Below are 57671 nucleotides of genomic sequence, written 5' to 3' on the forward strand. Positions count from 1 at the left end.
TCCGGTGATTCCGGTAACACGTCATCACTGCTAATGAGCGTAGTGATTTTTAGATTGTCGAAACCCGCAAGGGTTTTTATTAAGGAAGGATTAACCGACTGATCAACAATTTCCAATTCCGGATTTGTTTCATTGTCGTTTTTGTCGTCGTCTTTACTACATCCCCCTATCAATACGGTTGAAAGCACAAAGGATGTTATACCTAATCGTAAAGCATATTTAGCGTTTATGTTTAGCATAGTCTTCAATATTGATTTGCTATAAAAATAGTTGGTCAATATGAGCTAAGATTTAAGACTATGTTAATTCTTGGTTGGTAAAAAAATGGATTCTTTTGAAGAACGTTTATTCAACTACGCGTACAATTACCGGTTCCCCGTTAGCCATACCACTTACATTACCTGCATTATATTGAATCGTATAGGTGCCTGGTTGAGTAATGCCATATCCTTTCATGATCGAAAAGCGTACACTGTCCGATGTGGAAGGCGCCACCGTACAATAGCTCTCGGCGGGAGGGGGCATCACTCTTTTCGCCATAGCACCGAGATAAGGCACTTCCGTTCCTTGTGTATTGGTAATGGTGAGAAAATTGCTTATAAAGCCTTCAAACGGTGTATGGTATTGCGTAAAACGCAAGGTATCCTTTGTGGGGTTGTATACTTTGAACACGATGGGAAGGCTATCCGATAAACGGACAACGCTATCGATTTCCAATACGGCAACCAGCGTAGTGTCTCCATCCATCATCGATTCCGCTTGTTTGGCCCGAAGGCTTTCAGGTTCTTCGCCCTGCTTAGTTGCATTTTGTTGGCACTGAGTGAAGGTGAGCAGTAAGCCGGTCACTAATAGGGAATAACAAATACTAAATTTCTTCATCATATACCACAAAGGTAAGTTTTTTAAATTAACTACAAGTTCCTGAACTAATACGTAAACAAAGTTATGGGTTAGCGGGAATGATGGTCTAATGACAATGCAGTCAGGTAACGATGCACTACTGTTTGTTAAGAAGTGCATCGCCAATTTTAGCATTAGGCTGCTGAAATTGAAGCAGGTCCAAATTCCTCGAAGTGTATCGAATCTTTTGAGATTCCGATAGACAAAAGGTAATTATAGTGTGTTTTTATGAATGGGCCAGGACCGCAGATATAATATTGGGCCTGCCGATACAAGAACTCCTCCGGAATCTTATTAAGGGAAACCCATCCTGGCAGGATATCTCCTGTTTTCGAGTCGCTAACAACGTCGTAAAAGATATGCTGTTGTAGCTTACCGTGTTGTGATGAGATATGATGTAGATGTTGTTTAAAAGCGTGTACTTGCTCGTTACGACATCCATGAATCCACGTGATTGGTACCGGAGACTTCCGGTCGACTAAATGTTCTAGCATGGATAGGAGGGGTGTTTGACCAATTCCGCCACTAATAAACACTTGTGGAGACGTTTCTCCTTGCTTCAAAATAAAATTCCCCGAGGGTGCTGAAAGATCAATAATAGCACCTTCTTCAATATGTTGATGCAGACGATTACTGATCATGCCATCCGGTTGTTTTGCTCCAATTTCTTTTTTAACAGATATTCGATAATAGATACCATTTGGTTTGCAGGATATACTATATTGTCTGGGCTGCAATAACCCAAGTTCAGGAAGGAATAAACGTAAACTGACGTATTGGCCTGGAAGAAAATCTGCCACTGGTCCGTTGTCAGTTGGGTAAAGATAAAAGGAGGTGATTTCTGCAGATTCCTTTATTTTTTTCTCCACTCGGAAGGGACGCCAGCCAACCCAGCCACCGCTTTTTGTTGATTTTTCTTTATATAGTTTCTGTTCGTGTCCGGACATGAGCTGTGCAAGTTCATGATATGCCTGCTCCCAAGCTTTTAATAAATCTTCTGAAGCTGCATCTCCCAGCACTTCTGAAATAGATGCAATGAGGTGTCCGCCCACAATGGCATATTGTTCCGGCCTTATGTCGAGACTGGTGTGTTTCTGTCCAATGCTATCAACGACTGGCATCAGTATACCGGGATTATCGATATGCTCGGCATAGGCGAGCACAGCCATCGCAAGAGCCGTTTGTTGTTTTTTATTTTGCTGATTCCCCATATTGAATACGTGTTTCAACTCGGGATTGTGCTTAAACATCCTTTCGTAAAAGTGAGTAGTTAGTAGTACTCCATTCTCTTTAAGTACCGGTACGGTACCTTTTACAAGTGCTTTCTGTTGTTCATTCATTTTTATTTCAGTTGTTAATAAAAGACTTTAAAGTCTTTTATTTGGGTAAAAAAACTATTTATTTAATGTAAGCTGCCCTTTGATAAGTTCTGCATTGAACTGACCAATGGTCGTGTTGCGTAACATCAGCGTGATCTGATTTCGAACTTTTTTAAATTCGCCATGTAAGGGACAAGGATATTCTTCCGAACAATAAGATAGACCCATTCCACAACCTTTAAAAATCGTGTCACCTTCCACCGCTATTACAATGTCTGCTAAAGGGCGACTAAAGCCTGAGGTATCAATATAAAAGCCCCCATTAGGGCCTTTAACCGATTGAATTAGCCCTACTTTGCTTAATTTTTGCAGTATTTTCGCTAAAAAAGCTTCCGGGGAATTTACAGCATCAGCTATCTCCTTGATACCTGTACGCTGCCCTTCGTGTGATCGTTGTGCAATGTAGAACACAGCACGCATTGCATATTCTGCCGTTTTAGAAAAAATTCCCATAGCTTTCGTGTTCTTACAGTTATCCTGTGACAAATATAATGCATGTAAAATAAAAGACAAAAATATCTTTTATTATTCCGCTAACTTTTAATATAAGTTCCAACCCGTTTTGTAAGATTGTTGTTTTCTGCATTACCTGTAGGTGTATAGGTTGATGAATAAAGATCAGCATAAAAAGCAAAGATGACTGACTAATAAATGCCGAATGGTGATTACCTTTGAGTTTCATCAAATAGGCCAGTTATGCAAAAATCAGGATGTATATTGTCTACACTTTTCGTCACTATATACGTTTGGATGGCGGGGATGGGTGTAATACGTGCCCAAGATGCTCCCTATCCATTAGAACATGCTAAGCGAATATTGTTTCTCGGCAATAGTATAACTTATGGTGGAGATTATGTTTCAATATTTGAAACATCATTAAGCGTTAGCTACCCAGCTAATAATCCCGAAGTTATCAATCTGGCTTTACCAAGTGAAACGGTTTCTGGTCTTAGCGAGCCTGATCATGCTGATGGAAAATTTCCGAGGCCCTGCCTTTTTAGCCGAGTAACCAGCGTGCTTCAGAAGAGCAAACCGATCGATATTGCTTTTGCCTGTTATGGAATGAACGATGGGATATACTTGCCTTTTGACATGAATCGCTTTGAAGCGTATAAACGAGGTATGATTAGATTACGTGATTCGTTAGAAGCGGCGGGGGTTAAACGTATCATTTTTATGACACCGCCCATACATGATGATAAAGATAAGGGTTTAGGAGGCTATAATCTTGTTTTGGATAAATATGCAGAATGGTTGTTAGCTCAGCGGAAAGCGAGAGGATGGGAGGTAATTGATGTACATTTTCCAATGCGTGCTTATTTGGAAAAAAAGCGTCAGAAAGATGCTGACTTCAAACTTGCTGAAGACGGCGTGCATCCGGGCAAAGAAGGACACTGGCTAATAGCAAAGGCCCTGTTACAATATTTTCATTTACAAGGAGGATTAGTTAAAACATTAAACGATTTTCTGGAAAGTCAGCCTTATATTGTTAATTTATATACATTGATAGGTAAACGGCAGTCGTTTATGAAAGACGCATGGCTTACCTATACAGGGCACGAACGGCCCGGGATGCCCATTGGCTTGCCGATGGAGGAAGCAGCGATTCAATATGAGCAGCTGGAAAGAGAAATATTTCAATTGAAACGTAATTAGTTTAGCTGATTACTATCCGGACTCCACGAGTTTTTTGTTATAGGAAGTATTTTTCCTTATGTTTGTTTTTTACCACGGCCTATCAATTGTAGACAGTATGAGGTGGACTTACTTTATTCGGCAAAAGCTTAAAGTTGCTTTTTTGTTGTTCTGTATTATGGCATGTTCGGTGTTAATCAGGGTATTAGAGGACAAGAATGTGAAAAGTATTAGCAATGCGCTTTTGTCGATGTATGATGACCGATTGGTGCCTGCATCCGATATTTTTTATATGACGGAACATCTTTATGCCAAGAAATTCCTGATGCTTCAATTCCTTAATGATACAACACCTTCCGCTGTCAGTATAGAGCAGTTAGCGGGACGGATGAAGTACCATAATCAATTTATCGACTCACTGCTAAATAAATACGAAAAAACCTACTTGGTTGATAAGGAAAAAATGTATCTAGAGGGATTCAAAAAGCAGCTTGCACACTATATGTCCTTAGAAAATCATTTATTGGGAGTTTCTGAGATCGGTTTGCAACAACGTGTAACAAAATACCGGGAAGGCGGCGAGGATGCGCTTGATAGAACCATTGCAGGGCTTTCCGCGCTAGAAAGGCTCCAAACTCAGGTAGGTCGCGAATTAATGGCGGATGCACAGTTTGTCATATCAGGTACCCGTTTCTTTTCCACATTGCAGATTATCTTATCTATCGTAATCGGAATAATGGTAGTGGTACTTGTGTTAGCATCCAAAAGTGTGATAAAGAAAAAACAACCGTTTAATTTAAACTAGCTTTTAATCAAGATACTTCCGATCATCTTCTGAAAGATTGGAACGGTAAGGGTCAGTTAACTCTTCTGATTTTGTATTCGTGCTTGTTTGAAAGTTTTGTGATGGGGGATTCAATTTTTCAGTTTTTCTCCTGGGTCGTCCTAAAAGGAAGCCAACAATAACGCCAAAAGCAAACATACTACCCAAGATAGCAAGTTTAGGAATGTAACGGTCACCGAAAATCCAAAAGATTACTTCATCCGTGTTTTTCATTAAAATAATGGTAACCAAAACCGTTAAAATAATAATGAAGATAGTTTTTGCGCTCATAAGCTTATTTTTTGAACTAAAATAACTCTTTTCATAATAAGATCAACTAATATGCCAACTTATGGAACATGTAAGTGTTCTATTTGTTTGTTTTTCAATAGGTATAGCTTACCCCGTACGTGAATACAATATTTTTTGGGCTTGCATCATTAACATAAATAGCGCGTACACCGGCATCGAAATTTGGTAAATAGAACCGGAGAATATTTAGGTCGGCACGTAATTCTATACCTAAGGTGCGGGGAGAGAATTGATTTTGTCGCCCAAAATTTTCGAAATCGGCAAATACTCCTGCTTTAAGTCGTTTAATAAAAGCAAGTGGACTAATGTCCCAATCAGGATAAGCAATAGGAAATCGATAGTCCAAAAATAAAGTATTATGTACGTCGGTAGTGAGAAGTTGATCATATCCGCTAACCATCGGAATATCGTTAGATAAACGGTAATCACCGTTCCTTTCCTGAAAATTAAAACGTGCCTGAAGCGAATGGTTGTTTACTAAACCGGGAAAGTAAAAAGTAGATTTCATGGAAAAAAGGTTTCCCGATAAACGTCGATCAAAAACCATACTTCTATAGATGAAATTCAGGTTCTGTCCCCATTTTGGCGCAAGATCCAGCAAACTCCTTCTGCTGTTTCTGTTGAAATAGTACTGCAGAAGAAGCGGAAATCGTACCTGGGAAAAATTCGGTAAAGAAATGTTCTTTAAACTGATGTCATAACGCCAAGTATAACTAGTCCCAATGGATACACCGGTGTTATAAAGCGTGTTCAGTCGGTTAAAAGTTAAAGGGATGGTGGTTTTAAGCTCGGTATGGTGTTCTCTCCATCGGAGAGGGACGCGCTCATTGAGGTTGTTCTGAAGCCTAACACTGCTTAACTGCGCTTGATTGCGATACTCAACGGTGAATTTGGGAAACCAGCGTTTCAAGGAAGCACTGACGTAGTAGTCGGTGCGACTGGTATTCTGGTCATAATTAAATCCAATTCGAGTGGAAAGCGTGTTCAGTAAGTTGTCAGACATCAGTTGCAAACCTAGATCAAAATTGTCTATACTGGAGATGTCATCGCCTACGGGAGAAATGCTGTGAAAATTAAAAAGGTGCTGAATATCTTTATAAGGCCTTGAGGCAAAAGTTTTCGTTGGAATGAAGGTAGATGTGTCTGTTATATTTTCTTGCTGTATAAGCGGCTTAAAATAGCTTATAAAGGAATCTGCGGTAGGGGTAATGGACTGACTTAAGGTTTGCTCCAAATTTAGCGTGCTAATCATATAGCCATTTACCTGATAATTATTGAAATAAATGCTTCCTGAAGATTCATCAAAGTAAGGGTTGGTTGCGCCAAATTTGATATTGGTGATTTGTTGGGGGGCTTCTCCTGAATAAGGTAACAGATAAAGGTTGTCAATACCATTGTAATGAGCTTTGAATAAGATGCCTTGCGGAATATAGATCGGTCTTTCTAACTGTTGCTTCTGCCACCCCATCAATAGTCGGCTTTCGCCCGTTTGGAGGTTAACTTCAAGCAACGTGGCACCCTGTTGTTGAACGGCGGTAGTAATGACCTTTTTTCCGCTGCTGTCAAAAGAAGGAGTTTGGACATTGAGGTTTGCAGGCAGAGCAATCCGCCTTTCTTCTGCGCCGGTCGTGCTGTTTAAGATAAGTAGCGATGCCCTGTTTTCGAGATTGATTTCTATTGTGGCAATATGCATCCCATCGGCGCTCAAAGCAGGGGAGAACAGGCGTGTTTTAAAGGTCAGTTGTTTGTATTTTTTACTGGCTAGGTCATATACATTAATGACATGAAAATTTCTTTTCAAATACCGCTTATCATAGCGAAGCTCGTCCCAGGTAATCTTGTTGCCACCATAAGAAAAATGCGGCTCGGTTTGTATTCCGGTTTTTATGACCTCTTCTATCCGGTTATCTGCTGTGATCGAAACGATCTTTGGTACACTATGGTTGCTTCTTTGTAAGGCTAGTGTGTTACCATTTGGAAGTGCTTTTGGAAACAAAAAATCAATTATTTCAGACCGACTTTCCGGAAAAGATGTGTAGGTTAATGGGTTGGTTTTTTTCAACTGATCCGCCTATAAGCTATCAAGCTCTTCCACCGTTTTCTTATGCCAGGATTCCGTGTTGTAACCCGTTAATGTCTTTAAGCTGCTACTGAAATTGTAAGGTCTAATTGGGTTCTTGGCAATCCGTGTCATCAGGTCTTCTAGAAAATTTTCACCATAGTCTCTTCGCATCTTCGTCGTCATAAAATACCCAAGTTGATAATAACCCGGAGTGATATGTCTTAGCGATCCTAAGAAGTCTTTTTGATAGCTATATTTTTTACCACTTAGTGTATTTGTTCTAAATGGAAGTTCCCATGAAGGCAAGCGACCTCGACCGGCGGTGCTGAGGGTTGTCTCGATTCCTACAGCGTCGCCCTCATAGAACCAAGGTGGGAGTGTGATGCCGAAAATAGCTAGGGCTAGTTGTTCAAAAAGTGGCGCTTTTAAATACCCGGAAATCTTATCGAATTGCACCACATGACGAAGCTCATGCACGGCCAAACTATTGAGCCAATCCTGGTAATCCATTTGCTGCGGTGGGGTAGTGCTGAATTCAGAACGGCGCGGCCCGAGTTGTACAAAACCATTGGAAACCACGTCTCGATTTTGCAAAATAATCGAAATTTTTCTTGGTTTTTTACCAATTGATTTGCTGACTTTGGTTAGGACTGATTCTAAGACATAGGTTAGACGCTGGGCCTGATTCTCAAATTCAGCAGGAAAAATAACTTGGAATTCGGGTGTTTGTATTTCTCTCCACTTTACACTTGGAGGGTTTTGGTAGTCGTCGAAAATCTGTGAAAATGCCAATGGTGAATAAAAAAGTGATATTGTTAATGATAATGTATTGATAAGAAGTGTTTTATATTTATTTTTTCGAGTCATTACAACAGATTGCTAAAAATATTAGTTTTTTATTGGCTGGTTAATTGTTTGATATATTTATTTTTTGTTAATATAAAGTTTAAAACTAATTGATTTTTAATTTTTTATTATTTATTAAGATGTTTGAATAAGTGCTTTATGTCTTGTGTTTTTTTACGAATTTTAGCGAACAGTAGCCTCTTTGTGTGTATTTCGTAAATGTATTTAATTTTTTTTACAACGCTACACTATCTATAGTTTTTTTTGCGTGGCTTCTCTTCAAATATTTGATCTCGACCCTTCCGGGTTTTCGCATCATCGAGTTGTAGGCTTCCATTTGTTGCGTGTAGTTTCTTTCATAATCTTTGAAAAGTACTATTTATTTAGAGGCATGGTAAGCTGGAAAAAAATGCTCCTATATCGAAACAAAAAAAGATCTTATGGTGTAGGTGGGCCTTCTTTTTATGGAGTGATCAATAGGGTTAATTGCCTGTTAAGAAGTTCATATCGAGTGCTGTTTTTTTTTTCGAGGAGATCGGTTCCTTTTTTTTCTCGCTCTTTTCATTTTGTTTTAAAGTTACAGAAGTTTGTGATGCAGGTGCAGGAGGGTCGTTTTTTTTAAAATATAGCTATTGACCCGAGCGTGAATTGTAATCGTTTTTTCTTTCTTTTTCTAATACTTAGTGTAATTTATGTCTTATTTTTTTGAGTGTTTTATTCGTATTCACATTGCTTGAATATACTGGCAGCTTCAAGAATCCTCAGCAAGATAATAAGCCAGCTATAACCTTAACTAGTAAATACAAAGTCATCTCTTTTCAGCGGAGCTTTTGTTGCCTATAAAAATTGCTTGGTCTATATGATTTTTTAATTCGGTTAGCCATTTTAAATAGCTCTGCTCCCGTAATAGAAACCCAAATCAATTTTCTCTTTGGATCCATTTGTCTATGAGCGCTAAGCGGTATTATCTAATTTCTCCATTTTTATTTTCGAGCAATAATAAAGACGTACGCGGGCTAGGTTTAGTGGTCGTTTTAGGATGGCATTGCGAAAATTTTAGCAAGCCAATAAAATACACTAAGCCTTGTCCGGCACAGATGGCACATGGAGTAAAAATCTGTCGATGCTGATCTTATACCCGTCGCCTTGTTGCCTTAAAATGCATACTTGACTTTCAATAGTTAGCGCGCTTTGCAATAATGAGACTGCTTTTTAACGCTTTTAAGGGCTGAATAAGATTTTAACCTTCTTGGTGGCCGCTTTGGGTTTTGTTTCCTTAAAAGGTCTGAAAAGGGCTTAAAATCGAGTCTGTATTTTTCGGCTAAGGTCTTTTCCTTTTTTATACTTTCAAAAAGGCATAAAAATGTTACCTTTGCGCTCCCCCATTTTGCAATTAAATATGTTGAAATTGTCGAAAATCGTTTTCTCTTTTCTATTACTTTTTACGGTAGCTACCCACAAATCATGGGCCCAATTTCACCCCCGGTATTTGTCTCTATCAGATTCTTCATCAATAAATATTAGTGAAAAGAAGCATTTCGTGATTCAATTGGAACACGAAAATGGAGGCGTATTAACGGGTAATGAACGAGCGAAGGAATCCTTAAGGGATGCCTATTATAATGCTTTTAATTTGAAAATCGGTTGGCAAACCAAGCACGGAGGCGATGTTTACCACCAGCTTTACAATTACCCCGTATATGGTGTAGGGTTGTATTCCAGTACTTTTGGACTTGATCATGTTGGAGATCCCTATGCTGTTTATGGCTTTGTTTCCATCCCCATTAAACCGCGCGTAAACCGTCGGTGGAACTTCAATTATCGCATTTCCCTTGGTCTGTCCGGTAGATTTAATCCCTATAGCGAGGACGAGAATCCCTTCAATTTAATTATTGGTACAAAAAACAATGTTTTTATTGATTTCGGCGGTCAGGTTAACTATACATTGAGTCGGCATTTTCAGATCGGAGCCGGTTTGGCCTTCCATCATTTTTCCAATGGGGCATTAAAACTACCTAACACAGGTATTAATCTGCTTCCTTTCACAGCTGCCGTGACTTATGTGCCCAATGCGAAAACCTTCGATTTTCGCAAGCAATATATTGCCCCGAACCCGAAAGAAGACGAACTTCAGTTTAGCTATGCATTTGGTTTTAAACAATTGGATGAGGATAATGAGCGAAAATACTTTAAATCGACTATCGGTGTCTTTTGGAGTCGCTATTTAGGATATAAATGGCGTCTAGGACTCGGCGCTAATATTTTTTATTCTGCCTCTGCCAACGATCCGGAAGTGGCAGGCGATAAAGAAAGCTCTTTTAATGCCTTGTTTTCGGGAGGGCCGGCATTCTATATCGACCATTTGTTGACATCCAAGTTGTATTTGAATGGGAACGTAGGTTACTATTTGCATCGAAATGAATTTAACCGGGAAACAAAGCCGATGTATCTGCGGATAGGTGGCCGATATTATGTTTATAAAGACTTCTTTGCTGGTGTATCTATTAAGGCACACGCAGGTAAGGCAGATTTTATCGAGTGGACCACCGGTTATACCTTGGATCTTCGTAAAGGAAATAAGCCATAAATTGACGTCTGTTTTAGATCAAAATCGCCATCAATGAAAATAGAACCTATTTAGGTGCTTTATAAAGAAGATAAAGGCCCACACCGAGAAAGATCAGACTGGGGATAAAAGCCGCCAAAAGAGGAGGGAGGCCTCCCTTTAGTGAGAACATATTGGCAAACTGAATAAACAGAATATAGGTAAAACTAAGCGCTATTCCGACGCCGAGACTTAAACCGATCCCGCCACGTACCTTTTTGGATGATAAGGAGACTCCCATCAAAGTAAGAATGTAAGCAGAGAACGGATAAATAAAACGCTTGTACTTCTCCAGCTTGAGGTCGGTCATTCTACCGGTACCTCGTATTCTCTCTTTCTCAATATTTTCATTTAACTCTTGGGTGGTCATGGCCATAAATACGTTGTCGCGAATTTCAAAATCTCTCGGTGACATATCCAAGGTGGTGTCCTTGGATGTACCCTTTATCATTTTTTCGTTTAAGCCATTTACTATACGAATTGTATAGTTCTCAATCTTCCAATTGTTTTTGACAGAGTCCCATGTAATCCGGTCGGCAATCAATTTTTCCTGTAATTCTTGCCCCTTAAAGGTTTCCAAAATAAAATTGTAACCTACTTTGCGGTCGTTGTCAAAATTGTCGATATAAACAAAGCTGTTTTTGTCTATCTGCATATGGGTGGAACTCTTACTGTTATTGTCGATAGGTTTTACATAAATATTCTCAAAACCTATTTTCAGTTTGTTGGTTCGCGGAATAATATAGATGTTAAAAATCAGTGTGACTAGGCAGATTATCGAGGCTGCTATAAAATAAGGTCTCAAAAAACGTCGGAAACTCATACCACCATTTAAAATTGGCACGATTTCGGTTTGATCAGCCATTTTAGCGGTAAAGAAAATAACAGCAATAAAATTGATCAACGGACTGAGGAAATTGAGATAAAATGGAATGAAGCCGGCATAGTATTCGAAAACAATCTTAGAAAGCGGCGCATGGTTTTTGAGAAAGTCATCCATACGTTCCGAGATATCAAAGATAACAGCCACAACAGTGAAAATAGCCATCGTAAACACAAAAGTGCCAAGGTATTTTTTTATTATGTATTTATCGATGATGTTCACTTGAAAATTGAAAAATCAAAATTAAAAATTAAAAAACTCATTGGCTAATTAGCTAGATGGGGTTTGCGCTACTCGTAACCAAGCCAATAACGGACAACCAATAACTAACAACCAACAACCAATAACTAACAACTAACAACCAACAACTACTATAACCGTTCTCCCAACTGTTTAACCATTTTGTTTTTCCATTCGTAAAACGTTCCTTCCAGAATTTTAGTACGGGCCTCCTGTACTAACCAAAGGTAGAAATGCAGGTTATGTAAAGTAGCTATCTGAGCGCCTAAAAGTTCCTTCGAGTGAATTAAATGGCGTAAATAGGCCTTACTATAGAACAGGTCGGTATGCAAATCGCTATCCGGATCTATTGGCGAGAAATCTGCCTCCCATTTCTTGTTTTTGATATTGATAATGCCATTTCTTGTAAATAACATGCCATTTCGGGCGTTGCGTGTAGGCATAACACAATCAAACATGTCAATACCCAAAGCGATATTTTCTAAAATGTTAATAGGTGTACCCACTCCCATTAGATAGCGTGGTTTGTCAAAAGGTAAGATTGCGTTTACCACCTCTGTCATCGCATACATTTCCTCGGCTGGTTCTCCTACGGATAATCCTCCAATAGCATTTCCGTCACGACCGAATGAAGCGATCGTTTCCGCCGATTTTTCCCGAAGATCTCTATATACCGATCCTTGCACAATTGGAAAAAGTGTTTGCTCGTAACCATATAAGGGATCAGTGTTATCAAATCGATCGCAGCATCTTTTTAACCAGCGATGTGTCATATCAAGCGATCTTTTTGCATAGCGATAGTCACAAGGGTAAGGAGTGCATTCGTCGAAAGCCATGATGATGTCAGCGCCGATAATGCGTTGCGTATCCATTACATTTTCAGGTGTAAAGAGGTGTTTCGATCCGTCAATATGAGAACGAAACGTGACGCCTTCTTCTTTGATTTTCCGCACCTCGGTAAGGGAATATACCTGATAACCTCCACTATCGGTTAATATGGGCTTGTCCCAACCATTAAATTTATGTAATCCACCGGCAGCCTGTATGACATCAAGACCTGGCCTTAAATACAAATGATAGGTGTTGCCCAAAATTATTTGCGCTTGTATATCTTGTTTCAGTTCGTGTTGATGGACACCTTTTACTGAACCGGCCGTGCCGACGGGCATGAAGATAGGTGTTTGAATCGTACCATGTGCGGTGACTAATTCGCCGGCGCGAGCCTTTGAATTTTTATCAGTGGATTGTAGTGTAAATTTCATTTAAGGAATTGCCCTTAGCAAAAAATATTTAGTTTGCAAACTTAGACAAAATGCAATGATTATGCAATCTCTTCGCGCAGGTCATTTTTTGCTTGAGTTCATTTGATTGCGTATGCTACCAATTTTATCTAAGTTTGCAGCCACATACTACTATAATCAGATACTTTGGAACAATATTTACACCTTGTTTTACCGGCGTTGTTGAGCGCTTCCTTGATTATTCAACTGTACTACACATTCTTTGTTCAGGGACTTTTAGGGCGTTATCCCGTGGATGATTTAAAAAGAGATACAATATATCCCCCTTTGTCCGTTATCATTTGCGCGCGGAATGAGGAAAGTAATCTGCGTCTATATCTTTCGGAAGTATTGGAGCAAGATTATCCGCAATTCGAAGTAATTGTTGTAAATGATGGATCAAGTGATGATTCTAACTGGGTTTTAAAAGAATTTCAGGCCCGTTACCCATACCTACGTACCGTGGAGATCCGCGACCAAGGTCGAAATCGACAAGGAAAGAAATTTGCCGTCACCTTAGGCGTCAAGGGCGCTCAGTATGAACACTTGGTATTGACGGATGCCGATTGTTTTCCGCAAACTGATCAATGGCTAAAATGTATGGCCCGGCAGTTTAGGCCCGGTGTAGAGATTGTGTTGGGATATTCACCCTATACACGTGCTTCCGGTTTTTTAAATAAGTACGTCCGATTTGAAACTTACCAAACGGCTTTGAATTATTTGTCGAACGCGTTAAGAAAGAATGCTTATATGGGAGTTGGAAGAAACCTTGCCTATACAAAATCCCTGTTTTTTAAAAAGAAAGGCTTCGCTTCTCATATGCATATTCCTTCAGGAGATGATGACCTCTTTGTGAATCAAAATGCTACGAAAAGTAACGTGGCCATCTGCGTAGCACAGGAGGCGCATGTTTGGAGCACACCTAAGAGCACTTACAAAGACTACCAGCGTCAGAAAAACAGACATTTCGGTGCTGGAAAAGCTTATAAGGGCAAACATAAATTGATGCTTACTTTCCAAGCTTTCAACGCGGTAGCGTTTTATTTACTTATAATCCTTATATTGGTTTTACAGCCTCGCTTTTGGCCTCTTGCCGTAAGCGTCTATTGTTTCCGCTTACTATGCCAATTGCTCGTTAATATCCCAATCATGAAACGTTTGCAGGTAAAAGACCTCATATGGTGGTATCCGCTAATGGATCTTTTACATTTTATATACATCTCTGTCATGGGCGTTTTTGCTCTATTCAGGAAAAATGTTCAGTGGAAATAAGGCTCTAAAAAACGACGAATATGGAAAATACATCTCCCGCAATCATCTATAAATACTTCAAAGAACTAACAGCTATTCAAAAAGAGCAAATTGATCGTTTACAGGATTTATATGCCTTTTGGAATGCGCAGATTAATGTAATTTCCAGAAAAGACATCGATAGTTTGTATGAACGACATGTGCTACATTCCCTAGCTATTGCGAAATTGGTTTCTTTCAAGGCTGGAGCAACCATTCTAGATGTAGGCACGGGAGGAGGCTTTCCGGGTATACCTTTGGCTATACTGTTTCCGCAAACACAGTTTCTTCTAGTGGATTCGATTGGGAAAAAAATTAAGGTGGTGAAAGAAGTGGCGAATGCTTTGGGGCTCACGAATATACAAACGAGTCATTCACGCGCTGAGCAAATTCCGGGTAAGTTCGACTTTGTCATTTCGAGGGCAGTTACCCGCTTAGGCGAATTTTATCCATGGGTGCGGAATAAATTTAAAAAAGATTCATTACATGCCTTTCCCAATGGAATTCTGTATCTAAAAGGAGGAGATTTAACAGAAGAAATTGCCGAGTCAAAATTACATACTGAATTGTTCCCGATCGCTGACTTTTTTGATGAGGAATTTTTTGAAACGAAATATGTGGTTTATATAGAAGGTTGATTTTTAAGAGTTTCACGTGGAATGTTTGATGTTCAAGCCTTTTTTTCTATTTTAGGCTTTTACTAAAAACCTATCAATTCATGAAACTCGTTTATCAGTTGGCACTGACCCAAATTAAAGGGGTTGGAAATACCCTAGCTAAGCAATTAATCGATCATTGTGGAAGTGCAGAGGAAGTGTTCCGATCATCTAAAAAACAGCTGATGCTTATTCCCGGGATCGGAGAGCGAGTCGCCGGGAATATTCTTCATAAAGAGGTGATGAACGCAGTAGAGAAGGAAGTTGCTTTCATTGATAAACATAAAATCAAGGTTTTGTTTTGGTCAGAACCGGAATACCCGGTCAAACTAAAGCAATGCATTGATGCACCGGTCTTACTATATTTTAAGGGGAATGCCAATCTTCAAACCAAAAAAGTAATAAGCATTGTAGGTACCCGTAATGCAAGCGAGTATGGCAAAAGCATCTGTGAAGAATTTGTGGCATCCTTTAGACAAGAAGACGTACTTGTCGTAAGTGGCCTAGCGCACGGCATTGATAGCTTCGCTCATGAGGCTTGTCTAAAAAACCAGATTGCCACTGTTGGGGTACTTGGGCATGGCTTGGATCGTATCTACCCCGCAATTAATCGGACCTTAGCTACTGACATGTTAAAAAATGGAGGATTATTAACAGAATATCCTTCAGGCACCAATCCAGATAGACAAAACTTTCCCTCGCGCAATCGAATTATCGCGGGATTGGCAGACGTCACGGTGGTTGTTGAGGCAACCATTAAGGGAGGGGCATTGATTACTGCGGAGATTGCGAATGCCTATAATCGTGATGTGTGTGCATTTCCAGGAGATATCAAACGGCAATCTTCCTCCGGTTGTAACCATCTCATCAAAACCCATCGTGCCCATCTCATCAGTTCGGCGAAAGATTTAGCTTATTTAATGAATTGGGACCTCACTAGCGAAAAAAAAGAAGAGAAGCAGCTAAGTCTTGAAATAATCCTGAACCCGGAAGAAAAACACGTATTCGATATTGTGAAAGAAAGTGGGGCTATAGGGATCGATGCGCTAGCCTATAAAACAAATCTTACCCAGAGTAAGCTGGCGATTCTTCTATTAGAACTGGAAATGAAAGGGGTCTTAATCGCTTTGCCGGGAAAGATGTATAGAACTCCCTAGTCTGATAAGGACGTTTTACAATGAATTAATCAGCGTCCAATAACGCCAACCTAAAATGGCCTTTTGAATCTTATTCAATTGACCGGGATCTTTATGAACCAAACTCGGTAAGATCAATTTATTGACACCAACCAGTACTTTAAATATTCTTTTTCTGAGTCCCATACTGAATAAACAAGTTGACTGGTACATTGTTTCCAGATCAACACTTTACTTGGATATGCTTAAAGTGCAAAGGAATCTCCTTTTGACGGTATCTCAACCTGATAGCCTTTTCCAACGAGATCCGCCTCCAGTGCTTGCATACTGCTCAAATCGCCGTGTACCAAAAAAATCTTCTTCAAACTCTGATTATCGTGTGCTGAAATCGTATTCACCAGATCATGATGATCCGCATGTCCGCTTAAACAATCTGTTTGTTTGATCGATGCAAAAACGGAAAGTTCCCGACTTCTTATCTTTACAATGGAATCACCTCGAAGCAAGCGATGTCCTAAGGTCCCTTTGGCGCAGTATCCTATAAAAAGGATAGTACAATAAAAATTTTGAATATTTTCGTATAGGTGATCCTGTATTCTTCCTCCTTCCAGCATACCCGCAGATGAAACGATAATACAAGGATCGTAATAATTCGAGATATCCTTGCTTTCATCCAGGTTTTCAACATATTTTAGATTTTCAAAAGAGAATTGGTCGCCTTCTCTTGCATAAAAACGCTGTGCCTCTTCATTTAAAAGGTGGTAGTATTTTCGATAAACTTCTGTCGCATAATTGGCAAGCGGACTATCCACAAAGATCTGTACGGGAGGTAAAAGTCCTTCTGAAAAAATGCGATTAAGACTGTATACCAATGCTTGTGTCCGACCTACACTAAATGCGGGTATAATCAATTTACCGGGTGTTTTAATACAGGTCTCTTTTATTGTATTGATTAAAACTTCTGTGAAATCCTGATCGGTATGGTGGCGTCCGCCATAGGTAGACTCGCACACTAAATAATCAACTGGCGGAAGAGGCTGGGGATCCGGCAATATGGGATAGTTTTTTCGACCCAAGTCTCCTGAAAAAGCTATTTTCTTTGTCTGCCCGTTTTCCTCAATCTCTAGAATTGCCGCCGCCGCGCCCAATAGGTGCCCCACAGGAATCAGGGTTAATGTAATGTTGCCTGTTATTCGAAACGGTTTATGAAAAGGAATCGTCACAAAACGTTCGACAGCATCCATTACATGCTTTTGTAAATACAACGGCTTATTATACCTTGTAAACGTTTTCTTTCCCCGTTTTACTTTTCTCTTTTCTTGTTTAAGAAAGATATTTACGGAGTCCAGCATAAGTAATTCGCTTAGTGCTGCGGTAGGAGAGGTGCTTAGAATCTGTCCTTGAAATCCCGAACGGATAAGTGTAGGAATATTTCCCGAATGATCAATGTGCGCATGTGTTAATATAAGGACATCAATTTCGGACGGATGGAAAGGAAAGTGCTCGTTATCTTCCAAACTGACAGAAGGTTCGTAATTCAAACCGCAATCAATCAGTATTTTATAACCTTCTATTTCTAAGAGGTGCATGCTTCCCGTTACTTGTTGAGCCGCACCCCAAAACGTTAAATTCATATTTTTTAGCAGTTCAGACTATCCGTTCACTTTTTCTTGTTGAAGATGGCTAAGATAACGATATAATCCTGTTTCACGTTGAATAAGTTCGCTGTGCGTACCGCATTCAATTACTCGGCCCTTTTCGATAACAATAATCTTGTTCGCTTCCCGTATGGTGGAAAGACGGTGCGCAATAATGATCGAGGTACGGTTTTTCATCAGTTCTTCCAAGGCGTTCTGAACTAAGCGTTCTGATTCGGAATCGAGCGATGAAGTAGCTTCATCCAATATAAGAATGGCGGGATCTTTCAACAGTGCCCGTGCAATGGCTATACGCTGGCGCTGCCCACCGGATAGCTTCACACCCCTTTCTCCCACCAAGGTATCGTAACCTTCGGGGAAACCCATAATAAAATCGTGTGCATTGGCACGTTTGGCGGCGGCGATTACTTCTTCTGCGTCAGCCTCTAACTTACCATAGGCAATATTTTCACGTATAGATCCTCCAAAAAGCAAGACATCTTGTGGTACAATGGCTACTTGATTTCTTATATCGGTTAACCGATAACTTTCTGCTTTTTTTCCATCAAAGAAAATATCGCCTTCCTGTGGTTGGTAAAATCCAAGAATAAGTGATGCCAACGTAGATTTACCGGTACCGCTTGGGCCCACTATGGCTATTTTTTCACCGGCATGGGCGCTGAAAGATATATCCTTTAGAACCGTAATTTCGCTTCTTGAGGGGTAGGCGAACTGCACATGGTGAAACGCGAGATCACCTTTTATACGTTGTTTTATCTCGTTTTCCTCTGGAATTATAGAAACGTTTTCCCTCTTTTCTTCTAACAATTCGATAACGCGCTCTGTGCTGCCTACGGCTTTTTGTACATTGGCGTACAATTCAGGAAAGCTGCCCATAGAACCTGCTACAAATAAAGAAGAGATAATATAGGTAGTAAGGTTTCCAACCGAGAGTTCGCCGGTAGCGATGAGCGAAGAGCCATACCAGATAACACTTACGACTGCACCGAAAATACAAAAAAGAATAAAGGAGGCAAATAAACCGCGATAACTTGCTCCTCGTAGGGCTAATTGCACAACGGCTTTCAGCGAATTCTGATAACGATTCGCTTCATAAGCCTCATTGACAAAAGCTTTTACATTGCTGATACCCTGGAGTGTTTCTTGAACGATGGTGTTCGATTCGGCCAGCTTGTCTTGTGCCTTCCGTGATAAATTACGGATAAATTTACCGAAAAAAACTGCGATGATGACGATAACAGGTAAAATGGATAGGTTGAGCAAGGTGAGCTTGACCGATACAATAAATAAAAAGCTTACGCCGCCAACCAAGAGAATGCTTTGTCGGATCATCTCTGCAAAGGTGGTGGTCATGGTATCCTGTATCTGTGACAGATCAGCTGATAATCGACTATTCAATTCGCCTACTCTTCTATTGGCAAAAAAATCCATCGGAAGCGTAATCAGATTAAAATAAGTATCACGCCTGATATCGGCCAAGGTCTTTTCGGCAACTTCTACAAAGAGCCGGATACGAAAGAAAGACACAAAAGATTGAAAGAACAAAATGGCGAATGCAATAAGACCGATCACTTTAATACTTGCAGGAATAAAGGCTAAACCCTGTTTTCCCTGAGCCGCATCTACCATACCGCCCATGAGCGCCGGGAATGCCAACAAGGAGATGCTGGACAAAAATAGAAAAAACAAACCCAGAATAAACTTCAAACGATAAGGTCTAAGGTATCTTAAAAGTTTCTTTACGTTGCGGAGTGATGTTTTGTTGATTTTTGTTTTAGGTAGTTCATCGGTAATTCCGTTTCCACTATTTAATCGAGCACGTGCCATTAATCGAATTATCGGTTTTAAAATAACTTAACATGCAAAGGTAGTGACATAAAAGGGCATGCCTATCACTGTAAAGTCAATTTTTTTTTCGCTTAACTAATAAAAATGATACCGTTGCCAGTGCTAAAAAAGAATGATGAGCACATTGAGATAGACACTGTTCTGTCTTTTTAAAACATTTACTTCTTCCAGGAGCTGTTCTTGGCTTTTCCGGAGTTTACTGATGGTATTGATATAGCCGGTAATGCGAGAGCCGGATTCCAATGCTTTATTTTCTACTGTTTGCTTTTCAATATCTTTGAAATCCAGTAATGCTTTGGTTTCTTTAAATATATTGTTATCCGTCTTTACAATTTCTTTGAGTATATCAATGGATGCTTGCATATCTTTCTTGGTTTTCAATCCAAAAATGCCTGATCGGGCCCGTAGGCTAGCATCAAATTCACCAAAGCGTTGGCTTCGTTGATCCAATAATCGATTTACCTTTGCCCTTTGTCTTTCATAGGCTGTGCTATCTTCTTGAAAGGACGCAAAGCAATCGTTCATGCTGAGCGTAAATACTAAAATTGTGATTAATTTGTATTTCATTTTCGTTAAAGTATATCAGGAAGTCGGAATAAACTCATACCAGATTAATCTATATGTCTTTTAGCTTATCACGTAAAGCCTATTGCCTTACCGGCTTAAACTCTATGCGAATAATGTCTCCCACCTGTAGACCGAGAAGGCCGCTAGCATTTCCTTTATTAATTGCGATTTCAAGATGATTGCTAATTCCAAAAAGACATAATTTTTCACCCTCCGGTACCTCGTTATAATGCCAGCTTAAGTGTTTTATGGATTCATTGCGACGAAAAAATAGCTCAAAATCCCGATTTTGCTGTATTTGGTTGAAAAGCTCTTTACTGATATTGGTAATAACATTTTGAAAAGAATCGACATAAATAACACTTCCTCTAATGGTGTCGCCGTCTATAATGGGTTGAATAATAACTCTTTTGACAAGCGAATTCACAGGATCTCCGATGTCTTCCATAGTTCCGCCCTTGGCTAAATGGGTTGCCGCTTTGGCGAAGATATCGGTAAGAGGAAAATGTAGAAACTTTAAATCCTGCATGATATTAAGTTCAACGGCCTTCTCCGGATCACCGTCGAGTAGCAAAGAAAATATACCGTTATCAGCCCCCACAAAGTAGTGGCCTTTATACTTGACGGCTAAATATCGTGTATCTTTATTAAAGACGGAGTCAATACCGATTAAGTGAACGGTGTCTTTTGGGAAATATCGGTATGCATTTTTTAAAACAAAGGCGGCTTGTTGTATATTGAAGGGAGCGATATCATGGGACACATCTACCAACCTGACAGTGGGGTATAAACTGATAATACTCCCTTTTAGTGCAGCTTGGTAAAAGTCTTTATGTCCTAAATCTGTGGTTAACGTAATGATGCCCATATCTAAATCTCAGTCCGCTGATAAAATCCCATTTTGCTCCGGAAGGGAGTATTTTAGTACGATTACTATTGATGCAAATACTTTTTTTTATGCACTATAATTAGTAATCTTGCGTAGGGATTTTAAGGTGCAAACCTAGCATGAATTTTTCATATTTAGTTGTGAATATTTCCAAAAATATAAAAATCCGGTAAGCAGTTATCCGCTAGCATAAAAAGAAAGAGCGCTTAGGAAAAAGCATAAAAAACAAATAAGGCAAAATTTGAACGAATTACGAATTACATTGGAACAGGTGGATCCAGCATTGTTATGGGCCCCCAGAACGAGCATTTTGAATTGATACGCAAGTACTTTCCGAAATTGAAATTGATAGCTCGTGGCACTGAACTGAAGGTTCTTGGCGATCCGGAAGAGATTAATATCTTTAAAAATAAGTTTGAAGCGATCATCGGACATCTGGAAAAATATAACCATATCAATTACAACGATATCGAGACGGTGTTGGGTGCGACGCCGGCTGTGGTAGAGAAGGAGAGTATCGTAGAGAAAGCAGCTGCTCCTTTTGGAGGAGAACCCATTGTATTCGGTCCCAACGGTATTGTTGTCAAAGCTCGGACCGCCAATCAGCGTAAAATGGTAGATAGTATCCTCAAAAACGACATCCTTTTTGCCATTGGTCCTGCCGGAACGGGAAAGACCTACACCGCAGTAGCCTTGGCAGTGCGGGCGTTGAGAAATAAAGAGGTGAAGCGCATTATATTAACACGTCCTGCCGTTGAAGCCGGCGAAAATCTAGGCTTCTTGCCAGGCGATCTAAAAGAAAAGGTGGATCCTTATTTGCGGCCGCTTTACGATGCGTTAGATGATATGATCCCCGCTGAAAAACTCAAGATGTACTTGGAAAATCGAACAATAGAAGTTGCGCCATTGGCATTTATGCGTGGAAGAACCTTGGACAATTGCTTTGTGATTTTGGATGAAGCTCAAAACACAACGGAAATGCAATTGAAAATGTTCTTGACCCGGATGGGCCCGACGGCTAAATTCATCGTAACGGGCGATGTGACGCAAATCGATTTACCAAAAAAGCAACAGTCGGGTTTGCATAATGCCCTAAAGCTTTTAGATGATATAGAAGGTATTGATATCATCCATTTGAGTGGGGGAGACGTGGTTAGGCATAAACTGGTGAAACGTATTCTGGAAGCTTACGGAGATATTTAGGGCAGAGTTGCCAGTTGTTAGTTGCCAGTTGCGGGTTGTGAGCTGTAAGCTATAGGCTGTAAATACATAGAACCTAAGACACAAGACGGGAAGTCTTGATACTTATGTCTTGATACTTTTGTCTGCCCGTCGGGGTTTTGATTTTTTACTTTTGAATTTTTACTTTTTAATTGAATAACAGTGAATGCGATAAAGGAAACTCATTTTACTTTTCCAAAACAAACGGCTTTCTACAAAGGGAAAGTTAGAGACGTTTATACAATAGATAATCAATATTTAGCCATGGTAGTATCCGATCGGATATCTGCCTTTGACGTTGTATTACCGAGAGCGATTCCGTATAAAGGGCAAGTGCTCAATCAGATTGCCGCTAAATTTCTGAAAGCCACCGAGGATATTTTGCCGAACTGGGTAATTGACGTACCGGATCCGAGTGTTACCATTGGAAAAATCGCGGAACCCTTTAAAGTGGAGATGGTTATTCGTGGTTATTTATCCGGGCATGCTTGGCGTGAGTATGCGGCGGGGAGACGATCTGTTTGCGGGGAATCATTGCCGGAAGGATTGAAAGAGAATGATAAACTTCCGAAGCCAATTATTACGCCAACCACCAAGGCGGCCGTAGGGCACGATGAAGATATTTCCCGGACTGAAATTTTAAAGCAAGGTATTGTAAGTGAGGAGGATTACGTGAAATTGGAGAAATATACCTACGCTCTTTTCGAAAGAGGCACAGAAATTGCAGCTGCTCAAGGACTGATTTTAGTAGACACTAAATATGAATTCGGGAAAATCGGAGATCAAATCATTTTAATTGATGAAATCCACACACCTGATTCCTCACGGTATTTTTATAAAGAAGGCTATGATGAGCTGCAGAAGGAAGGAAAGCCCCAACGCCAACTTTCGAAAGAATTTGTAAGGAAGTGGCTTATTGAAAATGGCTTTCAAGGGAAAGAAGGGCAATCTGTTCCCATGATGGATGATGAACTCGTGGCATCGATATCCGAACGGTATATCGAATTGTACGAACATATTACCGGTGAAAAATTTATTCGATACGAGATACAGCATATCGAAGAGCGTGTAGAAAATAATATTAATAAAGCCCTCGACAGGTTATTGGAAAGGGGATAAAACCAATAGGTATGAAGTTTACAATTGATAAACATGAGCGTTATGTAGTAATTACCCCTCATGAGGAAGTGTTGGATGGTGTTACGGCACCTAAAATTAAGTCGGAATTTGTATTGTTGAATACTGACGGACAACGGAATATTGTGTTGGATTTAACCCATGCGAAAAGCGCTGATACATCTGGCTTACGTTGTGCGCTGACAGCACATAGGCTGTGTCATGCCGCGGGGGGTGTTTTTGTAATCTGCTGCGCGAATAAGGAAATTATGCAGCTTATCGAACTGTCTAACTTGAAAGAAGTGCTAAATGTGGTGCCTTCTTCTAATGAAGCAGAAGATCTCATCTTTATGGAAGAATTGGAAAGAGAGTTTAGGGGACAAGTGGCGACCGATGAAGAATGAGATTTGAGGTAACAATTCTTGGAAGCAATTCAGCTACACCTCTGTTTGGGCGCCATCACACGGCACAGATTCTGAACTGCAACGAGATTGTCAGTTTAATCGATTGCGGTGAAGGTACCCAATTGCAGCTCCAGCGATATGGGATCAAAGCCAACCGTATCAAGTATATTTTTATTTCGCATCTACACGGGGATCATTATCTGGGGCTTGTAGGTTTGATATCTTCTATGCATTTAAATGGAAGAAAGGAAGATTTGCATGTTTTCGGCCCGGAGGGGCTTAAAGAGATAATTGATCTCCAACTTCATTATTCTGAGACTTCTCTGCGATACAAGCTCGTTGTTCAGACGACCAGTCCGCATACGGCGGAAACGATTCTGTCTGATGCGAATTTTGAAGTGATGACTTTTCCTCTGAGTCATCGAATTAATTGCACTGGATTTTTATTTCGTGAAAAACAGCGGCTTCCACGTATAAACAAAGACGCCATTGCCGCATTGAACATCCCTACTCCTTATTATCCCTTGTTAAAACGAGGTATTGATTATACCGATAATGAAGGTAAGGTTCACCGCGCCGCAGACCTTACCACGCCTGCTCCTGTACCGCGTAGTTACGCATTCTGTTCAGATACGGTGAATATAAAGAGCTATTGGCCTTATATCGAAAAAGTTGATCTTTTATATCATGAAGCTACCTTTTTGCATGATATGTTAGAAAGAGCTGTAGAGACCTTTCATACTACCGCCTTACAGGCCGCAGAAATTGCAAAAGCCGTAGGTGCACGAAAGCTGGTTATTGGACATTTTTCCGCAAGGTATAAAGATTTACAACCGCTTTTAGATGAAAGCCGTACCGTATTTTCCAATACAGAATTGGCTATAGAAGGTGAAACTTTTGAAATTTAGCCCTTATTTCTTTTTTGATTCTTCCTTACCGTCTTTGTCCTTTTTTCCGAACACAGAAAAATGAACATACCTACTGGGATGCTCCCGCAGGTCAATCATCAAACAATCCAGATTTTTGGATGCATTATTTAGATTGTTGTAAAGCTCCTCGTCATTCAACAGCAAACCAACGGATCCTTTGCCGTTATTGATATTGTCAACAATATGTTGTAAATCAGCCACTGCTGCATTTGCATTTTGGATAGTTTGTTGAAAATTTGCTTTAGCCACTTGATCCGTGACACTTTCCATATTCGTTAGAATAGAAGTTATGCGCTCTCCATTATTTTTAAAATTAGCGGAGATGGATTCCACATTGCTTAAAATATTCGAGAGTTTGGTACGCTGCGTGCCAACGATCGCATCTACTTGTGCAGTTGTATGTTCTAACGTATTCAAGGTGTTAGCGATACTAGCAATGCTTCTGTTAAAGTTGCGTTGGAAATCCGCATTTATTGTGTTGTTTATCGAACTCAATACCGAATCCAAAACGGCAACCACTGCCTCTGCCTTTTTTTGTACCGGTTCCACCTGTTCCAAAATATTACGCTGAATGTTTGCCCGGAGCGTATCCCCGTCTTGGGCGTAATCCTTACTGTCTCCGAGTTCAAACACAATGGCTTTACCTCCCAAAAGGTCCGTGCTGGCAATCCTAGCTATCGTATTGGCCGGAATGGCGTAATCTTGATTGATCTTAAATTCAGTCAAGATCTCTCCGTTGGGTTGGAGACTCATCTTTGACACCCGGCCGATTTGATATCCATTTACCATAACCGGTTTGGAAACGCTCAATCCGTCTACTCGGTCATAGGAAGCATAAAATTTATTTTCACTGGTAAAAACATCATTGCCTTTTAGAAAACTGTATCCAATAATTAATACAGCAATGGCTACGGTAGCTAAAATGCCTACTTTGGTTTCGTTAGATATTTTCATTCAAATAATCTTTTTAAGGCAATGAAGCTGAGATGAGCTTTTGATTTTTTACGGTAGCTCATGCAGTTTTCATTGGGTAATGGTCTTTTTCGTTTTATATTTCGTGCCGCTCAATCATGTTTAACCGGCCAGGCTTAAAGCGACGAAAATTGTACACACTCTACCATGAACAACAATCCCTACCAATTTGTTTAGTTTTCTGCCTGCCTCTTATAGCTTTTTATAGCATTTAGTAAATTCGCTACGATTTCCGATTGACCTTGCGCAGAATTTAAATAGCGCTCTTCATCCGGATTACTGATAAAACCTACTTCGGTTAAGACCGCCGGCATACCAGCTCTTGCTAAAACGGCCAAGCTTAATTCTTTTACGCCTCTGCTGCCCCTACCTGATTTCACATATTCTCCTTCGATAAATGAAGCTAATTTAATACTTTGATCCCGATAAGCATTCTTCATAAGTGAAAAAATAATATAGCTCTCCGGATCCTTCGGGTCGAAGCCGTCATAATTTTCCTGATAGTTTTCTTCCAACAACATAGATGCATTTTCACGAATTGCGGCGTCTTGCTCAGCCAATCGACCGGATCCCGATACAAAGGTTTCCGTCCCGCGGGTAGTTGTATTAGGGGTACTCACGGTTTTGTAAATAGGCACCCTTTTACCGTTCCTTCTACGATAACCCGTCACGATTCGTTTTTTAATCGAAGGCATGGAATTGCAATGAATGGAAATGAACAAGTCGGCCTTTTTCTCATTGGCTAATCCGATTCGCTCATAGAGAGGGATAAAAACGTCCGAAGTACGGGTATAGATCACTTTCACATCTTTTAGCTCGCTTTGAATGGAACGTCCTAGTTTTAGCGCAATCTGGAGTGCAATATCCTTTTCCACCGAGGTTCTGCCTCGTGCGCCTATATCGTGTGCTCCATGACCCGCATCAATGACAATGGTCTTGATCCGAAAATCTTGATTTTCCGTGTTTTGCTGTAGGTCGCCAAGATAAAATTCAGCAGACCGCACGTTGAAGACGATAAAAAATGTGAAAAGGATAATGGATAATAGCTTTCTATACATTAGTTTTCAATCTGTTTTTTATAGTTTTTTATTGCGTTAACTAGGTTTTCGACAATTTCGGCTTGCCCTTCAGCCGAATTCATATAATGTTCTTCTTCCGGATTACTTATAAAGCCCATTTCCGTTAAAACCGCAGGCATTCCTGCACGGGCAAGCACTGCCAAACTTTGCTCCTTAACACCGCGATCCAATCGCCCGGCCTTAATGTACTCATTTTGAATGAAAGTTGCCAGTTTTATACTCAAATCTCGGTACTGATTTTTCATTAAGGAAAATATAATATAACTTTCAGGATCTTTTGGGTCAAATCCGTCGTAGTTTTCCTGGTAGTTTTCCTCCAATAACATGGAGGCATTCTCCCGCATGGCAACATCCTGTTCGTCCAATCGTCCGTAACCGGAAACAAAGGTTTCTACACCGCTCACGGAAGTGTTTTGCGAACTAATCGTCTTATATACCGGTACACGTCTGCCCCGCTTATTTCTAACATATCGGGAAACCACCCGTCTGCTGGTATGTGGCATGGAATTACAATGAAGTGAAATAAAAAGGTCCGCCTTATTACGATTGGCAATACCGATGCGTTCATATAATTCTATAAAACTATCATCCGTTCGGGTATAAACGACCTTTACACCCTCAATCTCTTTTTCTATCGTTTTTCCCAATTTCAGGGCAACGGCTAAGGTGATATCCTTTTCCTTTGAAAAGGAACCATGTGTGTTTCCATCCCTCCCTCCATGACCGGCATCAATGACAATTGTTTTTATTTTATAGGTGTTATCATACTTATTTGTCGAACTTTGCGTTGGTATGTGTAATGAGAGTATTAAACAAATGGTTGCCGCAAATCTTGTTACAAACGTAATCATCCAAATCCGTAATCTTGTTTAAAATATATAATGCTATAAAGTTAATCTTATTGTATTAAATTGCTAATAAATGCTTTTATTGAAAACAATTGTAGCAATCGTAAATAAAAAACTGTTAAGTGAAGGAATAGCTATTGCAAGCTGCTATTGCTTTCACTAATTTTGGGCGCCTTAATTTTTTTATACTGCAAAAATAATATTCGTTGTCAAATTTGAAGTCTGTTAGCATCTTTTTTAAAGTTATTTTATTCCTCGCAGGCACAGCGATGCCATTATGGGCATCCGGACAGCAATTTATTGTGCAGGACAGCTTAGGCAGACCGCTAAATTTAACGCAAGATTCTGTTCGCCAAGACAGCATAAAACAAGACTCAACGCGGCAAGATACGGTAAAAAAAGATGGTGAAGCAGGCGGACTCACTTCCGTGGTTTTGAGTAACGCCGAGGATTCCACTCGAACCGATCGAAAAAATAACCAACTTCATTTATATGGCAATGCGAAAATAAAGTATGAAGACATGGAGCTTACGGCTGACTACATCCGGATAGACAATAATACGCGTACGATGTTTGCCAGTGGTATGATCGATCATAATGGAAAATATAAAGGACGGCCTATTTTTAAAACGGCTACGGATCCACCCGTTACCGTCGATTCGTTAATCTTTAATTTCGATAGTAAAAAAGGTAAAACGTATGGGGTCTTTACCGAAATGGACGGCGCGTCCATTCAGGCAAAAGAAATAAAGAAGAATGAATATAATGAGCAGTTTATCAGACATGGCTTTTATAGTACCTGTAATTTGCCCTTTCCACACACGCACTTCGGTATTCAAATGAGTAAGGTTATCCTCACGGAGAACCAGGTAGTCTCAAAAAGTGCCTATATGGTGGTAGAGCAGGTCCCACTACGTTTTATCATGATCCCTTTCGGCTTTTTTCCAAAAACCAATAAAAGACAGTCGGGCATTTTGTTCCCAACTTTTGGAGAGGATTTCAGCAGGGGTTTTTTTTATGCGCGATGCCGGATATTATATAGGAATAAATGATTATTGGGATGCTGAGCTACGAGGGAACCTGTACTCAAAGGGATCCTGGGAAGCTAACGCCCGTGTGCGCTATAAGAAAAACTATAAATACGATGGGGGATTTTCACTGCGCTACGCTTACACAAAAAACGGGGAAGAAAATACGCCTGGCTTTTCTCGTGCTAAAGATTTCAATATCACCTGGAACCACTCGCAAAGGCAGGAAGCTAATCCGGGTACAACTTTCAGTGCCAGTGTAAATGCCGGAACCGGTAGTTACTTTTCGAATACGGCTGCCGGCGGATCATATGATTACAATCAGATCACGCGGAATAACATGTCTTCCAGTATCGCTTACGGAAAGACTTTCGCCGATGGAAAAGTGAATTTCACTTCGTCCTTAAGCCATCGACAGGATATCAGTACCGGTGCTGTCAATCTCGAACTGCCAACTTTCAACTTAAATGTGGCTACCTTTAATCCTTTTGATTCAAAGGATCGAGTGGGAGAACAGAAGTGGTATCAGCGTATTACCATGGGCTATAGTATGCAGGGAAAAAACTCGATTAATGCTGTCGATAGCCTTTTATTTACGAAAGAGACGCTGAAAAAAATGCAAAACGGAATACAGCATAATATTCCTATCAGCATGTCGCTCAATGTCGCCAAGTACTTTCAATTTAACACCAGCGTGAACTATACTGAACGTTGGTATTTCCAATCCATCCGTAAGTTCTATGATAATACGCCACAAGGTTATGAAGAAGTTACCGATACGGTGCAGGGCTTCAACAGAGCTTATGATTATAGCTTTTCCAGTGGATTTTCTACCAAGGTATACGGCCAAAAGAATTTTAAAGGAAAGCTGGCAGCCATTCGCCATGTAATTACACCTTCGATCAATTTTAACTATCGTCCCGACTTTTCTGAATCGAAATATGGCTTCTATCGTGAACAGCGTTATGCTGATGGTACACCCGTCTTGGATAATCAAGGTAGAATTCAAAAATATTCTATTTTCCAGAATGCAATTTACGGAACTCCTAGTGCGGGTCGATCAATGGGTATTGGTTTTTCAGTGGACAATAATATCGAAGCTAAAGTACGTAGTGAAGATGACACCACCGGGACGGGGTTTAAAAAGATCCGGATTTTACAAGGTTTGACCTTTAGTGGAAATTACAATTTTGTGGCCGATTCATTTAAGTTGTCTAATATCAGTTTTTCGGGTAGAACTGCACTTTTTGATGATAAACTGGGGCTGAATTTTAACGGTAGTTTTGATCCTTATCGCTATGAAACATACACAACGCCTGGGAGCTCAACAGTGAGTTATCGAAGGATAAATGAATATGCCATTAAAGGTGGACAGCTGGCAAGGCTTACTCAGTTTGGTTTATCGATGGACTTTAGTTTTAATCCGGCAGCTGCGAAAAGCAGAAATAACAACTTGGATGAAATGAATAAAAATAAAACCAATATGACGCCTGAACAACAACAGGAGTTGGCCCGAATCAGTTCTGATCCAAACGCTTTCGTCGATTTTAACATTCCCTGGAATATTGCGGCTTCTTTTAGTTTCCAATACAGCAAGCCTTTTGCGGAATCGCGTATAACCAGTACCATCAATCTGCATGGTGATTTTTCCATTACTCCGAAATGGAAGGTGCAATATAATACCGGTTATGATTTTCAAATGAAAAAACTTGCTTTAACCCAATTTAATATTTACCGGGATTTGCACTGTTGGGATATGTCTTTTGGCTGGGTGCCATTCGGTACTTATCGAAGCTATACTTTTAATATCCGGGTAAAAGCATCTATTTTACAAGATCTAAAATTGACCAAACGTAACGACTATTATAATAGCTTTTAGGTGTTAGCTGTTAGGATTTAGGCAATAAGCTCTAGGCTGTAAGCGATAGGCGGCTAATTAGGTGTTAGTTAGCTGGAAGTAAATATTGGTTAGTAGGGAGTGAAAGTTGTCAGTTGCAAGTCCCCTTTTTTTAATTTTGACTTTTTAATTTTTAATTTTCGAATTACGTCATGACAGCAGAGATTATAACCATAGGCGATGAAATACTGATTGGTCAAATCGTGGATACCAATTCCGCCTGGATTGCCCAACAATTAAACCGTATAGGAATCGCACTGGTGCAAATCACTTCCATCGCAGATCAAGGGGATGCGATTAGGCAAGCGTTAAGTTCGGCTACCTCACGTGCCGATATTATACTATGTACAGGCGGTTTAGGCCCCACAAAGGACGATGTTACCAAGCAAACGTTGGCGACTTATTTTAATACTACCTTGGTTCGCGATGTTGACGTTCTTGCCCATGTCGAATCTATATTTAAGAAGTTCAATAGGCCAATGCTGGAAGTCAATAACAGGCAAGCAGATGTTTTGGCCAACGCCCGGGTTTTGCATAATGAAACGGGCACGGCTCCGGGTATGTGGATTGAGGAGAACGAAAAAATATACATCATTATGCCTGGGGTGCCTACCGAAATGAAGTACCTGATGCAAAACGAGGTGCTACCCAAGTTGCAAGGATTACCTAACCAGTATGCTATTTCCCATCGCTCTATATTAACTGCGGGAATCGGCGAATCTTTCCTTGCGGAGAAATTGCATTCATTTGAAGAAGATTTACCACCACATATCCATTTGGCATACTTACCTAAATTCGGACAGGTGCGTTTACGGCTAACGGGCAGTAGCTTAATGGAGCAGGCTCTCGAAAAAGAAATGGAGGCTTATAGCAGTACACTAATGGAGCTTGTAAAGCCTTATTTCGTTGGAGAAGGCGATGTCTTATTGGAACAACAGTTATTAACGCGTTTAAAAAATCATCAATTAAGCTTATCTACCGCGGAAAGTTGCACCGGTGGCTACTTAAGTCACCTGATTACTAGCCTGCCCGGGAGTAGTGCGGTTTTTAAAGGAGGCGTGGTATCTTATAGCAATGAGTTAAAGGAACAGGTTCTTGGAGTACGGGCTAGCACCTTAGCTGCCTATGGCGCTGTAAGTGAGCAAGTAGCTTTGGAAATGGCGTTAGGAGCTCAAAAAAACTTCAAAGCCGATTATAGTATGGCTATTACCGGAATTGCAGGGCCGGACGGTGGAACGGATGATAAGCCGGTTGGGACTGTTTGGATTGCCGTTGCAGGCAAAGAAGGGGCCAAAGCAAAATTATTTAACTTTGGGAAAATACGGTTGCCTAATATTGAACGTTCAGCCGCAAATGCCCTGGTTATGCTTTTTTATCTGCTGAAAGAAGAACTTGTTGACTAGTTATTTGGTTGAGTAGTTAAATAGGTAAGTTGTTGATACCAGTATGATAACCGAACAAAGTGAGTTCATGAACACTTTGGAAATAAGCAGCTAGTGAATAAGCATTGAGGCCGGTACTCGCAGCCGGCAGGCAGGTGTCCTGTGCTCGCAATGGCAACTCAGCGCAATGGGAACCGGTGCAACTGATAGTTGATTTCTGAAGCCCAATAGCTTAAAAACAAATAACGAGTAACTAATGGCTGTTTTTAACGAATTTTATTCTGTTCTGTTTTATTTTTTTAGATATTGTTGTAACTTACGACGCTTAATGCAAATTAATTAGATATCACATTATGGCTAGATATAATTTACTCCTTCCGGCGATGGGCGAAAGTGTGTCTGAAGCAACTATAATAAATTGGGTAAAACAACCTGGTGATATAGTAAATGTCGACGATATCATCGTAGAAATTGCAACAGACAAGGTCGACTCTGAAGTGCCATCACCCGTAGCCGGGAAATTGATTGAGCAGCGCTTTCAACATGACGAAGTGGTTCAAGTTGGAGAAGTCCTTGCCGTTTTGGAGATGGAGGGGGATGATGAAGAATTGGCGATGAGTGCAGCCACATTAAATGAGCCTTTGATAGAAGAGAAAATTCCTTCTACTAGCACGGAAATTCCGGGGCTGCAGCAATTGGTAACGGATGATCGGGTGAAGGAAGAGGAACCGGTAGGGGATGCGGGTCGTTTTTACTCACCCTTAGTTCGCAATATTGCCCAGGAGGAAGGCATATCAACAGACGAACTTGAGCGTATTCAAGGTACGGGATTGGATGGTCGTGTCACTAAGCAAGATTTACTGGATTATCTGGCCAGGCGGGCTAGTCAAACTGATCAAGGGGGGCAGGTTTCCGATGAGGGAGTAGGTTCTCCTAATCCGCCCGAGCCTGTGAAAAATATCGAACCGGCAGCGGTGAGCGTTTCGGGAAAGGATGAGATTATTGAAATGGATAGAATGAGGCGGCTTATTGCTGAGCATATGGTTCATAGCGTACAAACAGCTCCGCATGTTTGCTCATTTGTAGAAGCAGATGTTACCAATTTGGTGAATTGGCGAAATAAGATCAAAGATAGTTTTCAACAGAGAGAAAATGAAAAGCTCACTTTTACGCCTATCTTTATCGAAGCTGTCGTAAAAGCAATTAAAGATTTTCCCATGATTAATATTTCGGTGAAAGGTACTCAGATTATTAAAAAGCATGATATCAATATCGGTATGGCGACAGCCCTGCCAAATGGCAACCTGATTGTACCTGTCATTAAAAATGCGAAGGATTTAAGTTTGGTGGGAATCACGAAATCGGTTAATGATCTGGCTTTTCGCGCTAGAAATAATAAATTAAAACCTGACGAGACCCAAGGAGGTACTTTCACCTTAACTAACATAGGTTCTTTCGGAAATGTAATGGGAACGCCTATTATTAATCAGCCACAAGTGGCTATTTTAGCTGTAGGGACGATCACGAAAAAGCCGGCAGTTATTGAAACTGAATTTGGGGATGTCATAGGCATTCGGCACATGATGTTTTTATCTTTGTCTTATGATCACCGCGTGGTGGATGGTGCCCTGGGCGGCATGTTTGTACGGCGTGTAGCGGACTATCTGGAGAAATGGGATATGAGTAGAACGGTTTGATTCGTTGCTTGTTAATCGTTGTTGGTTGTTCGTTCTAGCAGGAACAACCAGTAACCAATAACGAGTAACCGGTAATTAACAACTAGTAACAAATAACTAGTAACAAATAACTAGTAACGAATAACTAAATAAAGCATTAGATTTTTCTAATATTTTATTCATTCCGACAAAATTTTAATAGCTTTGATAATTGATTTGTGCAAACGGACTTAAATTTTATTAGGTTTGTTTGGCTGAAATAGAGACTATGATGTTAAGTTCAATTTTATTATTTCTCAATATAGGTGGATCTGAAATGATGCTGATTTTATTGGTGGCATTGTTTCTGTTTGGAGGTAGAAAACTTCCGGAATTGGCAAGAGGCTTAGGCAGAGGGATTCGAGAGTTTAAAGATGCTTCCGAATCTATCAAAAAAGATATTAACGATCAGATTAATAATTTCGGAAAAGATCTGGATGTTTCGGATACCGGCAGCCAACAGGAAACTACCCGGACGAAGGCGCCAACCGAACAAGTGGATGATTATAGTGATGGGGGGCATCGTCAACCCGAATACTATGGCAGTCAAACCAATTATTACGGCGGTACCTCTGCCGATCCAAGTCCATCGGGAAATTATAGTCCCATAGCTTCCCCTTCAGAGGATACTTCAGCAAAGCCTGAAGAAAATGAAAATAAAAATAAGGATCAACAAGCATAAAGCCCTACATAAGGGCTTTTTTTATATCCTCTTTCTTTCCACCTCCCTTGCTTCTTAAAGTAAAATACCTCAATTTCGCAGCAGTAAAAAACCGAGCCTAATAAAGGTAAGGTAAAACAAAATATCTATTAATCATGCTAACACACGAACAGCGTATTGCCAGCGATCTGTCTTTAATGATAGACAGGTGCGGACTACCATTCAACTTTTGGACGAAGGGGCTACCGTTCCATTTATTTCGCGTTATCGGAAGGAATTGACAGGTAGCTTGGACGAAATACAGGTGGCAGCCATAAGAGATCGAATAGGGCAGCTACGCGATCTTGATAAGAGACGTGAAGCGATTATCAAATCACTTACCGAATTAGGCAAGCTAAGCCCCGAGCTGCAAAGCAAGCTGGAAGAAGCAGAAACGATGGCTGTATTGGAAGATATCTATTTGCCGTACAAGCCAAAACGAAAAACCAGAGCTTCTGTAGCTAGAGAGAAAGGCTTAGAACCATTGGCGGATTGGTTGCTGAAACAGGAACAAAGTAGCGTCGAAGATTTTGCTGCAACTTTTGTTAATGACGAGAAAGGCGTAAGCTCTGTAGAGGAAGCTTTAGCGGGGGCACGTGATATATTGGCGGAAACAATTGCCGAACATGCGGAAACGCGCGCTCAAATGCGTGATTTTTTCATGGAAAACGGCTCTTTTGCTTCTAGAGTAGTGCCCGGTAAGGAGGAAGAGGCCATCAAATATAAAGACTATTACGAGTGGACAGAACCTCTAAAAGCGGCCCCTTCTCATCGCATATTGGCTATGCGACGTGGAGAGAAGGAACAAATGCTGTATTTGGATGTTGAAGTACCGGATGATGAGGCAATCGCGCTTATCGATAATCGTTTCGTTATGAATGCAAGTCCTGCCGCTTTACAAATCCGTTTAGCCGTTCAAGATAGCTTTAAGCGTTTGCTTAAACCATCTATGGAAACAGAAGTTCGTTTAATTACCCGCAAGCGCGCAGATGAGGAAGCGATTCGTGTTTTCGCCGAAAACGCCCGCCAATTATTGTTAGCGGCTCCTATGGGAAGTAAACGGACATTAGCTATTGACCCTGGTTTTCGGACGGGTTGTAAAGTCGTCTGCCTGGATGAACAAGGGAAATTGCTTACCAATACTACGGTTTATCCGCATAATGGCACTGCAAAAGAAGCTGAAGCTGCTCACCAAATCCAGCTGCTCGTAAAACAATATCAAATTGAAGCGATTGCTATTGGAAATGGTACGGCTGGTAGGGAAACGGAAGATTTTGTTCGAAAATTGCAAATACCGGATGTGATCGTCGTGATGGTCAATGAAAGCGGAGCGTCCATTTACTCAGCCTCCGAAGTAGCGCGAGAAGAGTTTCCGGATTATGATATTACCGTTAGGGGAGCCGTCTCCATTGGCCGCCGATTGATGGATCCTTTGGCAGAATTAGTGAAAATCGACCCCAAATCAATTGGCGTTGGTCAATACCAACACGACGTTGATCAAAATAAATTACAGGAATCGCTTGCAGATACCGTTATAAGCTGTGTAAATGCGGTTGGAGTGGAACTGAATACCGCTTCAAAGCAAATCTTAGCTTATGTTTCCGGATTAGGTCCGGCACTGGCCCAGAGCATTGTTGAATACCGGAATCAACATGGCGCTTTTAGAAGGCGCGCTGATTTGAAAAAAGTGCCGCGACTGGGTGAAAAAGCCTTCGAACAAGCAGCTGGGTTTTTACGTATCAGAGGAGCAGAGAATCCCTTGGATGCAAGTGCAGTTCACCCCGAACGTTATGCATTGGTAGAAGAGATGGCTAAAGACTTGGGGCATGAGGTGAACAGCTTATTAAAGGACGAGAAGCTAAGAAAAAGTATTCCCCTGAATAAATACGTGTCAGAAGAAGTCGGTCTACCAACGTTGAATGATATTTTAGCCGAGCTTTCTAAACCGGGCCTCGATCCGCGTGAAAAGTTTGAAACGTTCTCCTTTACAGAAGGCGTTAATACGGTAAATGACTTAAAAGTAGGGATGAAACTTCCGGGAATCGTTACCAATATTACCAACTTCGGGGCTTTTGTCGATATCGGTGTGCATCAAGACGGCTTAGTGCATTTAAGTCAAATGGCTAATCGCTTTATCAAGGATCCAAATGAAGTAGTAAAAGTACATCAGCAGGTAGAAGTGACGGTTATCGAAGTGGATGCAAATAGAAATCGGATTTCTTTAAGTATGAAGACCGAAGAAAAAGCACCACAAGCTAAAAAACACGACCGCAAGGGCGTCAAGCCGGAAAAACGTCAGTCGCCTGAAACGGATATGGCTGCTAAGCTAGCTGCACTGAAAAGCAAATTTTCTTAATAATGTTTGGAAAAACCACTACTTTCGTGTTGCATGAACATACAAAGTAGTGGTTTTTTTAAAAACTATAGCAATATCCTTTTATTGCTATTAGGCATCATTATAGGAAGCCTGGTTGGGCTTTTTTCTCCCGACTTTGTTGTTCACCTAAAACCTATCGGTGATATTTTTCTTAACCTACTTTTTACAGCAGTCATTCCGCTTATCTTTTTTGCGATTGCATCGGCCGTGGCGAGTATCGATCAAGGGCAAAAACTCGGACGTATTTTGTCGACCATGATGCTTGTCTTTTTGATGACGATTATCATTGCAGCGGTTTTCACTATCTTTTGTGTCTGGCTGTTCCCCCTAGGCAACCAACTTGCTGATACAACACATGCCAATGTATCCCTCAACAAGGGAGACCAAGAAAGTTGGGGAGAACGCGCCGTTTCTTTTGTGACGGTGAACGAATTTAACCAATTACTTTCGCGTGAGCACATGCTCGCGTTTATCATCTTCTCTTTTTTAGTGGGTATAGCTGCATTGCGATCGGGAGCCCCGGGCGAGCCGTTTCGTCGGTTCCTTTCTTCCGGCAATGAAGTAATGAAAAACCTGTTGGTTTATGTGATGAAATTGGCTCCTGTGGGTTTGGGTGCCTATTTTGCTTATCAAGTAGGTACTGTTGGGCCGCAACTGTTCGGACTGTATGCGAAGCCTATGGCTGTTTATTATGCCGGCGGACTGGTTTATTTCTTCGTTTTCTTTAGCATTTATGCATTTATAGGAGGAGGAGGCCGCGGTATTAAACTTTTCTGGCGGAATAATATTTTGCCATCGCTTACTGCAATTAGCACCTGCAGCAGTATTGCTGTGATTCCACCGAATTTGGATGCAGCCAAACGGATTGGCATACAAGAGCCTGTGGCAAATGTAGTGATACCGCTCGGGGCGTCATTGCATAAAAATGGCTCGTCCATGTCCTCCATCATTAAAATTGCGGTAGCTTTTGCGTTGATGGGTAAGCCTTTTATGGAACCGGGAACTTTATTGTTAGCGATTGGCCTAACGGTTTTGGTCAGCATCGTTGCCGGCGGCATCCCCAATGGCGGATATATTGGAGAGATGCTCATGATTTCAGCTTATCATTTACCGATCGAGGCAGTGCCGGCTGTAATGATTATTGGCACATTAGTTGACCCAATGGCTACCTTGCTGAATGCTACGGGGGATACCGTCGCGGCGATGATCGTAGATCGATGGGTCAAACAATAGGCTGTTGACTTAGGACGATGATACTTACGTCCTATGCCTTAGCCCTGTATTAAAATCTGTTCACTTTGTTCATTTTCAGTCTTTTTGTTGTTGCTGGTAGTTTAATCTCTATTTTTAAGTAGACCTAAATGATTTTTGAAGATGGAATTTTCAGAAGATGTGCTTCACTATATCTGGAAGTATCGTTTGTATAAACACATTAACCTAACAACAAAAAGTGGTAAGCCGTTGATTGTTCTATCTCCCGGAATACTCAATAAAAATGCAGGACCCGATTTCGAACATAGTCGATTGATTATCGACAAAACCGAATGGGCCGGCACCATAGAGTTGCATCGAAGATCGTCTGATTGGTATGTGCATCAACACCAACAGGACGGTGCTTATAATAATGTTATTTTGCACGTTGTATACGAACATGATAAAGAAATCAGGCTACCGGATGGCACCATTCCTGAGACTTTGGAATTAAAACCCATTATAAATAATGAACTATTGGCCAAATACAACGCACTCATGCAGAGTACAGCTTGGATCCCCTGTCAGCAATATATGCCCAACATTGACTCTTTCATAATAGAACAGTGGCTGGAACGATTGCTGACCGAACGTTTGCAAGAAAAATCCGATGATCTGCGTAAACTTTTGATAGAGAAGAAAGACGATTGGGAAGAAGTAACTTATGTTTTATTGGCACGGAACTTTGGTTTCAAAGTGAACGCAATGCCTTTTGAACTTTTAGCAAAAAATACTCCTTATAAGCTTATTAATAAAAACCGGCACCAGCCAAAAATGATTGAAGCACTTTTATTTGGTCAAGCCGGTTTATTAGAAAAAGACCATTTTAATGATCCTTATCCCAATGCTTTAAAACAAAATTATAGCTATTTACAACGTCAGTATTCATTAACTCCTCTTCCTGTTTCTGTATGGAAATTTCTCCGTATGCGGCCTGCTAATTTTCCGACGATTCGCTTAGCTCAATTTGCCGCATGGTGTGCTCGCGAGAAGCACTTATTTTCAAAAATCCTTACATTGAAAAGTGTTGAGCAGTTTCGGTGTCTTTTTCAGGAGTTGCCTATTCACGATTACTGGTGCGAACATTATATCTTCGATAAGATAACCAAGAAGCATAATCCAAGCCTCGGATTGAATTCTGTTGATAATATTATTGTGAACACAGTCGTAACAATTTTGGTCGGCTATGGCAAATATGTTGGAAAAGAGACGTATCTTTACCGAGCAATTGGTTTATTGGAGCAGCTTGCAGGTGAAAGAAATCGTGTCATGAACCAATTTGAAGAGTTAGGGCTTCAAGTTAAAACCGCAGCGGTTTCGCAAGCTTTGCTGCAATTGAAGCATAAATACTGCGATCGATATAGATGTTTGGATTGTGGAATCGGGTTACAAGTATTTAAACAAAACAGGACGTTATGATACAGCGCATAATGGTTTTTTTTGAACAACGCTCTTTTGGGGTATGTGCATACCTGGGAGAGAAGTTAGGTGTTTCTATCTCGAAAATTCGCCTTTTCTTTATTTACTCTTCATTTTTAGCCGTGGGATTTCCTATCATCTTTTACTTTCTAGCAGGAGTTGTACTGGATGTGCGCAATTTTGTTAAGCGCATGAGGCATCGGCTGTGGGATTTTTAAAAGACCGTTTTCGTTCCGCTTTTTCCTCTTCTTAGCTTAGTATCTTCGCTATTTCTATATAACCCTTATCAGCGGCTAGGTCAGCTGCCGTTTTTCCAAAGTCGTTTTTGATATCCACCAAAGCACCGTTCTCCAGCAGTAAGATGAGCATTTCAATATTTCCGTTCTGAGCGGCAATATGCAATGGTGTAGTTCTGGCTGCCTGTAATACATTTACCTCTGCGCCGGCTTCCACCAGCATTTTGGCAATGTCATCAAAATTAGCACTTATGGCAGCATGAAGCGGATAAACTTGATAACCGTTTTGCGATGCTAGATTTGGGTCAGCTCCCTTTAAGAGCAAATAACGAACAATTTCTATGTTACCGAAATGCGTAGCCATACCTAAAGCCGTAAAACCGTGTTCGGAAAATGCGTCTAACAAGCCGGGAGATTCCTCCAATAACTCATTTACCACCTCCGTTAAACCGGCGGCAGCAGCTTCCCAGATCGTGATTTCTTGAATATGCTGCAAGATAATTTTTACAATCTGGCTTTTATTGTAATAGCAGGCCAATAGGAGGGGCGATATCTCATGGCTGGTTTTTTGTTGACATAGGGCCGGATTGGTATGCAGTAAATTATCTATAGCTGCAGCGTTTCCTGATTCTATATATTCTTCTAATAGCGTTAGGCTCATCTTGTTCCCCTTAAATTATTCTATTTTGCAAACCTAATATAAAAATCATTATTACAAAACTTCAAAAAGCTAAAATTATTTTCGCTAGAACGTAAGTTTTTGTTTGTGATGTAAATATAATGCGTTATTTTTGTACTGCCTTGCTTAAGGCATGTTTTTCATAGGTAGATGTAGGGTCGGATACTTGTATCCGGCCCTTTTTAAGACTTACACGGATTTTTACCTTACATTCCGATATGTTTAATCGAAAAGGAATTCTGCTTTCAGTCATTGCAAAGTTCATGCTTTTGTACTTTGTACTAGCTGTTGTTCCTTTAGATTTCTATCATCACCACGACTTATCGCTGTCGCCAAAGCCAAAAAGCGCAACTTTTAGGATTAACCATCATACGGAGCACACGGCGAGTCTTTCTTCTTATTGTTTGATATGTAACTTACATATCAATCAAAAGTACGATGTGCCGATATTTAGTTTTAGATTCATACTCTTTGCTAAGTTGACTTATCAGTCATTCGGTCTTATACATTTTTCTCATCAACAGTCCATTCAGGACATTACCTCAAGAGGGCCTCCTTTGCTTACTTAACAGGTGCAATATAAAAGAGTACTTTCTCTATAGGTTAATTTTTTCATTATCATGACTATTGTCATGCATTCCATTTTTATGTATAAGTTCATCACCATGCTGTTTGCATGTTTAATGCTCAGCAGTTATAAAAGTTATTCGACGGAAACAATAGCCGTTGGTGGAAAAGTAATAGATGCGACAAGCAAACAGCCTTTGTCGGGGGCGACTATTACGATTCCCGATTTACGAATTTCTGTGCTCACTGATCAATCCGGTATGTTCAGTTTACGAAATGTTCCGGCGAGGGGTAGTTTTTTAATAGAGCTTAGATTTATTGGCTATGAGACGCTTACGCGTGTTATTGACCTTTCTAAAGAAAACGATTGGCAATTTGAGTTAAAGCCAACACTTATAGAAACGCAGGAGGTGGTTGTTACCGGTACCCTTTCTTCCGGTAGCAATAAAAGAAATAGTACAACAGTGAACATCCTCAATAAAGATAAGTTGCTGCTTCCATCGAGCAACATTATCGATGCAATTGCCAAAAGTCCGGGTGTATCGCAGGTAAGCACCGGCCCCTCGATTTCAAAACCCGTCATAAGGGGTTTAAGTTATAATCGCGTAGTGACCATTGACAACGGTATCAAACAGGAAGGACAGCAATGGGGCGATGAACACGGAATCGAGATTGACCAATTCAAAGCAAATCGGGTGGAAGTATTAAAAGGGGCAGCCTCTTTGATTTACGGTTCAGATGCCTTAGGAGGTGTTATTAATCTTTTGGAGCCCATTCCTGTTCCTGAAGGAGAAATAAGTGGAGAATTTCTAACAAACTACTCCACAAACAATGGTCTTGTCGGATCATCAGTTATGTTGACGGGTAATCAGAACGGTTTCGTTTGGAGAGGTAGAGGCACTTATAAAAATGCTTATTCATTTAAAACACCTGTGGGCTATTTTCCCAATTCCGGTTTTAATGAGACAGATTTCAGTGGTATGCTGGGCCTGAATAAGTCGTGGGGATATACCCACCTCAACTTTTCGAGTTTCCGGAATAATATAGGTTTTTATGAGCCTGCGTTCGATTCAGAAGGCAATTATGTGGACGAAGAAGGAAACCGCTTCTTTCATGACGACTTTAAGAGCAGGACTTTACAGTATCCTAAACAAGATATTCGCCATTACAAAATATCATTGAATAATAACTTACTCATCGGAACAGGTAACTTAAAACTGAATCTGGGTTTTCAACGAAACCAACGACGGGAGTTAGAGGACGGGCCCGACCCTTCCCTTTATTTTAATTTGGACACCTATACCGGTGATGCGCGCTATTATATTGGGCAGAAAAATGGTTGGGAACCGGTTTTTGGCTTCAGTACGGAAATTGGACATAGCGAAAACCGAGGGGAGGAATTTTTAATCCCTGCTTATGACACGTATGGCGTAGGAACCTTTGCCTATATTAAAAAGAACTGGGAAAATAGTACTTTTAATGTAGGCGTTCGTTACGATTTCCGTAAAAATATAGGAAAGCCGTTAGAGCAAAATGGAGAATCGCTGTTTCAACGTTTCAGTAATCAATTTTCTAATGTGAGCGGAGCCATCGGCTTTACGCATCAATTTACAGAGAGACTCAATTTCAAAGCCAATGCGGGTTCTGCTTTTAGAGCGCCTAATCCAGCCGAATTGGGATCAAATGGCGAACATGAGGGCACTTTCCGTTACGAAATTGGAAATCCGGATTTGCAACCGGAGAGGAGCTACCAGGTAGACGCAGAATTATCTTACGACGGGGATTTTGTGAATGCCAGCGCCACGCTATACAATAATTATATACACGACTTTATTTATGCTGCCCACCATGGCGAATTCATTGATAATTTGCCTGTTTATCAATATGGACAGGTCAATGCTAATTTGTATGGAGCGGAAGCAAGTCTGATCTTGCATCCCGTTCATTTCATCCATTTTGAGAATACTTTTGGCTATACACATGCGCAGAATACAAGCATGAACAGGCCCTTGCCATTTATTCCCGCTGGAGTATTGCGAAATGAGTTACGATATGAACCGGAGATTAAGCATTTGCAGGAACCTTTTCTTTCGGTTGGCATGGCTAACTATTTTGCACAGAATCGCGTAGATGAAGAGTTTGAGACACCTACAGCAGGTTATACCTTGGTAAATGCAAGTGTAGGAGCCACCTTTTTTGCCGGAAAGCAGCCAATCAAATTTTATGTATCGGCTAATAATTTGCTGAATAAGAAGTATTATGATGCTTTAAGCAGGTATAAACCAGGGCGATTAGATCAAAGTGATTTGAACTTAGGTGTTTATAATCCGGGCAGAAATATTACATTTGGCGTGTATCTGCCCTTTGTGCTTAAACATAGTAATTAACGATCAAATGGATAGATGGATAGAAGGAGCTCGAGAGCTTTATACGAGCTCCTTCTATGAAAATCAATTAATGATCGTGCCCCACAGCATGAAGCTCAAAGGTCAATTTTAACACATCCTCTCCGGCAAATCTGCTAGCATAATCGTCATGATTCCAGTCAATGCGTTCAATCTTTCCTTTAGTTGTATTGTCTGAGAGTTTTCGCAGTACATAAGATACATCGGTATCTGCGCCTTCATTCGCTTCGCCCAAAGTAAAATAGGCAAGAATACCGGTTGTTTCGTATTTACCGTTTACTTTGGTGCCGTCACCGTACGTTTGTTCCCTTGGTTGAAAAAGTGCCCCATTTTCGGCCTCACCCGTTTCCGGATTTAAGGTGAAATTACCACCGACTATAAAAGCTTTGTAAAAGTCGGCTACTGTTTTGCTTGTAAGAAATTCCTCCTGTACTTCCTTGCCTTCGCGATTATAGGCATAAAGTTGCAAACGATAGACTTTGTGGGGGTCTAAATGAATATGGCCACTTTTGGCAACACCAAACTGATCAAACTCGATGGCAACACTATCTTTTTCCCCGGTGATTTCTGCGAGATCATGAAAGTGATCACCATGAGCATGTCCACTAACTTCAATGAAATCCAGACGAGCGGATACAATCGCGTTGGGATCTTCCGGAATCACGGGGTCATCATCTTTACTACAGGCATTGAAAATAAGTGCAAAGGCGACAAGCAAATACGATAAGTTTCTTAATTTGTTCATAAATTGTTTTTTTATTTAAAAATATTAGTAAAAAAGAAATATAGAGTGCATAAAATAGCCCTCCCTTTAAAAAGGGCTATCTTGTTTTCAATCTTTTTAGTTCAACCGGTTTATTTACTCATGGTCGTGTCCTTCATCTACCGGATGCAATTCAAAGCTTTTATTGAAATCGTCCGATCCGCCCGCTTCACGATAGTTGGGACTGTTCCAGCTTTGTGCGGCAGGCTGCGACTTGTCCAAGCCATGTCGCAACACAAGTTGCAAATCAAAGCCCTCTGATGCCTTGTTAACCGTGAAAACACCTTTAAATCCTACTCGGTTATCAGTGTAGGTATAGTCGAGCACGTCAGCGGGTGCTCCGAGGAAAAACCACTGATGTTCATTTTCGCCGAATTCGGCCGTTGTATTTTGCCCATTTTTGAACATGGCAATATCCAATTGGTATTGCTCGCCGGCATGTAGATGCACATGTGACGGGTAAGGCCGGTCGCTACCTCTTATAAAACGTACCTGCAGGGTGTCGCCTTCGGCATGGAATTCATCATCATGATAATGGCCCTCGGTAAATGTTAAGATCGTACCGTCATATTCTTCCTGGTCTATTTCCGGAACAGGATCGTCTTTCGAACAGGAACTGAAAGAAACCGCTGCTAAACTTACAGCAGCAATCATAAAATAGTTACGTAAAATGTACATGTTTGTAGAGATTAAAAATTAAAAATTAAAAAATGTAGTTTAGCTTCAAGGTGACATTCCGTCCCATATCATGTGCGTAGTACCGAAATCGGTTCATGTATTCTTTGTATTCCTTATTGAGCAAATTGTTTATACCTAGTTGAAAATTCAAATCCTGTTGGTTGAAGCGAAAGCCAAGGCCTCCCATTACATTCAATAAACCATAAGCAGGAGGTGGCGGTGCAAAATCCGTATTTGGTTCGTACCGACTTTGCCGAGTCACAAATTGATGTTGCACTTGTATAAATGTATTATTGAGATGTCGCTTTTGGCGGGATTTCGTCCATCGCAGGGCATTTTCTACTCGGTCAGAAGGTATCCAGGGTAAATAGTTCTTCCGACGAGTGTCTTTTGCTCTGACAAGCGAGCCCTTGATTGTATAGCGGAAGTTTTCGGTCAACTGATAGCTGCCAGTTAAATCAAGCCCCCAAAAGAGGGCATTCGTTTGTTTGTAGTGAAAAACAGGGAAAGCCCCTCTTAAGCTCTCCCAAAATTCGCCGGTAGACTGTAAGTAGATGTAATTTTTTATATAATGGGCATAAGCGTCTAATTCAAGATCAAAGTCTGGTAATTGAAATTTTACGGCATTCATCCATTTTAAACCCTGTTCACTCTTGAATTGATCGTTGCCAATTTCAACCGCTGCAGTTCCATGATGTAATCCATAGCTAAACAGTTCACTTACCGATGGTGGCCGCCAGGCTAGGCCGATATTGGATTGTACATCTAAGCTCTTATGAACATGCCAGGTAGCTCCCAGTGAGCCTGAAAAATTATGGAAGGTTCGCGTACCGGCGTAGTAGATTGAGTCTAGACGATAACCCGCCGCATCGAAATATTTGTAATCATAGCGTATGCCCGCTTCTATTTCGTACGTTGGCTTTACCCACCTTTCTATTATAAATAGCCCTGCATTATAACTATCATAATTCGGAATCAAGGGGGTAGCGAAAGTGCCCGGGATGTTGTTATTTACTTGCATCGCCAGATTAACACCGATAATACTTCGTAAGCCGTTTTCTTTTAGGTGGTCGTAGGTGATATCCAAATTCTGAGAAGTAAGTTCCAGATCGAGCGACGGAATGCCCGTGCGTCCGCCTCGCCGAATGTCGTACTCTTTACGCAAGTTCCTTTGCAATCCATATTGGATGTCCATTTGGGCACCGTTTGTGAAATCCCGGTGGGCTTTTAGCTTCAGTAGGTCGTGCTTAATCTCTTGCCGCGGAGCCTCTATGGTGTGCGAGAAAGGATAGGTAATGAACGGTTTGCCATTTTCAATACGCGATTGCAGATCTTCCACGCTTCCTATATGTGAACCGTTGAAAATACCTAATTCTGTCTCGAAATGACTATAATAAGCCTCGAACTGTGTCGAACTTGTCTTATATCCTAGAGACGCTGAATAGTTAATTTCTTTAACACCGGTATTATTAAGATAATAATCAGCCGATTTGATGTCACCAAGTCTCTTAAAACTACCCTGTGCGCGCCAGCTAAAGCCCGGTATTTTTTTTAGACCACCATTTAACATAGCCGATGTGATGCCACCGCGACCGTTACTTTGTCCTACCACATCAATTTCTCCATGAATTTCCGGGTTTATCGGTAAGGTCGGAGGCTCAACAATGATAACGCCTCCAATAGCCTCTGCACCATAACGAACTGATTCGGCTCCCTTGATAACGCGGATATTCTTGGCAACGAAAGGATCTATTTCGGGTGCATGCTCATTTCCCCATTGCTGTCCCTCTTGCCTGATGCCGTTATTAAGCATCAGGATGCGGTTGCTGTGCATCCCATGGATAACGGGTTTCGCTATCGTAGCTCCGGTTTGCAACATAGTCACACCTGGGATCTCCTTGAGCACTTCCGCAAGCACACCGCCTTTGCTTTCCCTTAACTGCTGCTGAGTAAGCGAATTTACGACGGATGTAGTTTTCAGATTGTTTTGGTGCCCAACAACCTCGACGTCGTGGAGTACTATGTCACCATGCTTTAAGGCGATATGAAGGGTTTCATTCTTTGTTATGTTCAGCGTCCTACTTGTCTTTTCAAAGCCTAAGCTTTCGAAGCTAAGTGTATAGGTGCCTTCACAAAGCGAAGAAAGCCTATAAAAGCCATGGCCATCGGTCTTTACAGTTCTATTGGCCGGCATGATGCGAACCGTAGCGCCAGCAAGTGGTAATTGTGTGTCCGAATCGATGAGACGTCCGTTAATCATAAAATTGCAATCATTGTTTTGCGCGTAGCCTATATGACTACATAAAAGCAAAAGCAACCAGGTAAACTGCTTTTTAATAAACATGAATATGAAAGGTTTTAGCTTGTTTTGATGTGATCAAAAGCAAGAGACAAAGAATTGCTCCAATACATTTAGCTTATACAAACGCATTTGCTTCTTTTTACAGGAAAAATCAGCATTATAATGGCTTTGCTTTTGCTAAGAGAAGAGCTGATTAGGCCAATGGTGGCCCTTTATTGAAATAGCTGGATAGGGGAATCTCAAATGGTATAGCTAGATCCAAACGTTGAATCAGTATAGGTTTGCTCCTATATACTTCACTTAACGTGAAAAGCTGACCTGGCAACTGTTGGCCTTGTTTGACATGTAGGTAATCACATATCTTACAATTGATTTCCTTTTTAACTTGAAAGGAGGTATGGCTTGTTTGCTTTGTATTGTCATTATGATGGTAAGCATGTATTAATTGCACGCCTTGTATGTAACCTATTGTTACAAGCAAGCAAAGCGCAATTAGCCTATAGATGCTTTTTAATGACAATCCTTCTACCATTTACTGCAAAAGTAGCATAAATGCAGCTATATTGCAAGTTCGAATAACATTATCTAGGCACGAGGGTGAAATTCGATCATTACCGAGCGAAGGTAGTCCCGATCTAAATGGGTGTAAATTTCCGTAGTACTGATGCTTTCATGTCCAAGCATATCCTGTACAGCACGTAAATCAGCTCCACCCTCTATGAGATGTGTTGCGAAAGAATGACGGAAGGTATGTGGGCTGATGGTTTTTTTTCAAGCCAACTTTTATCGCCAATTCTTTGATAATAAGGAACACCATTACACGGGAAAGGGGAGAGCCTCTTCTGTTCAAAAACACATAATCTTCCATTCCTGGTTTTTGCGGCCCCTCTTTCCTTGTATGTTGCAGATAAATCTGTAAATGTTTGATAGCTGAATGTCCAATGGGGATGAGCCGTTCTTTGTTGCCTTTTCCGGTTACGCGAATAAACTCAATCTCCAAGAACAGATTAGAAATCTTTAAATTGACAAGCTCGCTAACCCGTAATCCGCAGCTGTAGAGCACCTCTAACATCGCCTTATTGCGTAGCCCTTCCGGTGTCGAAAGGTCGATAGCACCTATAAGCGCATCAATTTCCACAATACTCAATGTATCGGGCAGTTTCCTGCCCAAGCGCGGTGCTTCTATTAAGGCTGCTGGGTTGTGCTCCATAGCTCCTTCCAACGTTAAATAATGATAAAAGGTTTTGATGCCGGATAAGACCCGTGCCTGCGAGTGTGCAGACATTCCAAGCGAATAAATCCATTCCAGGAAATCACGAATATCTTGCGTGAGGATCGCATTGGGATCCTTTTTATGACTATAAAGTGCGTGCTGGCGTAACTTCTCTACATCATGCAAATAAGCTTCTATCGAATTTTTTGCGAGTGAACGCTCTAACCTTAGATATTGCTTAAAATCCTTAATTGCTGATTCCCAATCCATTTTGTTTTTCCTCTATTCAATAGAACGATTTCGGGCTAAGTTAAGAAAAACAAAAGCACAAAAAATGATAAAAATATTTGCGCTGTGTTGGTTTATTATATATCTTTGCCTCACTAAAAACGGTGGTTTTAGCTCAGTTGGTTAGAGCGCCTGATTGTTGGTTCAGGAGGTCGTGGGTTCGAGCCCCATATTCCACCCTCACAGGCCAAAGAATTCAAAAAATCTTTTTGCCCATTTTTTTTTGCTTTCCACACACTGATTTTATTTCTTTGAAGTCCCTACCGTCGATATCTCCCATTAGGAGTAATTCTCTCGCTCTCACCAATTTGTTGCTTTCTTCAGTCAGTTCTTTGGCTAAAACCGTTTTTCGTTCCTTGTTTTCTGCGGTATCAGTGGCGTAAGTATCCAAAATTACCATCCTGAACAATTCGGTTATCTTGTGATTCGGAACCAGCAGTTTCAGTTCAAATCTCAGCATTTTGGCATCAATGTGGACCTGATGCAACCTTTCACCTTTGCTGTTCGTCATATACTCACAAACTATTACTAATAGATTAAAAACATTATAACTTGAACCTATGCTTGTCACTACGTCCCTAAGCCCAACGCCTGAAAGAAGCTATTGGATTGACTACCTTCGGTCAACACTTACGTTACTGGTAGTAGCACACCATTCCGCCATAGCCTACGCTACATTCGGGTGGTTTAGTAGGGAAAGGTACATTGAGTCCACAAGCCCCATTGTTGATCTGCATAACAATATCGGCTTAGATATTTTCATAAATTTCAATGATATCTTCTTTATGTCACTGATGTTCCTCATTGGTGGTTTATTCCTGCCCGGGAGTCTGAAAAGAAAAAGCAGGGGTAAATTCATCAGCGATAGAACGCTCCGGCTTTTTTTGCCGTTTATATCCTTCGGCACATTGCTGATGTTGATTGCCTATTTCCCTTCCTATTATCTAGCCACCGGTGACACAGATCCCGCTAAATATATCAAAGATTTCTTTACCCATCAGGGTTGGCCGGCTGGTCCGACGTGGTTTATCTGGATGCTCTTTGCGTTTAACATTATTTTCCTATTTGTCTTCCCATGGTTCAAACGATGCAGGTTTCTTTCCGGTGAATATTTAGAAAGGATGGGCGGCAAACCCTTTTTGGTTTTTCTGATCCTCTTAGGTATTTCCTGGCTACTCTACGTTCCGATAGCATATTCTGTCGGTGCAGGTACTTGGAAGGGGTTGGGTCCGTTCGACTTTCAGTACTGCAGACCGTTGCTATACCTAGGATATTTCCTGATGGGAGTCGCACTGGGTTCGGGTAATTTTGAAAGGACCATATTGGCAAAAGACTCGATATTGGTAAAAAGGTGGCGGCTTTGGACCATAGCCTGCGTAGTTTCATTTGTTGTATTAACGCTCGTATCACCCTGCCTGACATCATTGGTCCGCAACGGATCTATTCGGGAATTGCCCGCCTGGATGATCTATTTTACGCTGTATCTCTGCTCCTGCACCGCCAGTATTCTGGCATTTGTGACCGTATTTCGCCGTTTTGCAACAAAGCATAACAGTGCCATGTCTTTCCTGTCCAAATACGCGTTCCTGGTCTATCTTACCCATTATGTTTTCGTAAACTGGATCCAGTTCCTACTATTGGAAATTGAGCTGAATGTATGGATCAAGTTTATATTGGTGTTTATGGGCTCGGTGTGTTGCAGTGTGGGAGCAAGCTATTTACTGAAAAGAGTCCCCCTTATTGCGAGATACTGGTAAAATACATTACGCGTTTCGATTGGGCCTATCCGTGAATCTCTTGATAGTTTTCCGTTAAGCTCGTTTTTTAAGTGTTGATTAATTTTATTTGTATTAATTCTAAATAGTATTACTTTTGTGCGGATCAATCCGCTTAATACAAAATTATGGGCTTCAGGAAAACTTAACTTGCTGCATGCTATAAAGAGAACCCGGCAGTCTATCGCCAAATTTTCCGCCGGGTTGAATTAATCAACAATTGTCTTATTAATTAACTTAACAAATGTATGGAAACGGGATCAACCTGCCTCAAAAATCTACAAAAATTTTGTGCCGCTCTATTTTTACCGTTAACGGCAGCCGTTTTATTTTTAAGTCCTTTTGGTGTAATACCCGCCCTGGGGCAGACATCCGATAACGACTATCCGTCGAAGCAGCCGATGGGCACCATAAAAGGGACCGTTGTAACCAGAGACGGACTGCCCGCAATAGCGGTAACCATCAGTGTTAGTGGTGGACACAGCACCAGATCGGATCGTGACGGGAATTTTACCATGGAAGGGGTGAAGGCGGGAAGACAAACGGTTATTGCCACTTTTGTGGGCCTTCGACCGAAGCAGCAGGAAGTTCTGGTTCCGATCGACGGCACCGTGGAGCTACAGATAATTTTATCGGAGGACGCGCAGACCTTGCAGGAAGTTATCGTTACCGGCGCGGGCGAAGAAAAAATATTGGACAAAAGTACCGATTACGTGGCGCGGATGCCACTAAGCAACCTGGAAAACCCACAGGTGTACAGCGTGGTATCAAAAGAACTGATGAAAGAACAGGTTGCGGTGGATATCGGAGAGGTTGTGCGCAACGCGCCGGGCAGCGTGCCGCAGGTGTATGCTTCGGGCGGCTTCGGCATGATGATCCGTGGTTTCAGTACCGGAGTGAATGCCCGAAACGGCATGGAGACCGTGAGTGGGCGTTCGTCGCTCGATATCGCTAATATAGAGCGTATAGAGGTATTGAAGGGACCCTCGGGAACGTTGTTCGGTTCGGCTGTCTCGTCTTTCGGTGGTGTGGTGAACCTGGTCACCAAAAAACCTTTTGAAACTGCACATACCGAGGTTTCATATACAACCGGAAGTTATAATCTGAATCGCCTGACGGTAGATGTGAACAGACCGTTGACGGATGATAAATCAGTGCTATTCCGTTTAAACACGGCCGTTAACAGACAGAAAAGCTTCCTGAATTATGGGTTTAACAATACATTTCTGATCGCGCCAAGCTTATCATTCCGGGTGAATGAACGCCTGACTTTTCTGCTGGACGCAGAATACTTTCATACCAACAATACACGGATGGTATACAATCGTTTTGATCGGGCTTCGGGTATTACAAGTGCGGAACAGATTCCATTGGCTTATAACCGTGTACTGTTTAAAGATGACGGGGATGCAAAAACGACAGTTACAAAGTTTTTCACGGAAGCGAAATATAAAATTTCGAAAAACTGGACTTCTTCTACCCTGTTCTCATTTGTGGGTGAAGAGGTGGATCACAGTTATCAATTTTATCAGACCTGGACAGCTCCCGACAGTGTAATACGTTCGGTGTTGGTATATGGTCCCATTTACAATAATTACTTAAATGTGCAGGAAAACGTCAATGGCCAATTTTATACAGGATTCCTAAAACATAATTTATTGATAGGCGTGAACTACCGCTATACCAAAGGTGGGTTTAATAACGCAAACACAGGTAACATAGACACAGTAGGTGTTTACGGTCCGGTTACGGACGTAAGCAAAAGAATGGTGGATGCACGGCTTGTTGAAACCATTTTCCCGCAGGCAAGTCAACAGACCATAAGCGCTTATGCTACCGATGTAATAAATTTCACAGATCGTTTCTCGGCTATGTTAAGTTTGCGCGTGGACCGTTTCGAGCGAAAAGAGATTGCTACGACACCGGGGTATAAGCAAACCGCGCTAGCTCCTAAATTGGGCTTGATTTATCAGGTGTGGAAAGATCGCCTTTCGGCCTTTGCGAATTACATGAGCGGTTTTCAGAATCTGGCTCCATCCAATCAACCGGACGGAACACTATTAGTTCTTGATCCCGTTAACGCCAATCAGTCGGAAGCAGGGGTGAAGCTGGAAACAGCGGCGAAAAAGGTGAGCTTAACTTTGAGCTATTATCGTATTGTGATTGATAATGCGACGAGGATAAATACAGATGGTTTTACCGTTCAGGATGGAAAGCAGGTGAGCAAAGGGGCGGAATTTGAGCTTCTCGCGAACCCAGTGCCCGGAATGCACCTGCTGGCGGGTTATGTATATAATGATAACCGTATTGTCCGTGCTTCCGACCCGACGATCGAAGGGAATAAAGCGATCAATGCACCGGAGAATGTGGCGAATTTATGGGTTTCGTATACCTTTCAGCACGCATTGAAAGGCCTTGGGTTGGGCTTTGGCGGTAACTATGTGGATAAGAGCTTCGGCTTTGCCGATAATGTGTTTTCCGTACCCTCTTATACGGTATTGAATGCAACGGCCTTTTATGACCAGCCGAAATGGCGATTGGGCTTTAAGTTGAATAACATCGGTAACGAGCGTTACTGGGATGCTTGGACAGCTCCACAGGCCCCCCGGAATTTCGCTGTAAACTTAACGCTTCGTTTCTGATGGGTCCAAAGAAAGCCAAATCACTTTTCAGGCGAATAAACGAGTGGCTGCATTTATGGTTGGGCTTGGCCTCGGGCCTAGTGGTCTTTATCGTTTGTCTAACGGCAGCAGTCTGGGTATTCCGTGATGAAATCACCGGTTTCACGGAAACAGAAGGCCGGGTGGCGGTACGTACAGGGGGGGCTTTCCTGGCCCCTTCTATCTTGCGGGAACAGGCAGACCGCTATCTTCTTTCAAATCGGGATTCCGCACTCAGCCTTTTATCGGTTGTTTATGAGAAGCCGGGAAAAGCCGCGGTATTGACCTATGGCAATCTGACAGATAAGGTTTATAAAAACATCTTTCTGGATCCTTATAATGCAAAGGTATTGCATGATGATGGAGGCGAGATGAGCGGAACCCAGAAATTCATGATCTTTCTACGGGCGGGACACCGTTTTCTATGGCTCAATCCGAAGATAGGGAGTCCGATCGTAGGTGCCTCATGCATTATCTTCGGTATCACATTGATTACCGGACTGATTTGGTGGTACCCGAATAAATGGAATAAATCCACGCGGGCGAAAAGCTTTAAAATCAAGTGGAACGCAAAATGGAAACGGCTCAATATAGATCTGCACAACGTGCTGGGCTTTTATGCTTTTTTAGTGGCTCTCATTCTTACCATTACGGGGATTTACTACACCTTCGACTGGTTTGAACGAGGCTATCATTGGCTTTTGACGGGAGGAAAACCCCGATTGGAAAGATTTCAACCTGGACATTCGCTACCGAGAAAGGATTTAAAACCCATGGCGCACGCAGACGACAGCCTGTGGCAGCGATATGTGAATAAGGGATACGAGCGGGTAACGATCTTGTATCCGAAGAATGCGCAGGATACCTATACTGTCTTTAAACAGCTGCGAGCCGGGGTGTGGTATAACGGCGGACGATACAGCTATGACCAGTATACCTTGGCCAAGGTCAAACAAACTCCCGACTTTGAGCGGCTTTCTCCCGGTGAAAAGATTTATCAAATGAATTTTGAACTGCATGTAGGCAATATCGGCGGCCTGATCACCAAAATAATGGCCTCGCTTGCTTCCCTGATCGGGGCTTCATTACCCGTTACAGGTTTTATCATCTGGTATAACCGCAAGTGGGGAAGGAAGAGCAAACGCGTGATAGGCAAGCCTGTGTAATCTTTCCCTCGATATGATTGAATTGGTCTGAATGGTGCAACTTTTGTATATTTCTTGCCGGTACTACTTATATTTGGGGATCGGAACGAGTTTAAAAATGACAAAAAAGCACGATATAGATACCTATTCCAAGCTTGAACTTGGTGCCACCTTCTTTCTTCAGGAGTCTTTTCGTTATATCCATACGGCCTTATCGTATCAATTGGCTTCGATCCTATTTGCAGAAAAACTGGAGAAGATCGAACCATCCAAAGCCGACAGGGAAATAGTGGAGGCGATGGATCTGCCCGATAATGCTGTTGGAATTTTACAGTCCACTATTCCTGACGCATTGACCGATGAGACTTTACGGTCAATGTCGATTGCCTGGAAACTATCTCAGATCGAAGCCAGTACACATAGCTACAAATTCGGGCTGAACCATCGGATCGATTCGATAGAAATACTGGGACATTTGAACAATTTCGGATTCTTTATTGAAACGTTGATTAACAGACATCTTCTGTTCTTAAGGCATACCGACGTGATAGATGAATTCAGTTATTCAAGGATATCCATAGCGAAAGTGATGGAACGCACTATTTATGTTTTCAAAGACGATCTGAATAATGGAAAAATTCATGTAAATGAAATAGTCAATTTATTTAGTTTAAGAAACAAAACGGTTCATTTTACGCCTAATAACGCAAGGATTCTTAAACCAAAGATTTCGGAATTAATCCAAATCTGAAACCAGAGTGTTAAGCTGGTGACCAGATTAGAAGATTGTGAAAAGTTCAACGAAGAGAAATTCTCTCTTAGACTATCTGATCATATCAAAAAAGTAAAGGAAAGGTGGAATTAAGGTCAACTAAAAACGATGCCTTTGAAAAGTGAAGCCCTTCAAAGTTACGTTACACCGATATGGGGACCTTTGCAAGGTCATCAATTTCAATCAATTCTTCAATAACTTGGTTCGAAATCAGTCCATTCATTGACCCGAATTAAAAAACCTTAGATTACTAAGGCTTTTTTTGTTGATAGAATTTGCCTCAATCCTAAGCTTAAACCAGTCCCTCGTTTTCACTTCGTAAAAGCTTTAAAACATGACTTTCATCCACCAGCCCAAATTCTGCTGCAATTTCCTTTAGTCGATAACTGCCGCTCTCGATTCGTTTCTTAATCAGCTGATTCCGGTATTGCCGTATATAATCTCGCAAGGTAATTCCTACATGACGCTTAAAATACGGGCCAATATAATCGGGTGTCCTGTTAAAATGGTGGGCTATTTCGACTGCCTGGAGTTTAGCGGGACAATATATATGTTTATGGATATAACAGAAAAGAGCTTGCATATCCTGACTTCTGTTTGCCGTTACGCGCAACTCGGGCATATTACGTTGTAAAATGACGGCAATGGAAAACAGCTGTAACCTAATGACTTCTTCGTATACCGTTACTTGATGCTGAATTAAAGAGAAGGTGTTGAAAACGTTTTGGATGAGCAGCTGTCCTTCTTCGCGAAGTAAAAAAACAGATAAATGGGTTTCTCTACTTTTAATTAAATACTCCAGTTTTTGCAGATACAAATGATCAGCCTGAACTCCTCGATATAAGTGGAGATCTGTGAACTTTACGTAAATAAATCGAGTAGTATTACGGATATCGAAATAGTGATCATCCTCCGGACCTAATAGAAATAGACTTCCACGGCAATACAGGGTACTCTTGTTTTGTATAAAGTGCAAGCCGTCGCCCTGTTTAATATAAATTAATTCATAATGATTGTGCTTGTGCAGAGCATGCTTCCAAGTATTCGCTTCAAATTCTTCGATAACAAAGGATTGATACTGTACATAACGCTTCATATCGGAAAGGTACAATAAAATCGTAGAAATATACCAATAATAGTGAATCGATCTCTTGAACTTTGTGGAATCAAAGAATTTCATATGGAAACAAAATTGAAAGGTACGGCCTTGGTCGTAGGCGCCAGTGGCGTAATAGGAAAAAAGCTTATCGAATTTTTATTGGATAATGGCGCATGGAACGTGATTGGTCTTTCCCGTAAAGGTGGAGAAGGTGGTGGTCGATTAAAAAACTTGGCGATCGATTTGCTGGATCGTGAAGATACGGAAGAAAAACTGCGAAATTGCAATTTGGTTACTCATATTTTTTATGCGGCATATCAAGACAGACCAAGCTGGGAAGCGCTTGTACAACCGAATCTGGATATGCTTATTAATCTCATGGATGCGGTTGAGCCAGTGGCGACCAATTTACAGCATGTTAGTTTGATGCAGGGTTATAAGGTATACGGAGCTCATTTGGGGCCTTTTAAAACGCCTGCCAAAGAGGAAGACGCCGGGTTTATGCCACCTGAATTTAATCTGAGCCAACAGTACTTTCTTGAAGAAAGGCAGCGGGGCAAAAATTGGACCTGGTCCGCAATCCGTCCATCAGTGGTTGGAGGTGCAAGTTTAGGTAACCCAATGAACTTAGCCTTGCTCATTGCCATCTATGCATCTATTTCAAAGGAATTAAAACTGCCTCTTCGATTTCCCGGTAAGCCGGGAGCTTATCATTCCTTGATGGAAATGACCGATGCGGGATTGCTGGCAAAGGCAACTGTTTGGGCCGCAACGGAGCCCGCTAATGCAAATCAAGCCTTTAACATTGCTAATGGTGATCTTTTCCGATGGAAGGATTTATGGCCTAAAATAGCGCAATACTTTGAAATGCCGGTAGGAAGTCCGTTACATCTTCCGCTGCAGACGGTTATGCGTGATAAAGGAAGTCTTTGGGAAAAGATGCAAAGTAACTATAATTTGCCTCGACTCAAGTATGATCAATTGTCAAACTGGGCTTTCGGAGACTTTGTTTTTTCCTGGGATTATGATTTTTTTGCGGATAGTAGCAAATCAAGGAGATCTGGCTTTCATGAATATGTAGATACTGAAAAGATGTTTTTCAAACTTTTCGATGAATTTAGAGCCCAAGGGGTTATACCGACTTATTCATAGTGACAACTAAAAGATACCTGAAAAACGCTATTTGAATTCAATGATCTAATATTGATCTTTCCAAGCTCAAAGAGTTTTTTATTAATAAAGCAGCAATCGATGAAAACGCAATTTATCTTGTTTACTTTATCCGGCATTATGCGTTTCCGGAAAATAATCTTTCTTTTTTTTACCGCCACCCCGGGTTTTGTTTATGGACAGCTTGTTTCTACTGAACCTTACGCCTTGCAAGATAAAACGGTATCTTTTATGCATCGATTAGAGAAGGAGTTGATAACTTTCGTTGAGCAAGCCGATAGTGTTTCTAATGCTAGCATGGAGGAAAGAAATACATTATTGCAAAAGAGTGTTTTTTTTCGCGAGATAAGTAAATATTTGGATGAAAATCGGTTTGCTTATGAGAGCGTTCGTAGACAGAGCTTTGAAAAGTTAACGCCTCCGCCTATAGATTTGGAAAAAGCCTTACGCCTTACTCCAATAGTAGACTCATCACTTACTATTCTTTGGAAGGAGGCCGATTACGCCCGATTATTAACTTTTCAATCTTTTACTGCTGAGGCAATTATGGGATTAATCGCGAATACGATGCT

The 57671-nt window shown here is 41.1% G+C and carries 47 protein-coding genes, 1 tRNA gene and 3 pseudogenes (2 of these 51 cut by a window edge); 27 read left to right on the plus strand and 24 right to left on the minus strand.

All coding sequences use genetic code 11. The features are described from left to right. From QT327_RS18430 to QT327_RS18445, 4 genes are all read right to left on the minus strand, one after another. Positions 1–239, minus strand: partial view of an alkaline phosphatase PhoX gene (locus tag QT327_RS18430; RefSeq protein ID WP_207303776.1) — the 5' end (the start) only. The gene continues 1249 nt to the left of window position 1, outside the view; only the first 239 of its 1488 coding nucleotides appear in the window; the start codon lies at positions 237–239; its stop codon lies beyond the left edge, outside the window. Positions 240–345: 106 nt separating this feature from the next. Further along, positions 346–882, minus strand: a complete 537-nt coding sequence (locus QT327_RS18435) for a hypothetical protein (protein ID WP_289553655.1) — start codon at positions 880–882, stop codon at positions 346–348. A 152-nt stretch (positions 883–1034) separates the two neighbouring features. Next, the gene (gene hmpA, locus QT327_RS18440) at positions 1035–2240 is read right to left on the minus strand and encodes an NO-inducible flavohemoprotein (RefSeq protein ID WP_013665784.1); all 1206 of its coding nucleotides are present in this window, start codon (positions 2238–2240) and stop codon (positions 1035–1037) included. 54 nt (positions 2241–2294) lie between these two features. Further along, entirely contained in the window at positions 2295–2732 is a 438-nt protein-coding gene (locus QT327_RS18445) for an RrF2 family transcriptional regulator (RefSeq protein WP_013665785.1), read from the minus strand. A gap of 243 nt (positions 2733–2975) precedes the next feature. On the opposite strand from QT327_RS18445, the gene QT327_RS18450 reads away from it, so the two are divergent. Beyond that, positions 2976–3935 carry an SGNH/GDSL hydrolase family protein gene (locus QT327_RS18450; RefSeq protein WP_013665787.1) on the plus strand — a complete coding sequence of 320 codons (960 nt, stop codon included), beginning with the start codon at positions 2976–2978 and terminating at the stop codon, positions 3933–3935. Between the two features lie 97 nt (positions 3936–4032). Further along, the gene (locus QT327_RS18455; protein WP_041387335.1) at positions 4033–4719 is read left to right on the plus strand and encodes an MCP four helix bundle domain-containing protein; all 687 of its coding nucleotides are present in this window, start codon (positions 4033–4035) and stop codon (positions 4717–4719) included. A 3-nt stretch (positions 4720–4722) separates the two neighbouring features. Here QT327_RS18455 and QT327_RS18460 read toward each other — a convergent pair whose 3' ends face one another. From QT327_RS18460 to QT327_RS18470, 3 genes are all read right to left on the minus strand, one after another. Next, positions 4723–5028 (minus strand): hypothetical protein, encoded by a 306-nt coding sequence (locus QT327_RS18460; protein ID WP_013665789.1) that lies wholly within the window; start codon positions 5026–5028, stop codon positions 4723–4725. A 94-nt stretch (positions 5029–5122) separates the two neighbouring features. Further along, entirely contained in the window at positions 5123–7111 is a 1989-nt protein-coding gene (locus QT327_RS18465; protein WP_289553658.1) for a hypothetical protein, read from the minus strand. A 9-nt stretch (positions 7112–7120) separates the two neighbouring features. After that, on the minus strand, positions 7121–7978 hold the full coding sequence (locus QT327_RS18470; protein WP_289553659.1) for a hypothetical protein: 858 nt from the start codon (positions 7976–7978) through the stop codon (positions 7121–7123). Between the two features lie 1342 nt (positions 7979–9320). Between QT327_RS18470 and QT327_RS18475 the strand changes: the two genes are divergently transcribed. Next, complete coding sequence (locus QT327_RS18475; RefSeq protein WP_289553660.1) at positions 9321–10544, plus strand: acyloxyacyl hydrolase; 1224 nt, start codon at positions 9321–9323, stop codon at positions 10542–10544. 46 nt (positions 10545–10590) lie between these two features. Here the strand turns inward: QT327_RS18475 and QT327_RS18480 are convergent, their stop codons facing one another. Both QT327_RS18480 and tgt read right to left on the minus strand, forming a co-directional pair. Next, positions 10591–11667 (minus strand): LptF/LptG family permease, encoded by a 1077-nt coding sequence (locus QT327_RS18480; protein ID WP_289553661.1) that lies wholly within the window; start codon positions 11665–11667, stop codon positions 10591–10593. Positions 11668–11816: 149 nt separating this feature from the next. Beyond that, positions 11817–12947: a tRNA guanosine(34) transglycosylase Tgt gene (tgt, locus tag QT327_RS18485; RefSeq protein ID WP_130857029.1), complete on the minus strand. Its 1131-nt coding sequence runs from the start codon at positions 12945–12947 to the stop codon at positions 11817–11819. Positions 12948–13112: 165 nt separating this feature from the next. Between tgt and QT327_RS18490 the strand changes: the two genes are divergently transcribed. The 3 genes from QT327_RS18490 (at position 13113) to dprA (ending at position 16068) form a co-directional block, all read left to right on the plus strand. Next, a complete protein-coding gene (locus QT327_RS18490) occupies positions 13113–14237 on the plus strand; it encodes a glycosyltransferase (RefSeq protein WP_130857031.1) in 1125 nt (374 codons plus the stop codon). Positions 14238–14257: 20 nt separating this feature from the next. Beyond that, positions 14258–14893 carry a 16S rRNA (guanine(527)-N(7))-methyltransferase RsmG gene (rsmG, locus tag QT327_RS18495; protein ID WP_289553663.1) on the plus strand — a complete coding sequence of 212 codons (636 nt, stop codon included), beginning with the start codon at positions 14258–14260 and terminating at the stop codon, positions 14891–14893. 80 nt (positions 14894–14973) lie between these two features. Next, positions 14974–16068 carry a DNA-processing protein DprA gene (gene dprA, locus QT327_RS18500; protein ID WP_289553665.1) on the plus strand — a complete coding sequence of 365 codons (1095 nt, stop codon included), beginning with the start codon at positions 14974–14976 and terminating at the stop codon, positions 16066–16068. 15 nt (positions 16069–16083) lie between these two features. Here the strand turns inward: dprA and QT327_RS18505 are convergent, their stop codons facing one another. The 5 genes from QT327_RS18505 to QT327_RS18525 all read right to left on the minus strand — a co-directional run bounded on the left by QT327_RS18505 (position 16084) and on the right by QT327_RS18525 (position 20988). Then, a complete protein-coding gene (locus QT327_RS18505; RefSeq protein WP_165447021.1) occupies positions 16084–16233 on the minus strand; it encodes a hypothetical protein in 150 nt (49 codons plus the stop codon). Between the two features lie 59 nt (positions 16234–16292). Further along, the gene (locus QT327_RS18510; RefSeq protein WP_013665798.1) at positions 16293–17681 is read right to left on the minus strand and encodes an MBL fold metallo-hydrolase; all 1389 of its coding nucleotides are present in this window, start codon (positions 17679–17681) and stop codon (positions 16293–16295) included. An 18-nt stretch (positions 17682–17699) separates the two neighbouring features. After that, positions 17700–19532, minus strand: a complete 1833-nt coding sequence (locus tag QT327_RS18515) for an ABC transporter ATP-binding protein (protein ID WP_289553666.1) — start codon at positions 19530–19532, stop codon at positions 17700–17702. Between the two features lie 123 nt (positions 19533–19655). After that, complete coding sequence (locus QT327_RS18520) at positions 19656–20120, minus strand: hypothetical protein (RefSeq protein WP_289553667.1); 465 nt, start codon at positions 20118–20120, stop codon at positions 19656–19658. 79 nt (positions 20121–20199) lie between these two features. Further along, positions 20200–20988, minus strand: a complete 789-nt coding sequence (locus QT327_RS18525) for an SAM hydrolase/SAM-dependent halogenase family protein (RefSeq protein ID WP_130857036.1) — start codon at positions 20986–20988, stop codon at positions 20200–20202. 262 nt (positions 20989–21250) lie between these two features. Between QT327_RS18525 and QT327_RS18530 the strand changes: the two are divergent. From QT327_RS18530 to QT327_RS18545, 4 genes and pseudogenes are all read left to right on the plus strand, one after another. Next, positions 21251–22212, plus strand: a pseudogene (locus QT327_RS18530) (PhoH family protein). Between the two features lie 180 nt (positions 22213–22392). Next, positions 22393–23349 (plus strand): phosphoribosylaminoimidazolesuccinocarboxamide synthase, encoded by a 957-nt coding sequence (locus QT327_RS18535; RefSeq protein WP_149105396.1) that lies wholly within the window; start codon positions 22393–22395, stop codon positions 23347–23349. A gap of 11 nt (positions 23350–23360) precedes the next feature. Continuing rightward, on the plus strand, positions 23361–23750 hold the full coding sequence (locus tag QT327_RS18540) for an STAS domain-containing protein (protein WP_013665804.1): 390 nt from the start codon (positions 23361–23363) through the stop codon (positions 23748–23750). Next, complete coding sequence (locus QT327_RS18545) at positions 23747–24658, plus strand: ribonuclease Z (protein ID WP_149105397.1); 912 nt, start codon at positions 23747–23749, stop codon at positions 24656–24658. Before QT327_RS18540 ends, QT327_RS18545 begins: the two co-directional genes overlap by 4 nt. 3 nt (positions 24659–24661) lie before the next feature. On the opposite strand, the gene QT327_RS18550 is transcribed toward QT327_RS18545, so the two are convergent. From QT327_RS18550 to QT327_RS18560, 3 genes are all read right to left on the minus strand, one after another. Beyond that, entirely contained in the window at positions 24662–25633 is a 972-nt protein-coding gene (locus tag QT327_RS18550; protein WP_013665806.1) for an MlaD family protein, read from the minus strand. Between the two features lie 191 nt (positions 25634–25824). Continuing rightward, positions 25825–26709 (minus strand): N-acetylmuramoyl-L-alanine amidase family protein, encoded by an 885-nt coding sequence (locus QT327_RS18555; RefSeq protein ID WP_013665807.1) that lies wholly within the window; start codon positions 26707–26709, stop codon positions 25825–25827. After that, positions 26709–27581, minus strand: coding sequence for an N-acetylmuramoyl-L-alanine amidase family protein (locus tag QT327_RS18560; RefSeq protein WP_289553668.1), 873 nt, complete (start codon positions 27579–27581; stop codon positions 26709–26711). The genes QT327_RS18555 and QT327_RS18560 overlap by 1 nt, the downstream gene beginning before the upstream one ends. Positions 27582–27784: 203 nt before the next feature. On the opposite strand from QT327_RS18560, the gene QT327_RS18565 reads away from it, so the two are divergent. From QT327_RS18565 to QT327_RS18605, 9 genes and pseudogenes are all read left to right on the plus strand, one after another. Continuing rightward, positions 27785–28630, plus strand: a complete 846-nt coding sequence (locus tag QT327_RS18565) for a putative LPS assembly protein LptD (RefSeq protein WP_289553669.1) — start codon at positions 27785–27787, stop codon at positions 28628–28630. Then, positions 28566–30485 (plus strand): putative LPS assembly protein LptD, encoded by a 1920-nt coding sequence (locus QT327_RS18570; protein WP_289553670.1) that lies wholly within the window; start codon positions 28566–28568, stop codon positions 30483–30485. Before QT327_RS18565 ends, QT327_RS18570 begins: the two co-directional genes overlap by 65 nt. Before the next feature lie 170 nt (positions 30486–30655). After that, entirely contained in the window at positions 30656–31906 is a 1251-nt protein-coding gene (locus QT327_RS18575; protein ID WP_149105398.1) for a competence/damage-inducible protein A, read from the plus strand. Positions 31907–32238: 332 nt separating this feature from the next. Continuing rightward, the gene (locus QT327_RS18580; protein WP_130857044.1) at positions 32239–33582 is read left to right on the plus strand and encodes a dihydrolipoamide acetyltransferase family protein; all 1344 of its coding nucleotides are present in this window, start codon (positions 32239–32241) and stop codon (positions 33580–33582) included. Positions 33583–33829: 247 nt separating this feature from the next. Next, positions 33830–34282, plus strand: a complete 453-nt coding sequence (locus tag QT327_RS18585; RefSeq protein ID WP_165447022.1) for a Sec-independent protein translocase subunit TatA/TatB — start codon at positions 33830–33832, stop codon at positions 34280–34282. 134 nt (positions 34283–34416) lie between these two features. Beyond that, a pseudogene (locus tag QT327_RS18590) lies at positions 34417–36656 on the plus strand (Tex family protein). A gap of 33 nt (positions 36657–36689) precedes the next feature. Beyond that, positions 36690–37910, plus strand: a complete 1221-nt coding sequence (locus QT327_RS18595) for a dicarboxylate/amino acid:cation symporter (protein ID WP_130857047.1) — start codon at positions 36690–36692, stop codon at positions 37908–37910. A 141-nt stretch (positions 37911–38051) separates the two neighbouring features. Beyond that, positions 38052–39347, plus strand: a complete 1296-nt coding sequence (locus QT327_RS18600) for a DUF2851 family protein (protein WP_130857048.1) — start codon at positions 38052–38054, stop codon at positions 39345–39347. Continuing rightward, positions 39344–39565 carry a PspC domain-containing protein gene (locus QT327_RS18605; RefSeq protein WP_013665816.1) on the plus strand — a complete coding sequence of 74 codons (222 nt, stop codon included), beginning with the start codon at positions 39344–39346 and terminating at the stop codon, positions 39563–39565. Before QT327_RS18600 ends, QT327_RS18605 begins: the two co-directional genes overlap by 4 nt. Before the next feature lie 31 nt (positions 39566–39596). Here the strand turns inward: QT327_RS18605 and QT327_RS18610 are convergent, their stop codons facing one another. After that, the gene (locus QT327_RS18610; protein ID WP_013665817.1) at positions 39597–40244 is read right to left on the minus strand and encodes an ankyrin repeat domain-containing protein; all 648 of its coding nucleotides are present in this window, start codon (positions 40242–40244) and stop codon (positions 39597–39599) included. A gap of 665 nt (positions 40245–40909) precedes the next feature. Between QT327_RS18610 and QT327_RS18615 the strand changes: the two genes are divergently transcribed. Beyond that, positions 40910–43216, plus strand: a complete 2307-nt coding sequence (locus QT327_RS18615; RefSeq protein ID WP_246860264.1) for a TonB-dependent receptor — start codon at positions 40910–40912, stop codon at positions 43214–43216. 67 nt (positions 43217–43283) lie between these two features. Here the strand turns inward: QT327_RS18615 and QT327_RS18620 are convergent, their stop codons facing one another. The 4 genes and pseudogenes from QT327_RS18620 to xerD form a co-directional block, all read right to left on the minus strand. Further along, on the minus strand, positions 43284–43979 hold the full coding sequence (locus tag QT327_RS18620; protein WP_130857051.1) for a hypothetical protein: 696 nt from the start codon (positions 43977–43979) through the stop codon (positions 43284–43286). Positions 43980–44093: 114 nt separating this feature from the next. Continuing rightward, positions 44094–44675, minus strand: a complete 582-nt coding sequence (locus QT327_RS18625) for a hypothetical protein (protein ID WP_130857053.1) — start codon at positions 44673–44675, stop codon at positions 44094–44096. Between the two features lie 25 nt (positions 44676–44700). After that, positions 44701–47019 (minus strand): TonB-dependent receptor, encoded by a 2319-nt coding sequence (locus QT327_RS18630; protein ID WP_149105401.1) that lies wholly within the window; start codon positions 47017–47019, stop codon positions 44701–44703. Positions 47020–47562: 543 nt separating this feature from the next. Beyond that, positions 47563–48460 (minus strand): annotated as a pseudogene (gene xerD / locus QT327_RS18635) (site-specific tyrosine recombinase XerD). A gap of 121 nt (positions 48461–48581) precedes the next feature. Here xerD and QT327_RS18640 point away from each other — a divergent pair. Beyond that, positions 48582–48658: transfer RNA gene (locus QT327_RS18640), tRNA-Asn, on the plus strand. Positions 48659–48674: 16 nt separating this feature from the next. Here the strand turns inward: QT327_RS18640 and QT327_RS18645 are convergent. Continuing rightward, entirely contained in the window at positions 48675–48989 is a 315-nt protein-coding gene (locus QT327_RS18645) for a hypothetical protein (protein ID WP_289553672.1), read from the minus strand. Positions 48990–49038: 49 nt separating this feature from the next. Here QT327_RS18645 and QT327_RS18650 point away from each other — a divergent pair, with 49 nt between their 5' ends. From QT327_RS18650 to QT327_RS18665, 4 genes are all read left to right on the plus strand, one after another. Next, entirely contained in the window at positions 49039–50235 is a 1197-nt protein-coding gene (locus tag QT327_RS18650) for an acyltransferase family protein (RefSeq protein WP_289553673.1), read from the plus strand. Positions 50236–50501: 266 nt separating this feature from the next. Further along, positions 50502–52895, plus strand: coding sequence for a TonB-dependent receptor (locus QT327_RS18655; RefSeq protein ID WP_149105463.1), 2394 nt, complete (start codon positions 50502–50504; stop codon positions 52893–52895). Beyond that, positions 52895–54079, plus strand: a complete 1185-nt coding sequence (locus QT327_RS18660) for a PepSY-associated TM helix domain-containing protein (RefSeq protein WP_130857062.1) — start codon at positions 52895–52897, stop codon at positions 54077–54079. Before QT327_RS18655 ends, QT327_RS18660 begins: the two co-directional genes overlap by 1 nt. A gap of 97 nt (positions 54080–54176) precedes the next feature. Beyond that, positions 54177–54809, plus strand: a complete 633-nt coding sequence (locus tag QT327_RS18665) for a hypothetical protein (RefSeq protein WP_130857064.1) — start codon at positions 54177–54179, stop codon at positions 54807–54809. 313 nt (positions 54810–55122) lie between these two features. Here the strand turns inward: QT327_RS18665 and QT327_RS18670 are convergent, their stop codons facing one another. Further along, a complete protein-coding gene (locus QT327_RS18670) occupies positions 55123–55926 on the minus strand; it encodes an AraC family ligand binding domain-containing protein (protein ID WP_210421305.1) in 804 nt (267 codons plus the stop codon). An 84-nt stretch (positions 55927–56010) separates the two neighbouring features. On the opposite strand from QT327_RS18670, the gene QT327_RS18675 reads away from it, so the two are divergent. Both QT327_RS18675 and QT327_RS18680 read left to right on the plus strand, forming a co-directional pair. Beyond that, positions 56011–57081 (plus strand): SDR family oxidoreductase, encoded by a 1071-nt coding sequence (locus QT327_RS18675; RefSeq protein WP_289553675.1) that lies wholly within the window; start codon positions 56011–56013, stop codon positions 57079–57081. Positions 57082–57180: 99 nt separating this feature from the next. Next, on the plus strand, positions 57181–57671 hold the 5' portion of the coding sequence (locus tag QT327_RS18680; RefSeq protein WP_149105466.1) for a hypothetical protein. The gene runs 775 nt beyond the window's last position; only the first 491 of its 1266 coding nucleotides appear in the window; its start codon is at positions 57181–57183; the stop codon falls past the right edge of the window.

Source organism: Olivibacter sp. 47 (assembly GCF_030372825.1).
Lineage (GTDB): Bacteria > Bacteroidota > Bacteroidia > Sphingobacteriales > Sphingobacteriaceae > Olivibacter > Olivibacter oleidegradans.

Bases quoted from the DNA above. Each gene is read 5' to 3' on its own strand.
- QT327_RS18435 (WP_289553655.1), bottom strand. From the start codon at position 882: ATGATGAAGAAATTTAGTATTTGTTATTCCCTATTAGTGACCGGCTTA.
- hmpA (WP_013665784.1), bottom strand. From the start codon at position 2,240: ATGAATGAACAACAGAAAGCACTTGTAAAAGGTACCGTACCGGTACTT.
- QT327_RS18445 (WP_013665785.1), bottom strand. From the start codon at position 2,732: ATGGGAATTTTTTCTAAAACGGCAGAATATGCAATGCGTGCTGTGTTC.
- QT327_RS18450 (WP_013665787.1), top strand. From the start codon at position 2,976: ATGCAAAAATCAGGATGTATATTGTCTACACTTTTCGTCACTATATAC.
- QT327_RS18455 (WP_041387335.1), top strand. From the start codon at position 4,033: ATGAGGTGGACTTACTTTATTCGGCAAAAGCTTAAAGTTGCTTTTTTG.
- QT327_RS18460 (WP_013665789.1), bottom strand. From the start codon at position 5,028: ATGAGCGCAAAAACTATCTTCATTATTATTTTAACGGTTTTGGTTACC.
- QT327_RS18470 (WP_289553659.1), bottom strand. From the start codon at position 7,978: ATGACTCGAAAAAATAAATATAAAACACTTCTTATCAATACATTATCA.
- QT327_RS18475 (WP_289553660.1), top strand. From the start codon at position 9,321: ATGTTACCTTTGCGCTCCCCCATTTTGCAATTAAATATGTTGAAATTG.
- tgt (WP_130857029.1), bottom strand. From the start codon at position 12,947: ATGAAATTTACACTACAATCCACTGATAAAAATTCAAAGGCTCGCGCC.
- rsmG (WP_289553663.1), top strand. From the start codon at position 14,258: ATGGAAAATACATCTCCCGCAATCATCTATAAATACTTCAAAGAACTA.
- dprA (WP_289553665.1), top strand. From the start codon at position 14,974: ATGAAACTCGTTTATCAGTTGGCACTGACCCAAATTAAAGGGGTTGGA.
- QT327_RS18505 (WP_165447021.1), bottom strand. From the start codon at position 16,233: ATGGGACTCAGAAAAAGAATATTTAAAGTACTGGTTGGTGTCAATAAA.
- QT327_RS18510 (WP_013665798.1), bottom strand. From the start codon at position 17,681: ATGAATTTAACGTTTTGGGGTGCGGCTCAACAAGTAACGGGAAGCATG.
- QT327_RS18515 (WP_289553666.1), bottom strand. From the start codon at position 19,532: ATGGCACGTGCTCGATTAAATAGTGGAAACGGAATTACCGATGAACTA.
- QT327_RS18520 (WP_289553667.1), bottom strand. From the start codon at position 20,120: ATGAAATACAAATTAATCACAATTTTAGTATTTACGCTCAGCATGAAC.
- QT327_RS18525 (WP_130857036.1), bottom strand. From the start codon at position 20,988: ATGGGCATCATTACGTTAACCACAGATTTAGGACATAAAGACTTTTAC.
- QT327_RS18540 (WP_013665804.1), top strand. From the start codon at position 23,361: ATGAAGTTTACAATTGATAAACATGAGCGTTATGTAGTAATTACCCCT.
- QT327_RS18545 (WP_149105397.1), top strand. From the start codon at position 23,747: ATGAGATTTGAGGTAACAATTCTTGGAAGCAATTCAGCTACACCTCTG.
- QT327_RS18550 (WP_013665806.1), bottom strand. From the start codon at position 25,633: ATGAAAATATCTAACGAAACCAAAGTAGGCATTTTAGCTACCGTAGCC.
- QT327_RS18555 (WP_013665807.1), bottom strand. From the start codon at position 26,709: ATGTATAGAAAGCTATTATCCATTATCCTTTTCACATTTTTTATCGTC.
- QT327_RS18560 (WP_289553668.1), bottom strand. From the start codon at position 27,581: ATGATTACGTTTGTAACAAGATTTGCGGCAACCATTTGTTTAATACTC.
- QT327_RS18575 (WP_149105398.1), top strand. From the start codon at position 30,656: ATGACAGCAGAGATTATAACCATAGGCGATGAAATACTGATTGGTCAA.
- QT327_RS18580 (WP_130857044.1), top strand. From the start codon at position 32,239: ATGGCTAGATATAATTTACTCCTTCCGGCGATGGGCGAAAGTGTGTCT.
- QT327_RS18585 (WP_165447022.1), top strand. From the start codon at position 33,830: ATGATGTTAAGTTCAATTTTATTATTTCTCAATATAGGTGGATCTGAA.
- QT327_RS18595 (WP_130857047.1), top strand. From the start codon at position 36,690: ATGAACATACAAAGTAGTGGTTTTTTTAAAAACTATAGCAATATCCTT.
- QT327_RS18600 (WP_130857048.1), top strand. From the start codon at position 38,052: ATGGAATTTTCAGAAGATGTGCTTCACTATATCTGGAAGTATCGTTTG.
- QT327_RS18605 (WP_013665816.1), top strand. From the start codon at position 39,344: ATGATACAGCGCATAATGGTTTTTTTTGAACAACGCTCTTTTGGGGTA.
- QT327_RS18610 (WP_013665817.1), bottom strand. From the start codon at position 40,244: ATGAGCCTAACGCTATTAGAAGAATATATAGAATCAGGAAACGCTGCA.
- QT327_RS18615 (WP_246860264.1), top strand. From the start codon at position 40,910: ATGTATAAGTTCATCACCATGCTGTTTGCATGTTTAATGCTCAGCAGT.
- QT327_RS18620 (WP_130857051.1), bottom strand. From the start codon at position 43,979: ATGAACAAATTAAGAAACTTATCGTATTTGCTTGTCGCCTTTGCACTT.
- QT327_RS18625 (WP_130857053.1), bottom strand. From the start codon at position 44,675: ATGTACATTTTACGTAACTATTTTATGATTGCTGCTGTAAGTTTAGCA.
- QT327_RS18630 (WP_149105401.1), bottom strand. From the start codon at position 47,019: ATGTTTATTAAAAAGCAGTTTACCTGGTTGCTTTTGCTTTTATGTAGT.
- QT327_RS18645 (WP_289553672.1), bottom strand. From the start codon at position 48,989: ATGACGAACAGCAAAGGTGAAAGGTTGCATCAGGTCCACATTGATGCC.
- QT327_RS18650 (WP_289553673.1), top strand. From the start codon at position 49,039: ATGCTTGTCACTACGTCCCTAAGCCCAACGCCTGAAAGAAGCTATTGG.
- QT327_RS18655 (WP_149105463.1), top strand. From the start codon at position 50,502: ATGGAAACGGGATCAACCTGCCTCAAAAATCTACAAAAATTTTGTGCC.
- QT327_RS18660 (WP_130857062.1), top strand. From the start codon at position 52,895: ATGGGTCCAAAGAAAGCCAAATCACTTTTCAGGCGAATAAACGAGTGG.
- QT327_RS18665 (WP_130857064.1), top strand. From the start codon at position 54,177: ATGACAAAAAAGCACGATATAGATACCTATTCCAAGCTTGAACTTGGT.
- QT327_RS18670 (WP_210421305.1), bottom strand. From the start codon at position 55,926: ATGAAGCGTTATGTACAGTATCAATCCTTTGTTATCGAAGAATTTGAA.
- QT327_RS18675 (WP_289553675.1), top strand. From the start codon at position 56,011: ATGGAAACAAAATTGAAAGGTACGGCCTTGGTCGTAGGCGCCAGTGGC.